The organism is Streptomyces amakusaensis (assembly GCF_039532665.1).
Taxonomy (GTDB): domain Bacteria; phylum Actinomycetota; class Actinomycetes; order Streptomycetales; family Streptomycetaceae; genus Streptomyces; species Streptomyces amakusaensis.
Window position 1 is genome coordinate 1 of sequence record NZ_BAAASB010000012.1, and the last position, 57,671, is coordinate 57,671.

At 71.5% G+C, this 57,671-nt stretch carries 40 protein-coding genes and 1 pseudogene; 33 read left to right on the forward strand and 8 right to left on the reverse strand.

The features are described from left to right. From ABD371_RS21450 to ABD371_RS21475, 6 genes are all read left to right on the forward strand, one after another. A partial coding sequence (locus ABD371_RS21450) for a type I polyketide synthase (protein WP_344479247.1) occupies positions 1–2,456 on the forward strand: 2,456 nt, incomplete at its 5' end. A gap of 60 nt (positions 2,457–2,516) precedes the next feature. After that, positions 2,517–8,012 carry a type I polyketide synthase gene (locus ABD371_RS21455; protein WP_344479249.1) on the forward strand — a complete coding sequence of 1,832 codons (5,496 nt, stop codon included), beginning with the start codon at positions 2,517–2,519 and terminating at the stop codon, positions 8,010–8,012. Beyond that, on the forward strand, positions 8,009–11,935 hold the full coding sequence (locus ABD371_RS21460; RefSeq protein WP_344479250.1) for a type I polyketide synthase: 3,927 nt from the start codon (positions 8,009–8,011) through the stop codon (positions 11,933–11,935). The genes ABD371_RS21455 and ABD371_RS21460 overlap by 4 nt, the downstream gene beginning before the upstream one ends. Positions 11,936–11,976: 41 nt before the next feature. Beyond that, complete coding sequence (locus ABD371_RS21465) at positions 11,977–13,224, forward strand: cytochrome P450 family protein (protein WP_344479252.1); 1,248 nt, start codon at positions 11,977–11,979, stop codon at positions 13,222–13,224. A gap of 66 nt (positions 13,225–13,290) precedes the next feature. Continuing rightward, a complete protein-coding gene (locus ABD371_RS21470) occupies positions 13,291–13,653 on the forward strand; it encodes a nuclear transport factor 2 family protein (RefSeq protein ID WP_344479254.1) in 363 nt (120 codons plus the stop codon). 93 nt (positions 13,654–13,746) lie between these two features. Further along, complete coding sequence (locus tag ABD371_RS21475; RefSeq protein ID WP_344479256.1) at positions 13,747–13,911, forward strand: hypothetical protein; 165 nt, start codon at positions 13,747–13,749, stop codon at positions 13,909–13,911. Here ABD371_RS21475 and ABD371_RS21480 read toward each other — a convergent pair. Continuing rightward, the gene (locus ABD371_RS21480) at positions 13,875–15,329 is read right to left on the reverse strand and encodes a serine hydrolase domain-containing protein (RefSeq protein ID WP_344479257.1); all 1,455 of its coding nucleotides are present in this window, start codon (positions 15,327–15,329) and stop codon (positions 13,875–13,877) included. The genes ABD371_RS21475 and ABD371_RS21480 overlap by 37 nt on opposite strands. Positions 15,330–15,463: 134 nt before the next feature. Here ABD371_RS21480 and ABD371_RS21485 point away from each other — a divergent pair, with 134 nt between their 5' ends. The 8 genes from ABD371_RS21485 (at position 15,464) to ABD371_RS21520 (ending at position 21,872) form a co-directional block, all read left to right on the forward strand. Next, positions 15,464–16,192: a TetR/AcrR family transcriptional regulator gene (locus ABD371_RS21485; protein ID WP_344479259.1), complete on the forward strand. Its 729-nt coding sequence runs from the start codon at positions 15,464–15,466 to the stop codon at positions 16,190–16,192. Between the two features lie 50 nt (positions 16,193–16,242). Beyond that, entirely contained in the window at positions 16,243–16,464 is a 222-nt protein-coding gene (locus tag ABD371_RS21490) for a hypothetical protein (RefSeq protein ID WP_344479261.1), read from the forward strand. A gap of 150 nt (positions 16,465–16,614) precedes the next feature. Beyond that, positions 16,615–17,574 carry a cyanobactin maturation protease PatG family protein gene (locus tag ABD371_RS21495; RefSeq protein ID WP_344479262.1) on the forward strand — a complete coding sequence of 320 codons (960 nt, stop codon included), beginning with the start codon at positions 16,615–16,617 and terminating at the stop codon, positions 17,572–17,574. A 28-nt stretch (positions 17,575–17,602) separates the two neighbouring features. Next, positions 17,603–17,791: a hypothetical protein gene (locus ABD371_RS21500; RefSeq protein ID WP_344479264.1), complete on the forward strand. Its 189-nt coding sequence runs from the start codon at positions 17,603–17,605 to the stop codon at positions 17,789–17,791. A gap of 7 nt (positions 17,792–17,798) precedes the next feature. Further along, positions 17,799–18,014, forward strand: coding sequence for a hypothetical protein (locus ABD371_RS21505; RefSeq protein ID WP_344479266.1), 216 nt, complete (start codon positions 17,799–17,801; stop codon positions 18,012–18,014). Between the two features lie 227 nt (positions 18,015–18,241). Continuing rightward, complete coding sequence (locus tag ABD371_RS21510; RefSeq protein WP_344479267.1) at positions 18,242–19,108, forward strand: S8 family serine peptidase; 867 nt, start codon at positions 18,242–18,244, stop codon at positions 19,106–19,108. A gap of 116 nt (positions 19,109–19,224) precedes the next feature. Next, the gene (locus ABD371_RS21515; RefSeq protein ID WP_344479269.1) at positions 19,225–19,695 is read left to right on the forward strand and encodes a carboxymuconolactone decarboxylase family protein; all 471 of its coding nucleotides are present in this window, start codon (positions 19,225–19,227) and stop codon (positions 19,693–19,695) included. A 161-nt stretch (positions 19,696–19,856) separates the two neighbouring features. Continuing rightward, positions 19,857–21,872: an N-6 DNA methylase gene (locus tag ABD371_RS21520; RefSeq protein ID WP_344479270.1), complete on the forward strand. Its 2,016-nt coding sequence runs from the start codon at positions 19,857–19,859 to the stop codon at positions 21,870–21,872. Positions 21,873–22,445: 573 nt separating this feature from the next. Here the strand turns inward: ABD371_RS21520 and ABD371_RS21525 are convergent. Further along, a pseudogene (locus ABD371_RS21525) lies at positions 22,446–23,309 on the reverse strand (serine/threonine-protein kinase); the annotation flags it as partial. A gap of 161 nt (positions 23,310–23,470) precedes the next feature. Here ABD371_RS21525 and ABD371_RS21530 point away from each other — a divergent pair. The 4 genes from ABD371_RS21530 to ABD371_RS21545 are packed head-to-tail and all read left to right on the forward strand — an operon-like array spanning position 23,471 to position 33,159. After that, complete coding sequence (locus tag ABD371_RS21530) at positions 23,471–25,201, forward strand: PD-(D/E)XK nuclease family protein (RefSeq protein WP_344479271.1); 1,731 nt, start codon at positions 23,471–23,473, stop codon at positions 25,199–25,201. A 10-nt stretch (positions 25,202–25,211) separates the two neighbouring features. After that, entirely contained in the window at positions 25,212–26,363 is a 1,152-nt protein-coding gene (locus ABD371_RS21535) for a pPIWI_RE_Y domain-containing protein (protein ID WP_344479273.1), read from the forward strand. Beyond that, a complete protein-coding gene (locus ABD371_RS21540; RefSeq protein ID WP_344479274.1) occupies positions 26,356–30,078 on the forward strand; it encodes a pPIWI_RE_Z domain-containing protein in 3,723 nt (1,240 codons plus the stop codon). Before ABD371_RS21535 ends, ABD371_RS21540 begins: the two co-directional genes overlap by 8 nt. A 21-nt stretch (positions 30,079–30,099) precedes the next feature. Then, positions 30,100–33,159, forward strand: a complete 3,060-nt coding sequence (locus tag ABD371_RS21545; protein WP_344479276.1) for a pPIWI_RE module domain-containing protein — start codon at positions 30,100–30,102, stop codon at positions 33,157–33,159. Between the two features lie 21 nt (positions 33,160–33,180). Here the strand turns inward: ABD371_RS21545 and ABD371_RS21550 are convergent, their stop codons facing one another. Then, on the reverse strand, positions 33,181–35,904 hold the full coding sequence (locus tag ABD371_RS21550; RefSeq protein WP_344479277.1) for an AfsR/SARP family transcriptional regulator: 2,724 nt from the start codon (positions 35,902–35,904) through the stop codon (positions 33,181–33,183). Positions 35,905–36,202: 298 nt separating this feature from the next. On the opposite strand from ABD371_RS21550, the gene ABD371_RS21555 reads away from it, so the two are divergent. The 13 genes from ABD371_RS21555 (at position 36,203) to ABD371_RS21615 (ending at position 47,449) form a co-directional block, all read left to right on the forward strand. Then, the gene (locus ABD371_RS21555) at positions 36,203–36,409 is read left to right on the forward strand and encodes a hypothetical protein (protein WP_344479279.1); all 207 of its coding nucleotides are present in this window, start codon (positions 36,203–36,205) and stop codon (positions 36,407–36,409) included. Positions 36,410–36,653: 244 nt separating this feature from the next. After that, entirely contained in the window at positions 36,654–37,376 is a 723-nt protein-coding gene (locus ABD371_RS21560; protein WP_344479281.1) for a polysaccharide deacetylase family protein, read from the forward strand. A gap of 135 nt (positions 37,377–37,511) precedes the next feature. After that, positions 37,512–39,416: a molecular chaperone HtpG gene (gene htpG, locus ABD371_RS21565; RefSeq protein WP_344479283.1), complete on the forward strand. Its 1,905-nt coding sequence runs from the start codon at positions 37,512–37,514 to the stop codon at positions 39,414–39,416. Positions 39,417–39,613: 197 nt separating this feature from the next. Continuing rightward, a complete protein-coding gene (locus ABD371_RS21570; RefSeq protein ID WP_344479285.1) occupies positions 39,614–40,144 on the forward strand; it encodes an RNA polymerase sigma factor in 531 nt (176 codons plus the stop codon). After that, positions 40,141–40,980, forward strand: a complete 840-nt coding sequence (locus tag ABD371_RS21575; protein ID WP_344479286.1) for a zf-HC2 domain-containing protein — start codon at positions 40,141–40,143, stop codon at positions 40,978–40,980. Before ABD371_RS21570 ends, ABD371_RS21575 begins: the two co-directional genes overlap by 4 nt. Positions 40,981–41,066: 86 nt before the next feature. Next, positions 41,067–41,873, forward strand: coding sequence for an ATP-binding cassette domain-containing protein (locus ABD371_RS21580; protein ID WP_344479289.1), 807 nt, complete (start codon positions 41,067–41,069; stop codon positions 41,871–41,873). After that, a complete protein-coding gene (locus ABD371_RS21585) occupies positions 41,870–43,264 on the forward strand; it encodes a hypothetical protein (protein ID WP_344479290.1) in 1,395 nt (464 codons plus the stop codon). The genes ABD371_RS21580 and ABD371_RS21585 overlap by 4 nt, the downstream gene beginning before the upstream one ends. Further along, on the forward strand, positions 43,261–43,836 hold the full coding sequence (locus tag ABD371_RS21590) for a hypothetical protein (protein ID WP_344479292.1): 576 nt from the start codon (positions 43,261–43,263) through the stop codon (positions 43,834–43,836). Before ABD371_RS21585 ends, ABD371_RS21590 begins: the two co-directional genes overlap by 4 nt. A 138-nt stretch (positions 43,837–43,974) precedes the next feature. Then, a complete protein-coding gene (locus ABD371_RS21595; RefSeq protein ID WP_344479294.1) occupies positions 43,975–44,124 on the forward strand; it encodes a hypothetical protein in 150 nt (49 codons plus the stop codon). 338 nt (positions 44,125–44,462) lie between these two features. Next, positions 44,463–44,636, forward strand: coding sequence for a hypothetical protein (locus ABD371_RS21600; protein ID WP_190122903.1), 174 nt, complete (start codon positions 44,463–44,465; stop codon positions 44,634–44,636). Positions 44,637–44,692: 56 nt separating this feature from the next. Then, positions 44,693–45,475 carry a hypothetical protein gene (locus tag ABD371_RS21605; protein ID WP_344479297.1) on the forward strand — a complete coding sequence of 261 codons (783 nt, stop codon included), beginning with the start codon at positions 44,693–44,695 and terminating at the stop codon, positions 45,473–45,475. Next, complete coding sequence (locus ABD371_RS21610) at positions 45,472–46,410, forward strand: DUF6895 family protein (RefSeq protein WP_344479299.1); 939 nt, start codon at positions 45,472–45,474, stop codon at positions 46,408–46,410. Before ABD371_RS21605 ends, ABD371_RS21610 begins: the two co-directional genes overlap by 4 nt. Then, the gene (locus ABD371_RS21615) at positions 46,400–47,449 is read left to right on the forward strand and encodes a serine hydrolase domain-containing protein (RefSeq protein WP_344479300.1); all 1,050 of its coding nucleotides are present in this window, start codon (positions 46,400–46,402) and stop codon (positions 47,447–47,449) included. The genes ABD371_RS21610 and ABD371_RS21615 overlap by 11 nt, the downstream gene beginning before the upstream one ends. Positions 47,450–47,483: 34 nt before the next feature. Here ABD371_RS21615 and ABD371_RS21620 read toward each other — a convergent pair whose 3' ends face one another. Together ABD371_RS21620 and ABD371_RS21625 are read right to left on the reverse strand one after the other, a co-directional pair. Beyond that, complete coding sequence (locus ABD371_RS21620) at positions 47,484–48,170, reverse strand: cinnamyl alcohol dehydrogenase (protein WP_344479302.1); 687 nt, start codon at positions 48,168–48,170, stop codon at positions 47,484–47,486. A gap of 141 nt (positions 48,171–48,311) precedes the next feature. Next, on the reverse strand, positions 48,312–49,670 hold the full coding sequence (locus ABD371_RS21625; protein ID WP_344479303.1) for a M64 family metallopeptidase: 1,359 nt from the start codon (positions 49,668–49,670) through the stop codon (positions 48,312–48,314). A gap of 136 nt (positions 49,671–49,806) precedes the next feature. Here ABD371_RS21625 and ABD371_RS21630 point away from each other — a divergent pair, with 136 nt between their 5' ends. Together ABD371_RS21630 and ABD371_RS21635 are read left to right on the forward strand one after the other, a co-directional pair. Then, positions 49,807–51,147, forward strand: coding sequence for a tetratricopeptide repeat protein (locus ABD371_RS21630; RefSeq protein WP_344479305.1), 1,341 nt, complete (start codon positions 49,807–49,809; stop codon positions 51,145–51,147). Positions 51,148–51,236: 89 nt separating this feature from the next. After that, complete coding sequence (locus ABD371_RS21635) at positions 51,237–52,736, forward strand: alpha/beta fold hydrolase (protein ID WP_344479306.1); 1,500 nt, start codon at positions 51,237–51,239, stop codon at positions 52,734–52,736. 72 nt (positions 52,737–52,808) lie between these two features. Here ABD371_RS21635 and ABD371_RS21640 read toward each other — a convergent pair whose 3' ends face one another. The 3 genes from ABD371_RS21640 to ABD371_RS21650 form a co-directional block, all read right to left on the reverse strand. Next, positions 52,809–54,719: an HtaA domain-containing protein gene (locus ABD371_RS21640; RefSeq protein ID WP_344479309.1), complete on the reverse strand. Its 1,911-nt coding sequence runs from the start codon at positions 54,717–54,719 to the stop codon at positions 52,809–52,811. Between the two features lie 230 nt (positions 54,720–54,949). Beyond that, positions 54,950–56,110 (reverse strand): homoserine O-acetyltransferase MetX, encoded by a 1,161-nt coding sequence (gene metX / locus ABD371_RS21645; RefSeq protein WP_344479636.1) that lies wholly within the window; start codon positions 56,108–56,110, stop codon positions 54,950–54,952. Next, complete coding sequence (locus tag ABD371_RS21650; RefSeq protein ID WP_344479310.1) at positions 56,107–57,465, reverse strand: bifunctional o-acetylhomoserine/o-acetylserine sulfhydrylase; 1,359 nt, start codon at positions 57,463–57,465, stop codon at positions 56,107–56,109. Before ABD371_RS21650 ends, metX begins: the two co-directional genes overlap by 4 nt. Between the last annotated feature and the right edge of the window lie 206 nt (positions 57,466–57,671).

Genomic DNA, 57,671 nt, shown 5'->3' on the forward strand with positions numbered 1-57,671 from the left:
CCAACACACCCAACCCCACCAAACCCACCACCTGGCCCCCCACCAACACCCACCCCATCAACCTCACCCACACCTACGAAACCCTCCACCAACACGGCTACACCTACGGCCCCGCCTTCCAAGGGCTGGTCAGCGCCTGGAACGGGTCGGACGGCGAGCTTTTCGCCGAGATCGCTCTGCCGGAGGAGCAGCACGATGAGGCGGCTCGTTTCACTCTGCATCCGGCGCTGCTCGACGCGGCGCTGCACATCCTGCTGCCGGGGGTGGCGGAGGCCGGCGGACGGCCGGGACTGCCGTTCTCGTGGTCTCGGGTGACCGTTCATACGGCCGGGGCGACTGCGGTCCGTGTACGGCTGGTGCGCACCACGGCGGAGACCGGACTCGACGAGGTATCGCTCGCGCTGTTCGACCAGGCGGGCACACCTGTCGCGACGGTGGGTGCGCTGCTGTCCCGCGAGGTGTCCGCCGAGATGCTGCGCGGCGCGGCTGCCACACAGCACGAGTCGCTGTTCCAGGTCGAATGGACCGCTGTCCCCGTGACGGACGGCGCGGCGGGGAACACGGCGGACTGGGCGATTCTCGGCGAGGACGGTTTGGGAGTCGCCGCCGAGCTCACGTCCTATCCGGACGCCTCCGCTCTGCGCGCTGCGGTGAACGCCGGCACCTCAATGCCGCCCGTGGTGCTCGTGCAGTTGCCCGGGATGGCAGAGGCGGCTCGGGCCTCCGCAGCCGGTTCCGGGGGCGTCGACCTCGGCGAGGCAGCGCGCACGATCACGCACCGCGCTCTGGAGCTGGCCCGGGAGTGGGTCTCCGAGGCCGTGTTCGGCGCTTCGCAGCTGGTTCTGGTGGCCCGTGACGCCGTGCCCTCCGACGAAGACGCCGGGTTGGAGAACCTCGCACTGTCCGGAGCCTGGGGAATCTTCCGCTCGGCGGCCACGGAGAACCCTGGCCGGTTCGCCATCGTCGATCTGGACGCTTCGGAGGCCTCGGCCCGTCTGCTGCCTGCCGCGCTCGCGGCGGGTGACCACGAGCTGGTGATCCGCGACGGCGTGGCCCGCGCTCCGCGCCTGGCGAAGGTGCGGGCGGAGGCCGACGCCATGGCGACCCCTTGGGACGGCGATGGCACGGTGCTGGTCACCGGTGGCACCGGCGGTCTCGGCGCACTCCTCGCCCGCCACCTCGTCACCGAACACGGCGTACGACACCTCCTCCTCGTCAGCCGACGAGGCCCCCAAGCACCCGGCGCGACCGACCTCACCACCGAACTCACCCAACTCGGCGCGGACATCACCATCGCCGCCTGCGACGTCACCGACCGCACCGCACTCGCCGAACTACTCACGGACATCCCCGACACACACCCACTCACCGCCGTCGTACACACCGCAGGCATACTCGACGACAGCATCATCGCCTCGATGACCGGCGAACAGCTGGACCGGGTTCTGCGGCCCAAGGTCAACGCGGCCTGGAACCTTCACCAGCTGACCGCCGACCGTGATCTGTCCGCCTTCATCATCTACTCCTCCGTCTCCGGCATTCTCGGCCCGCCCGGACAGGCCAACTACGCCGCCGGAAACGCCTTCCTCAACGCCCTCGCCCAGTACCGGCGTTCGCGTGGCCTGCGGGCGACCTCGCTCGCCTGGGGGCTGTGGGACCAGGCGAACGGAATGATCGGCCATCTCGACGAGGCGGACCGCAAGCGTGTCGCCAAGGGCGGAGTGACGCCCATGTCCGAGGACGAGGGGATGGCGCTCTTCGACACCGCCGTCGCCGAGGATCGCAATCTGCTGGCCCCCGTCCGCTTCGACATGGCCGCCCTGCGCGCACTGGGCGAGAACCTCCCGCCCCTGCTGCGGGGCCTCGTCAGGGCGACGCCCCGCCGAGGCTCCGCGGTGGCGGGAGCCGCCACGGGCGCAGTCGGCGGATCGCTGGCGGAGCGGCTCTCCGGGCTCGACTCCGCCGAGCGCGAGACGGCGTTGGTCGACCTCGTACGCGGCGAAGTCGCCGCCGTACTGGGTCACTCGGGATTCGAGAGTGTGGAACAGAGCCGCGCTTTCAACGAGCTGGGCTTCGACTCGCTGTCCGCCGTCGAATTCCGCAACAGGCTCAACGCGCTGAGCGGTCTGCGTCTCCCGGCGACCCTCGTGTTCGACTACCCGACGCCGGCGGCTGTCGCGGGTCATCTCGCGGAGGAAATTCCCGTCCTGGGCGGCCCCTCCCGGATCGGATCCCTCAGTGAGGAGATCGACCGGCTGGAGGCCAGCCTCGCAGAGTCTGATCCCGAGAGCCCTGAGGCGTACGACAGCGCCGTCGGCCGCCTCGAAAAGGTCCTGCTGCGGCTGCGTGAATCCGCAGGACCCACAGAGCAGAACGGAGCGTCGGAGGATGACATTCATTCGGCTTCCGTGGACGAGCTGCTCCATCTCATCGACGAAGAGTTCGACCTCGCGTGAGGTCAAGGAATATTCGGAAATATTCGATGTATTCGCCCTCGCGGCAGAGGAAGTGACACAGTGCGCGAAAACCAGCAGGAAAAGCAGCAGGAATCGCAGGACAAGGTGGTCGACTATCTGAAGCGGGTGACCGCCGATCTCCGGCGCGCCCGTCAGCGGGTCCAGGAACTGGAGTCCCAGGGCGAGGAGCCGATAGCGATCGTGGGAATGGCCTGCCGCTACCCCGGCGGCGTCGGCTCCCCCGAGGATCTGTGGCAGCTCGTCGCCGACGGCGTCGACGCCATCGGCCCCCTCCCCACCCGGCGCGGCTGGGCCGAGGACCTCTACGACCCGGACCCGGAGGCCAAGGGCAAGAGCTACACCCGCGAAGGCGGCTTCCTCTACAACGCCGACGCCTTCGACGCGGGCTTCTTCGGAATCTCACCACGCGAAGCCCTCGGCATGGACCCCCAGCAGCGACTCCTGCTGGAGACCACCTGGGAGACTTTCGAGCACGCGGGCATCGACCCCGCCACCATGCGCGGCACTGACATCGGCGTGTTCGCGGGCGTCATGTATTACGACTACGCCCCGCCCGTGCGGCAGATCCCGCAGGAGCTCGAAGGCATCCTGATGACCGGCAACGCCGGAAGCGTCATATCCGGCCGCCTCGCCTACTCCTTCGGTCTGACCGGCCCCACGGTCACCGTCGACACGGCGTGCTCGTCCTCGCTGGTCGCCCTGCACCTCGCCGCGCAGGCCCTGCGCTCGGGCGAATGCTCCATGGCCCTCGCCGGCGGTGTCGCGGTCATGCACACTCCGAGCACCTTCGTGGAGTTCAGCCGCCAGCGCGGGCTGGCCCCCGACGGCCGCTCCAAGTCCTTCTCCGCCGACGCGGACGGCGTCGGCTGGGGCGAGGGCGTCGGCATGCTGCTGGTCGAGCGTCTCTCCGACGCCCGGCGCAACGGCCACCAGATCCTCGCCGTGCTGCGGGGTTCGGCCGTCAACCAGGACGGCGCGTCCAACGGACTCACCGCCCCCAACGGCCCATCCCAGCGCCGCGTCATCCGCCAGGCGCTGGACATCGCCCGGCTGAAGCCGGCGGATGTCGACGTGGTCGAGGCCCATGGCACGGGCACACCCCTGGGCGACCCGATCGAGGCCGAAGCCCTGCTCGCCACCTACGGACGCCATCGCGGCGACCGGGGGCCTCTGTGGCTGGGGTCTCTGAAGTCGAACATCGGCCACGCGCAAGCGGCGGCGGGCGTCGGTGGCGTCATCAAGATGGTCCAGGCGATGCGCCACGGCGTACTGCCCAAGACCCTCCACGCTGAGCAGCGCTCCCCCGAGATCGACTGGTCGGGAGGCGGAGTCGAGCTGCTGACCGAGGCCCGGGACTGGCCGGAGACCGGACGCCCGAGGCGGGCCGCGGTGTCGTCGTTCGGCGTGAGCGGGACGAACGCGCATGTGGTGCTGGAGCAGGCACCGGAGACGGAAGAGCCGTCGGCCGAGGGTACGGTTCCGGCGGTAGTGCCGTGGATCGTGTCCGGCCGAACGCCCGAAGCCCTCCGGGACCAGATCGAGCGCCTGCGCGCCTTCGCCGACGACTCCGACGCACGCCCGGTCGACATCGGCGCGTCCCTCGTCTCTTCACGCTCGCTGTTCGAACACCGGGCCGTGATCATCGGCGACCAGACCGTCGAAGGTACCGCCGGAAACGGCCGGGTCGCCGTCATGTTCACCGGCCAGGGCTCACAACGAGCCGGCATGGGCCAGGAACTGTACGAGACCTACCCCGCCTTCGCAGCGGCCTACGACGCGGTGCTGTCCCACCTGGACGAGGGCCTTCGGGAGATCATCCGCTCGGGTGAGGGCCTGGACGAGACGGGGAACACCCAGCCCGCGCTGTTCGCCCTCGAAGTCGCCCTCTACCGACTCATCGAAACCTGGGGAGTGAAGCCCGAGGCCCTCACCGGACACTCCATCGGCGAAATCACCGCCGCACATGTAGCCGGAGTGCTGTCCCTGGCGGATGCCTGCACCCTCGTATCGGCACGCGGACGACTCATGCAAAACCTGCCGACCGGCGGAGCCATGATCGCCGTCCAGACAACCGAAGAAGCCGTACTCCCCCTCCTCGCAGGGCGTGAGTCGAGCGTCGGGATCGCCGCCATCAACGGACCCGACTCCCTCGTCATCGCCGGAACCGAAACCGACACCCTCGACATCGCACAACAACTGGGTGTGAAGTTCAAGCGGCTCCCCGTCAGCCACGCCTTCCACTCCCCCCTCATGGAACCCATCCTCAACGACTTCCGGGACGTCGTCACCAAGCTCACCTTCCACACACCCCGGATCCCCATCGTCTCCACCGTCACCGGCAAACTCACAGCACCGGATGAACTGCGCTCCGTGGACTACTGGGTCGAACACGTCCGCCGACCCGTCCGCTTCACCCACGCCATCCACACCCTGACAGAACAAGGCATCGACAACCTCCTCGAACTCGGACCCGACGCCACCCTCTCCGCCCTCACCAACGGCACACCCACCCTCCGCAAAAACCGACCCGAACCCCAGCAGCTCATCACCGCCCTCGCCCACCTCCACGTCAACGGCACCACCATCGACTGGACCACCTACTACCAAAACACCGGAACCCACCCCATCCAGCTCCCCACCTACGCCTTCCAACACGAGAACTACTGGCTGATCACCACCCCCGATGCCGGTGATGTGACCTCCGCCGGGCTTGTCGCGACCGGGCATCCGCTGCTCAGCGCCGTTGTCGAACTGGCCGATGGTGACGGGGCGGTCCTGACCGGTCGACTGTCGCTCCAGACACACCCCTGGCTCGCCGACCACACTGTGCTGGGCTCCGCGGTCGTGCCCGGTGCGGCGTTCGTCGAACTGGCGGTACTGGCCGGTGACCGCGTCGGCTGCGACACCATCGGGGAACTCGTCCTCGCCGCCCCGCTCGTACTCCCCGAACACGGCAACGTACAACTTCAGATCACGGTCACCGGGAGGGAGTTCGCGATCTACTCGCGGCCCGACGGTGACGACCACCCCTGGACCCAGCACGCCACCGGCACCCTCGTGGCCGGCGCGGGCCGGACAGCCGAAGCCCTGGTGGTCTGGCCGCCGGCCGGGGCCGTCGAGGTGGACATCGAGGGCACGTACGAACGGCTTGTGGAGCAGGGGCACGGCTACGGCCCCGCCTTCCAGGGGCTGCGCAAGGTGTGGCAGCTCGACGGCGAGGTGTACGCCGAGGCCTCTCTCCCGGACGACCAGGGCGAGGAGGCCGGCCGGTTCACCCTGCACCCGGCGCTGCTCGACGTCGTCGCGCAGGCCTCCCTGCTCACCGGCCGGACCGAGGCGGGTGGCGCCGAAGGCGATGTGCGCGTCCCGCACACGTGGTCGGGCGTGTCGCTGCACGCCACGGGCGCGTCCGTGCTGCGGATACGGCTGACGCGGGGGGCCGACGGTGGCTCGTCGGCCGTCCACATCGCCGACGGCACGGGGGCCGCCGTCGCCTACGTCGAGAACCTGTCCTGGCGGACCGTCCAGGCCGATGAACTGGCCGACGTCCGAACCCGGTCCGCACAAGGGCTCTTCCGCCTGGACTGGCTGCCCGTACCCGCGGGCCGACAGTCCCAAGCACCCGAACCGAACGACTGGTTCACCCTGGACACGGACGGCGGCGATGCCGCCGAGGGCCTGGCCGGGCTCGTCCGGGCGATGGACGCCGGCGATCTCGCGTCCCCGCCGCCGGTGGTCGTCGCGCCCATCACCTACACCCCGCCCCGGCAGCCGCATGCTTCCGGCACCCCCGGCACCGTACGGGCGGCGGCGCACCAAGCGCTGCGGCTCGTCCAGGGCTGGCTGGCCGACGACCGGTTCGCCGATTCGAAGCTCGTTGTCCTCACCCGGGGCGACGCGCTGACGGCATCGCCTGTGCACGGCCTGCTGCGGACCGCGCAGACAGAGAACCCGGGCCGATTCGTCCTGATCGACGCGGACGGCGGCGAGCAGCGGCAGACGGACGACATCGCGGCGGCTGCCGTTGCCGCCGAAGAGCCCCAACTCGTGCTGCGCGAGGGTGAACTCCTTGTTCCACGCCTCGTGCGGACGACATCCTCCGACGCCGTTCCGGCATCGGAGCGGGTGCCGGCCTTCCACCCCGACGGCACGGTACTCATCACGGGCGCGACCGGTTCCCTGGGTTCACTGCTCGCCCGTCATCTGGTCGCTGAGCACGGCGTACGGCATCTGCTGCTGACCAGCCGCCGCGGCCCGGCCGCCCCCGGGGCCGAGGAACTCACCGCGGAGCTGACCGCGCTCGGTGCCGACGTCACGGTGGCCGCCTGCGACGCGGCCGACCGCACCGCGCTGGCCGCGCTGCTCGCCGGCGTACCGGCCAAGCATCCGGTCACGGCGGTCGTGCACACCGCGGGCGTCACCGACGACGGCGTACTGGCCTCGCTCACACCCGACCGGCTGGACGCGGTGCTGCGGCCGAAGGTCGACGCGGCCTGGAATCTGCACGAGCTGACCGCCGATCTGGATCTGAGCGCCTTCGTTCTCTACTCGTCGGTGTCCGGGCTGCTGGGCGGCGCGGGGCAGGGCAACTACGCTGCCGCCAACGCGTTCTTGGACGAGCTGGCCGCGCACCGTACGGCGCGGGGCCTGCCCGCGCTGTCCCTGGCCTGGGGGGCCTGGGGCGGGGCTGCCGCAGGTCTCGCGGGTGAGCTGGACGAGGCGGATCTGACCCGGCTGCGCCGCTCCGGCATCGTTCCGCTCATGCCGGAGCAGGGCCTGTCCCTCTTCGACGCCGCCCTCACGATCGCCGACGGCGGCGGGGGCAGGGACGAAGGCCGGTCTCTGCTCGTGCCCGCTCCGTTCGACACGTCGGTGCTCTCCCGGCGGCGGGCCGACGAGTTGCCCGCGGTCCTGCGCGCGCTCGTCCCCGCGATCGGTCGGCGCAGCGCGGCGAACGGCGGCGAGCCGGACGGTGGTGGCTCGTTGCCTCGGCGACTCGCCGGGCTCTCCGCCGAGGAGCAGGAGCGCGAGCTGACCGAGCTGGTGCGTACGCAGGTCGCCCGCGTCCTCGGTCACGCGGGCCGGGAGAGCGTCGCGCCCGACCGGGCGTTCAAGGAGTTCGGCTTCGACTCGCTGACCTCCATCGAACTGCGCAATCGGCTCAACTCGGCCACCGGGCTGCGGTTGCCGACCGCGCTGGTCTTCGACCACCCCACGCCGGCCGCCGTCGCCGCCCATCTGCGTACGGAGCTGTTGCCCCAGCTCGGCGGAGCGGCGGGCGAGGACACCGACGATCCGCAGGACCGGCGGCTGCGGCAGGTGCTGACATCGGTCCCGCTGGACCGGATTCGCCGGGCCGGGCTGCTGGACGTGCTGCTTCAGCTGGCCGCCCCCGAGGCGGGGACGGCGGCGAGGGCCATGAATCAGGACGCGGCCCCGGCGGAAGCGGCCGGAGTGGCCGAGACGGTCGACTCGATCGACGAGATGGACGCCGAGAGCCTGCTGCTGCTGGCGACCGGCGTGGAAAGGTCATGATGAGCACGTCCTCCAACGAACAGTTCGTCGCCGCGCTCCGAACCTCCCTCAAAGAGGTCGAGCGACTGCGGCAGCAGAATCAGCAGCTCATCGCCGCCTCGCACGAGCCGGTCGCGATCGTCGGCATGGCCTGCCGTTTCCCCGGTGGTGTCGCCTCGCCCGAGGATCTGTGGCGGCTGGTCGCGGACGGCACGGACGCCGTCGGCCCCTTCCCCGACGGTCGCGGCTGGGCCGAGGATCTGTACGACCCGGACCCGGCAGCATCGGGCACGACGTACGCCCGCGAAGGCGGCTTCCTCTACGACGCCGACGCCTTCGACGCGCCCTTCTTCCGCATCTCGCCGCGCGAGGCGCTGGCGATGGACCCCCAGCAGCGGCTGCTCCTCGAAGTCGCCTGGGAGACCATCGAGCGCGCGGGCATCGACCCGCTGTCGCTGCGCGGCAGCCGTACCGGCGTCTTCGTCGGCGGCAACGGCCAGGACTATCCGCTGCTTCTCACTGATCCGCCCCGGGAGGTCGAAGGGCTGCTGATCACCGGCAACGCCGGCAGTGTGGCCTCCGGCCGGATCTCGTACACCCTGGGACTCACCGGTCCCGCCGTCACTCTGGACACGGCGTGCTCGTCGTCGCTGGTCGCCCTGCATCTGGCCGCGCAGGCGCTACGGTCGGGCGACTGCTCGATGGCGCTGGTGGCCGGTGTGACCATCATGTCCACGCCCTCGGGCTACATCGAGTTCAGCCGCCAGCGCGGCCTCGCCCCGGACAGCCGCTCCAAGGCGTTCTCGGCCGACGCCGACGGCGTCGGCTGGGGCGAGGGTGTCGGTGTCCTGCTGGTCGAGCGTCTCTCCGACGCGCGGCGCAACGGCCACCAGGTGCTGGCCCTCGTACGCGGCAGCGCCGTCAACCAGGACGGCGCGTCCAACGGCCTCACCGCCCCCAACGGCCCCTCCCAGCGCCGCGTCATCCGCCACGCCCTGGAGAATGCCCGGCTGGCTCCCGCCGACATCGACGCGGTCGAGGCCCACGGCACAGGCACACCCCTGGGCGACCCGATCGAGGCCGAAGCCCTGCTCGCCACCTATGGCAAGGAGCGTCCGGACGGCCGACCGCTGTGGCTGGGCTCGGTCAAGTCCAACCTTGGGCATACACAGGCCGCCGCCGGTGTGGCGGGCGTCATCAAGATGGTCCAGGCGATGCGCCACGGCGTACTGCCCAGGACCCTGCACGTGAGTACGCCGTCCCCCGAGGTCGACTGGTCTGCGGGCGGGATCGAGCTGCTGACCGAGGCCCGGGACTGGCCCGACACCACGCAGCCACGCCGGGCGGGCGTGTCCGCCTTCGGGATCAGCGGGACGAATGCGCATGTGGTGCTGGAGCAGGCACCGGAGACGGAGGAAGCCGCCGTCGAGGGTGTGGTTCCGGCGGTGGTGCCGTGGATCGTGTCCGGCCGAACGCCCGAGGCTCTGCGGGACCAGTTGACGCGGCTTCGGGAGTACGCCGCCGGCACGGACGCGCGCCCGGTCGACATCGGCGCGTCGCTGGTCTCTTCGCGGTCGCTGTTCGAGCACCGGGCCGTGATCATCGGCGACCAGACCGTCGAAGGTACCGCAGGGGCCGGCCGGGTCGCCGTCATGTTCACCGGCCAGGGCTCACAGCGGGCCGGCATGGGCCAGGAACTGTACGAGACCTACCCCGCCTTCGCAGCGGCCTACGACGCGGTGCTGTCCCACCTGGACGAGGGCCTTCGGGAGATCATCCGCTCGGGTGAGGGTCTGGACGAGACCGGGAACACCCAGCCCGCACTGTTCGCCCTCGAAGTCGCCCTCTACCGACTCATCGAAACCTGGGGAGTGAAGCCCGAGGCCCTCACCGGACACTCCATCGGCGAAATCACCGCCGCACACATCGCCGGAGTGCTGTCCCTCGAAGACGCCTGCACCCTCGTATCAGCACGCGGACGACTCATGCAGGCACTCCCCACCGGCGGAGCCATGATCGCCGTCCAGACAACCGAAGAAGCCGTACTCCCCCTCCTCGCGGGACGGGAAGCAACCGTCGGGATCGCCGCCATCAACGGACCCGACTCCCTCGTCATCGCCGGAACCGAAACCGACACCCTCGACATCGCGCAACAGCTGGGGGTGAAGTTCAAGCGGCTCCCCGTCAGCCACGCCTTCCACTCACCCCTCATGGAACCCATCCTCAACGACTTCCGGGAGATCGTCACCAAGCTCACCTTCCACACCCCCCGGATCCCCATCGTCTCCACCGTCACCGGCAAACCCGTAACAGCCGATGAAATCTGCTCCGTGGACTACTGGGTCGAACACGTCCGCCGCCCCGTCCGCTTCACCGACGCCATCCACACCCTGACGGAACAGGGCATCGACAACCTCCTCGAACTCGGACCCGACGCCACCCTCTCCACAATGGTCGAGGACATCCCGGCCGCCTCCGCCCTGCGCAGAGACCGGCCCGAACCCCAGCAGCTCATCACCGCCCTCGCCCACCTCCACGTCAACGGCACCACCATCGACTGGACCACCTACTACCAAAACACCAGAACCCACCCCATCAACCTCCCCACCTACGCCTTCCAGCGCCGCCGCTACTGGCCCGAGGTGACAGGTGGTACCCGTCGGCAGAACGGATCGGGGGCGGAGCCCGCCGATGTGTCGTCACCATCGGCCATCTTCGACGGGCTCACCGGTGCCGAGCGGCTGACAGCGCTTCAGGATCTGGTGCGCTCGCAGACGGCGGCGGTGCTCGGGCACGCCGAGCACGACACGATCGGCGACCGGCAGACCTTCACGGAGCTGGGCTTCAACTCGATCACGGCCGTCGAGTTGCGCGATCGTCTCCGGGGCTCGGCCGGATCACGGCTGACCGCCGCCGAGGTGTTCGAGCACCCCACCGTGGAGGCGCTGGCGGCGCATCTGGCCGCCGGGACGCCCGTACAGGAAACGACCGATCCGCGGGGGCTGTCGACACTGGTCGGCGACGGCGTGTCGCTCGTGGAGACGTTCCGTCGAGCCTGCCTCGACGGCCGGGCCGAGCAGGGGCTGAGATTTCTCGCCGCCGCGTCCTATCTGCACGGCAGTACTGCGGGCACCGCAGGCGCAGGAGCCCGGGTCGGCGCGACCGCGCCGAAGGGCTCGCGCCGCGAACCGGTCCGGTTCGCGAAGGGTGGTAAGGGTGGTGAGGGTGGTGAGGCCCTGCCGGAGCTGCTGTGTCTGCCTTCGTTCGTCGCGCCGTCCAGTCCGCTCCAGTACGCGCGGCTCGGCGCGGAGTTCCAGGGCGAGCGCGGTGTAAGGGCCCTGGCCCTCTCGGGATACGGGTACGGCGGCTCGGCCGCTGGGGCCGACGGGACCGGCGGGGACGGCTTGGCCCAGCTGCCTGAGACGCTCGGGGACGCCGTACGGGCGCACTCCGAGCTGGTGCGGCGCGCGGCCGGCGATCGGCCGTATGTGCTGGTCGGGTACTCCTCCGGCGGCTGGCTCGCGCATGCCGTGGCGGAGGCGCTGGAGGCGGACGGCGGGCCGAAGCCCGCTGGGCTCGTACTGCTCGACACATATCTGCCCGGGGACCGGGAGACCGCCGAGTTGCAGCAGTCCCTCTTCCGCGAGCTGGCCGGCCGGCCGGAGATCGTCGAGACGGTGGACGGCACGAAGCTGATGGCGATGGGCCGGTATCTGAGTCTGTTCGAGGGCTGGGTTCCGGGCCGGACGTCGACGCCGACTCTGGTGGTGCGGGCCGCCGACTTCCTGTTGGAGCCGGGTACGACGCCGCTCGCGAGCACGCGTGCGGGGTGGCCGCTGCCGCACACCGAGGTCGTGACGTCCGGCAGTCATCTCTCCGTCGTCGAGGAATTCGCTCCGACGACCGCCAAGGCCGTCGCCGACTGGCTGGCCGACCTCTCGTGACCACGGGGACGAACGCGTCGCCCCGCAGAAAGGACACTCTCTTGTCGACCGGAATCAAGACGACGCTCCCGCTCCCCTCCCCCGGCGGAGTCGATCTGCTGAGCTGGAGTTTCGTCCAGGACCCCTACTCCACGTACGAGAAGCTGCGTGAGTCCGGTGTCGTACGACGTCATGTGGTCAAGACCCTGGCCACCGAACTCAACGCCTGGGTGGTGACCGATTACGAGCAAGGGCGTGCGCTGCTCGCCGATTCTCGGCTGTCGAAGGACGCGGTCAATCTGCCGGCGGTCGTGAACGCCCAGTCGCTCGACGCCGAAAGCTCCGCGCCGGAGCATCCGCGCAGCATGCTGTTCAGTGACCCGCCCGAGCACACCCGGCTGCGGAAACTCATCGGCAGGGCGTTCACCATGCGCCGTGTGGAGAAGATGCGCCCTTGGATCGAGGCCACGACGGACAGGCTGTTGGACGGGATCGTCCCGGGCCGGGATTTCGATCTGGTCGAGGACATCGCGCTGGCGTTGCCGATCTATGTGATCGGGAATCTCCTCGGCGTTCCGGAGGAGCGGTTCGACGATTTCAAGAGGTGGAGTGGGGCGCTCGCGAGCGTCGACATCTCGGCGGAGGAGAAGCAGCGGGCGATCGGGCAGGCATTCGCTTATCTGGCTGAGCTTGTCAAGGAGAAGCGGGCGAATCCCGGTGACGACATGGTGTCCGCGCTCATCGAGGCGGACACCGGTGGAGTGGGTCTGGACGACACCGAGTTGATGTCGACGATCTTCCTGGTGATGAACGCGGGTTACGAGACCACGGCGAACATGATCAGCAGTGGTGTGCTGGCTCTGCTGACCCATCCTGACCAGCGGGATGTCCTGCGGGCCGATACCACTCTGGTGCCGGGTGCGGTCGAGGAGTTCCTGCGGTACGAGAGCCCGCTCAATATGTCGACGATCCGTTTCACCACCAGTCCGGTGGAGGTCGGTGAGGTCACCATCCCGGAGAACGAGATCGTCTTCATCGCCCTCATGTCGGCGAACAGGGACCCCGGGAAGTTCGCCGATCCGAATCGGCTGGATGTGACGCGGGCCGGTGCCCAGGCCCATGTGTCGTTCGGGCACGGTGTGCATCACTGCCTGGGCGCGCCGCTCGCCCGGCTGGAGGGCGAGATCGTCTTCCGAAAGCTGCTGGAGCGTTTCCCCCATTGGGAGCCGGCCGTCGATCCGGCCGCTCTGGAGTGGCGTTACACGGCACAGTTCCGAGGTCTGGAGAGGCTTCCGGTCCGTATGAGCTGACCTCGGGTCGCTCGTGCGCACCATCAGTTCGCAGTTGTTTATCAGAAATGGAGAGGTGTATTCGCAATGGGTGCTGGCAAGGACGTGGTGAACCGGTTCTTCGCGGCCGGTCTGCGGGATGATGTCGAGGCGGCTTCGGCGTGCTTCACCGACGACGCCCGCTGGATCATGGCGGAGGGGGTGGAGCCAGGCACGACGTACACCAAGGAGGAGATTCCCGGGTTCCTGGACAAGATCATCGGCCTTCGCAAGGAGTACGAGGCGAAGGGCATCACCCTCGTGTACGGCGAGCTGCTGGAGGTGGGTGATCGGGTCATCCTGGAATTCACCGTCAACTCCCCCGACGGCGCGGTGCTCGACCGCGCTGTCGATGTCTTCACCATTCGCGAGGGGAAGATCGCGGTGAAGGACGTCTTCCGCAAGGCCTGACGGGCCTCCGGGGACGCACCCTCGGTCTCGACGTCACACTCCGCCCCGCTCCGTCCCCCGGCAGGGACGAGAGCGGGGCACGGTCCCGAGCTGATGCGGCAGTTGCCGCCGTTCGTGGCGACCGGTCTGGGGCTCGCCCGGCTGCTGGATCTCCTGGACGGTACGGACGCCCGGCGGGGAGGCCCGCCGGGCGTGTCGCCGCCGGGCGTGTCGCCGCCGCGCTACGCGACCTTCGGGCCGCAGCGCATCCCGATGTAGACGCACCCCGTACCGTCGGGGAGCTTGGCGAAGACGACGGGCGTGTACCCCTCGCTGAAGGCCGCGCCCACCCCCGTACCGGCGAAGACGGTGTCGGTCACCGGCACCAGGTCGATGTGCAGGGGCTCGGAGAAGTGCTTCATGCCGTCGACGAACTCGTACAGCACATGGCCCGCGCCGTCCCGTTCGGTCACGGTGATGATCACGCCCTCGCGGCGGTAGACGCCGACGAGCGGGGCGAAGTCGACCGCGGGCGGCTGGGCGGGCGGGGCGAAGGGCTCCGGCATCGTCACTCCGGCCAGCTCGGCGAGGAGTTCCCGGTAGAGCGCGGCGTAGAGTTCGCGCGCACCGCCGCCGTTGGTGAGCAGGGCGACCGCCACCCCGGCGGAGGGCACCACGCGGAGATAGCCGTACTGCCCGATCGACGCGCCGTCGTGTCCGTAGCCCTGGACGCCGTCCCAGTCGTAGAGGGTCCAGCCGAGGCCCCAGCCGTCGGCGCTGACGGTCCACTTGTCGGGGGACTCCGCCTCGCGCCGCCGCATCAGCGCGGTGGTCTCCTCGGACAGCACGCGTGTGCCGTCCTCCGCCAGACCGCCGTTGAGGTGCATGCGCGCGAGCCGCGCGAGGTCGCCGGCCGTGGAGAGGACCCTGCCGTACGGGCCCGCCGAGCGCGGCATCAGGTCCCAGCTGGGCGCGGGCTCCGGCTCCTGGCCCGGCTCGCCGAGGTGTCCCATCGCGGCGCGGAAGCGGAGCGCCTCCTCGGGGAGCGTCATCGTGTGGGTGACGCCGAGCGGGGCGAGGAGGAGGTCCTTGAGCGCCTCGTCCCAGACCTTGCCGGTCACCACCTCGGTGATCCGGCCGAGCACGTTGTAGCCGATGCCGCTGTACGAGATCGCGGTGCCGGGCGGGCAGTCGAGCGTCACATTCCCGGCGGCCTCGACATACTTGGCGAGGCAGTCGTCACCGCGCCCGCTGTCGTAGGTGAAGTCGCAGGTGAGGCCGCTGGTGTGGCTGAGCAGCCGACGGACGGTGATCTCCCTGGCCACGGCGGGATCGGGTATCGAGAACTCGGGCAGGATGTCCGCGACCGATGCGTCCAGGTCCAGCTGGCCCGATTCGACGAGCCGCATGATCAGGGTGGCGGTGTAGATCTTCGCGATCGAGCCCAGCTGGAAGACCGAGTCGGTCGTCGCCTCCACGCCGGTGCCCCGGTGCAGTACGCCGCCGGCCAGCTCATGGACGGTCCCGTCGACGAGGATCGCCAGCGAGGCGGCCGGTACGCGGTACTTGACGCGCAGCTCGTCGAGGCGGGCCTGCCAGTGGGCGAGGTCCAGCTTCCGGCCGGCCGAGTCCCGGGTCCCCCACTCGCCCTTGACCTGCCAGTTGCCCTGCTCGTCCCAGTTCAGCTGCTGCGGCATGCGTCTGCTCCCACCTGATGTGTACGAAGCTGCTCGATGCGAACACTGTACGCACGGCGGAACGCTGTACGCAAGAGGCGTACAGCGTGCGCTACCGTGGGGGGCGACACCGCGACGAGTGGAGATGAGGCCCTGTGCCAGCCGAGATGAAGCCGACCGAGTCGGTGTGGACCCGGCCGCGCCCCCGGCAGCGGGAGCAGCTGACCCGCGAGCAGATCGTGGCCGCGGCGATCGAGTTGCTGGACGCGGAGGGCGTGGAAGCGCTCAGCATGCGCAAACTCGGCACCCGCCTCAACGCGGCGGCCACCTCCCTCTACCGGCATGTGGCCAACAAGGACGAGCTGATCGAGCTGGTCGTCGACGAGATCTACGGCGAGCTGGAACCGCCGCCTGCCACCGCCGATCGCGCCCGGTGGCGCCCGGCCGTCGCCCGCGTCGCGGCGGAGCTGCGGGCGATGACCCTGCGCCATCCCTGGATCGCCCCCGAGATCGGCCAGACCGGCCTGGTGCACGTCGGCCCGAACGCCGTGCGGATGACATCGGGACTGCTCGCGCAGTTCGAGGCCGCGGGCTTCCCGGCGGACGAGAAGGACCAGGCCGCGGGGACGCTCATGGCGTATGTCATCGGCATCGCGACCACCGAGGCCGCGTACCTCTCGGCGATCGCCCGCAGCGGCAGGACCGAGCGGGAGTGGGTGGCGGAGCTGCGCCCGGCCTTCGACGAGGCCTCCCGGGAGCACCCGGGACTGCGGGAGGGAAGCTCCGCCCAACAGGACACCCACCCCCGGCGGATCCGTGACGACGCCTTCGACTACGGCCTCGCCCGGGTCCTCGACGGCCTGGCGGCCCGGCTCGACGCCTGAGCGGGACCGGAGGAAGATGGAAGGGGCGGGGCACACCGGATGTGAGACGGGTGGTTGAGGACTCAATGAGCGAGCGGGGCAAGCGAACTGACGAGCCCCGGCACCGGGTACGGATTCCCGGTTTCGCCAGGGAGGACGCCGAGATCGGACTCGGCGACGCCGTCGCCCGGGTGACCACGGCGGCAGGCATCCGCCCCTGCGGCGGCTGTGGCCGCCGGGCCGAGTCCCTGAACCGCTGGCTGGTGATCGGCGGCGTCCGCACGCCCCGCTGAGCACCCGTCACTCCGACGGGTAACGACGCAACGGCGTAGCCCTGTAACGCTGTAACGCTGTAACGGCACGGAAAGCACGCTCGCGACGCGAACCGGGAACGGCCGGGGCACGAACCGTTCCGGCGTGAGCGCGTGTGCGAGGAGTGACCGATGCAGTCCGAACCGATGAGCACACCGATGGACCTCCCGGAGGACGAGACCGGCCCGCCGCCCGAAGCCGCCCCGGACGGGCCCGGCACGGCGCCCGAACCCCCTCCCGTCACCCAGGCCTGCTGCGACTGCGGCGGCAACACCGCCTCCGGCGCGGGCGGTCACGACGGATCGGCCGCGCGGAGCGCGGGACCCACCCCTGTGTACGTCCTGGGGCGGGTCCGCGCCGTGTTCCCCGACATCTCCGTACAGCGGGAGTTCAGCCAGGTCGCGGGCGAGGCGGAGCAGCCGGACGCGACCGACGACGACGCCCTCTACCGCGTCCTGTCCGACCCGGACAACCGCTACATCGCCCGGCAGATGTGTTACGTCCTCTCCGTCCAGGGCGTCGACACCTACCTCCTGGAGCCCACCGACCCCACGGACCTGCCCGAACTGGTGGAGGCGCTGCGACCGGTCGCCGACCGGCGCGATCTCGCCGTGATCGTGGGCCGTCTGGGGCCGGTCGCGCCCCCCGGCGCGTGCCAGGGGCTCTCCGTCCCCGTGGTGGGCGTGGAGAAGATCTGGGCCTTCGACAGCAAGGAGCTGATCCAGGCGATCGAGCGGCCCACCGGCACCTCCCGCAAGGACTTCGAGAAGGGCACCGGGGCCCTGCTCGACCGGCTGCTCCAGCTCAGCGACAACGCGGGCACCGCGCCCGCCGACCGGGCCCTCAACTACCTCACCGTACGGAACCAGGAGATCTACCAGAGGACCAACGAGGCGTACACCGACGGCTACACCCTCTCCTCGGTGGATGCGGTGCCGTCCCGGCTCAGCGGGGCCCAGACCGTCATCACGGCGATCTTCTCGTACACCCACCGCCGGACCAATGTCACGGAGAAGTGGTCCGTCCGCGTCGGCGTCGACGGGCTGTTCCCCTATCCCGTGACCCCGTTCCAGACCTACTACAACCGGTAACCGGTAAACCGAAGAGAGGCGAAGGGACATGCGTATTCCTGGATTCGCCGTCGACACGGCGGCCCCCGGGGCGAAGGCGGGCGACTTGATCCTCCCCCAGCAGTTCACCTGCGAGGAGGAGCTGGGCCCGGTCTGCCGCAACCGGTGCAGGGGCGCCTACAACTTCAGCGGCTGTGTGCAGCGGTGTCTGCGCCAGCTCTGTGACAAGAAGCGGTGACCTCCGCATGAGTGTCCCCGGATTCACCCGTACGCGACCGGCGCACGTCCCGGCCGGCGATCGGCTGCTCCCCCAGGAGATCTCCTGCGAGAGCGTCGTGGGGCCGGGCTGCCACACGAACTGCGAGTACCCCGAAGGTTTCGACGACAACTGCTATTCGCGGTGCCTGGAGAACAGCTGCCAGTACTGGGACGAGCTGGGAGTGGCGGTGGTGATGGCATGACACTGCCCGGATTCACTCTCGCCCGGCCCGGCCGGTCGGCCGACCGCCTCTTCCCTCAGCTGGGCACCCGCTGCGAGAACCAGTGCCTCGATTCCTGCTACGACCAGTGCGCGGAGCTGCCCCTGTACGAGGCGCCCGAGTGCTACAGAAACTGCGCGTCCTCGTGCCGGAAGGCATGCGGGCCGTGGCAGACCGACCCACCGCCTCTCTGAGGAGAGAAGGTGCCCATGGAACCGCTGGACCTGGCCGGTCTGACGCCCCTGAGGGCGCTCACGACCGGCCGGTCCTCCGTCGTCGTGGGGCTGATCGACGGTCCGGTCGCCCTGGACCATCCCGCTCTCGCGGGCCGTGCGGTACGGGAGTCGCGCCCGGCCGGTCCGAAAGGCTGCCGCCGGGGCGATGTGTGCTGCGCGCACGGCACATTCGTCGCGGGGATCCTCGTCTCGGCCACGGGCGTCTGCCCCGGGTGCGCCCTGCTGGTGCGGCCCCTCTTCGCGGACCGCCCGGCGGGAGGCGGCCCGGCGACCTGTCTGACCGGGGTGCGCACCGGGGAGCTGGCCGAGGCGATCACCGAGACCGTCGACGCGGGCGTCCGGGTGCTGAACCTCAGCATGGCGCAGCCCGCGCCCTCCGGCGTCCCGGACCGCGCGCTGGAGGCGGCACTCGACCATGCCGCGGACCGGGGCGTGATCACCGTGGTCGCGGCCGGCAATCAGGGCCGGACGGGATCCTCGGTGCTCACCCGCCATCCCTGGGTCGTCCCGGTCGTCGCGTACGACCGCGCCGGGCGGCCCATGCCCCAGTCCAATCTGGGCATCTCGATCGGACGGAACGGGCTCGGGGCCCCCGGCGACCGGATCACCGGCCCGGGGCTCGGCGGATCCTTCCGGACCGTGAGCGGCACGAGCGCCGCCACCCCCTTCGTCACGGGCGCGGCGGCACTGCTGTGTTCGCTGTTCCCGGCCGCCTCCGCCGCCGCCGTGCGGTACGCGCTGACCCGCGCCACGGCCCACCGCCGCTCGGTGATCCCGCCGCCGCTCGACGCCTGGGCGGCGTACACCGCGCTCCGGGACGGGCAGGTGCTCACCCGGTGACAGATGACGGGAGCGGGGAGACCGGGAGACGCACGTCACATCCGCCGATGTCACATCCTGCCGCGCTGTTCCGTCGAGAAGGCACAGACCCGAACAACGGCAAGGAGCGCACCACCATGGACGCACGCTTGAACCTTCTCGACAACGCGGTCACGGCGAAGGCCCTGCGGCACATCATCTCGGCGGGCAAGGCCATCGAGGGCTCGCCGCTGCCGGCCTCGACACAGGAGCTGGTGAAGATCCGCGCGAGCCAGATCAACGGCTGCGGTTTCTGCGTCGACATGCACACCAAGGAAGCGGCACACGCCGGGGAGACCTCGACGCGCCTTCATCTGATCGCGGTCTGGCGGGAGGCCACGGTCTTCACCGACGCCGAGCGCGCCGCCCTGGAGCTGACGGAGCAGGGCACCCGCATCGCCGACGCGGCCGGCGGCGTCACCGACGCCGCCTGGGCGAACGCCGCCAAGCACTACGACGAGGACCAGCTCGGCGCCCTGGTGTCGCTCATCGCCCTCATCAACACCTTCAACCGCTTCAACGTCATCATCCAGCAGCCCGCCGGGGACTACCGGCCCGGCCAGTTCTGACGGCCGGCCGGCGGCACACCGCCCCGGGCAGGTCCACCCGTGCCCGGGGCGGTGTCTTTTTTGATGTGTACGCCGTCAAACAACGCCCCCCGAAAACATGGTGTCCAAGATCGACAGGTTGTACGTTGTCCCGGTCCAGCCTGCCGATATCGGAGCACCCCATGCCCTCCCCGTCGCCCGTCACCGTGACCCTGGCTGAGATCGCCCGTCTGGCAGGGGTGGGCCGGGCGGCCGTGAGCAATTGGCGGCGGCGCTTCGACACCTTCCCCGATCCGTCCGGCGGCACGGACGCCAGTCCCCGATTCGCCCTGGCCGAGGTGGAGTCGTGGCTGCGCGCCGAGGGGAAACTGCGGCGCGAGGAAGATCTCCTGCGCTGGCTCTGGCCGCAGTTCGACGCTCTCCCCGGCCGGGCGTCGGCCGGGGAGGCCATCGCCGCGCTCGCCGAGACCGTGTCGCCGGAGGGCACACCCGGAGAGATGACGGAGGCTCAGCGAACCGCCGTGGCGGAGGCGCTGGAGGTCGCCCGCGCCCATGGCGCGGGACCCACCTTCGCCTTTCTGCTGGAGCGCTGGTCGCACACGCACATCCGGCAGATCGTCTCGACCCCCGCGCAGCTCGCCGAGCTGATGATCGCCCTGGCCGCACCTCCCGGCGAGAAGCCGCGTACCGTGCTGGATCCCGCCTGCGGGACGGGAGGGCTGCTGATAAAAGCCGGCCATCACTGGTCCTCCGGCCGGAAGCTGGAGCTGATGGGCGCGGAGGTGAACCCGGTGCTGACGCGGCTCGCCCGGGGGCGCGTCGCGATGGAGAGTCTGCCGGGGACCGCCGATGTCCGCGTCCGTACGGCCGACACGCTGCGCGCGGACGCGTGGGCCGACGCGCGCGTGGACGTGGTGCTGTGCAACCCGCCGTACAACGGACGCGACTGGGGGCACGGGGAACTCGCCACCGACGCCCGCTGGGTCCACGGCCATCCGCCGCGCACGGAACCGGAGCTGGCCTGGGTGCAGCACGCGCTGTCCCGGCTCACGGACGGCGGGACGGCGGTGCTGCTGCTGCCCCCGGGGGTGGCCAAGAGGCGCGCCGGCCGGCGGATCAGGGCCGGGCTGCTGCGCACCGGCGCTCTGCGCGCCGTGATCGCGCTCCCCTCGGGATCCGCCCCTCCCTACGGCGTCGGACTGCATCTGTGGCTTCTGCGGAAGCCCTCGGAGGGTGTCCGCCCGCCGTCGACCCTGTTGCTCGTGGACGCGGCGGAGGAGGGCGACCGGATCGGCAACGGCCCCCGGCCGCCGGTGGACTGGGACGCGCTGCTGCGGTCCCTGCCCCCGCTGACACGGGCGCACGAGGCGGGTGAAGTGGGTGAGGGTCTCGACCCGGAGTCCGTCCGGAGCGCCGCCGTGCCGGTCACGGGCCTTCTCGACGAGCAGGTGGATCTCACTCCGGCCCGGTATGTGCCGGCCGTCGGGCGATCGGCGGCCCGGAGCCGCCGGCGCTCGTGGGAGGAGTTCTCCTCGGCCGTCGGGCGGCTGGAAGAGCTCTCGGCGACCCTGTCCGCGCTGCGGCAGACGGCGGAGGGCGGCCCTCACTCCTCCATGACGACGGTCGACGAGCTGCTCCGGGCGGACGCGCTGCGGCTGCACCCGGGCCAGGCGCTCCCCCGGGGAGGCGCGGTGCAGCACGGACCCCGGCCCCCGGACGCCGTTCCCGTGCTCACGGTCGGCGAGCTGCCGCGCCGTACGGAGCCCACGGGCTGGCTCGTCCCGCACCAGGTGCGCGCGTTCGGGGGGTACATCACGCTGACCGCCCCCGACGATGTCGTGGTGGCGGTCGCCTCGCAGACGTACGGCGTCTGGGTGGAGGAAGCCGCGCCCACGGTGATCGTTCCGCAGATAGTGGCGCTGCGGCCGGATCCCGCCCTGCTCGACCCCTGGTTCCTCGCCGGGTGCCTGCGCTCCCCCGAGAACGCCCGCCGGGCGGGCTCCCACTCCACGCACGCCTCACGGGTCGATGTCCGCCGGCTCCGGGTGCCCCGGCTGCCCCTGGCCGAGCAGCGGCGGTACGGGGACGCCTTCCGCCGGATCGTCGAGCTGGAGCGGGCGCTCGCGCGCGCCGACGGGCTGGGCAGGGAGCTGACCGCCGCGCTGAGCGACGTCCTGGCGGGCGGTCGGCTGCTCTGACGGGTGCCGGGGGCCCGGGGAGCCGTCGAACGGCGGGGTGGGGTCGTCGCCCAGGGCCCATACGCAGTGCGCCACTCTCAGCCCGGCGTCGAGGAACACCTCGTGCACGCCGGGCGCGGTCTGTCCGTCGAGGGCCACGACCAGCTCCCGGCAGAGCGCGAGCGCCGCCCGTACGTCGGAGGGCCGGGCCCTCTCCCCGTGGTGGAGTCTCGCGTCCGCGCACAGCAGCTGGATCCTCGCCGTGAGTTCCGCGCGGAGCCCCCACGCGCGTACCGCGCTCCGGAGCAGCGACTCCAGCGCCGCGCAGTGCGGCCCCGGCCCCCGCCCGTCCGACAGTTCCCGCCGGGCCGCTTCCAGGGCGGCCTCCGCCTCGGCCGTCCGGAGCCGGGGGGTGTCGCGGCGCGCGGCACGGAAGCGCCCGCGCGCACGCGCCCGGACGGGCGGCGCGGGGCTCGTCCCGCCCGGCTCGCGGAAGGGGAGGGTCGGGTCGTGGGTCATGCGGGGGATCGGCTCGGGGTCGCCCTCGGCGGGCAGGAAGGGGTGGTACGCCGCACGGACCTCCTCGGCGCTGCCGAGTCGGCCCTCGACCCGCTTGACCAGCATCCGGTCCACGGTCAGGGCCAGCTCCGGGGGGAGCCCGGGGGCGCTCCCGGCGACCGGAGGGGCCGGTGTCTCGGACATGTGGTGGTACTCCAGTCCGCCTTCGGTGGTCGCGTGGAACGGCCAGCTACCCGTGTGCAGTTCGTAGGCGATGCAGCCCAGGGAGTAGATGTCGGACGCGAGGCCGACGGCTCCGTCGCGGAACTGCTCGGGGGAGGTGTAGCCGGGGGTGTTGGGACTCATGTAGCCGGGCGCGGTGTGGCGGGTCGCGCTGGGGTCCACCGGCCGGGCGATACCGAAGTCGATCACGTGCACGGTGCCCCGGTCGGTGATCATCACATTGTTCGGGTTGAGATCGCGGTGGATGAAGCCATGGCGGTGCGCGTAGGCGAGCGCCGCGGAAATCTGCACCATGACGGAGGCGACGGAGGACGGCTTCAGCGCGCCGTAGGTCTCGATGAACTCCCGGAGGGAGACTCCGTCGACCCACTCCATGACCAGATAGGGCGAACCGTCGTGGTGGCCCTGGCCCAGCCAGGCGGGAATGGAGGGGTGCCTCATCTCCCGGAGGATGGCGCACTCCCGGAGGAACCGGGCCTTCAGGCCGGGCTCCATGGACTCCACACTGGTGCCGGCCTGCTCGGCCACCTCGGCGGGGTCACGGAGGACTTTGACGGCGACCCAGATGTCCGCTTCGAGGTCGCGCGCCTTCCACAGCACGCCGAATCCGCCCTTGGAGGAATGCTCCAGACGGTAACGCCCGTCGAGCACCAGCTGTTCTGTCATGACTTCGCGTTCCGCGCCTTCCCGCTCACACCCGGCCACGCCTCTCCGCATCCGAAACCGTCGCCGCCGGAGACGGCCGGCCCGTTCATGCGGCCCTCCACTCTACAGACAACAGCCTCTGTAAAATCGTGCGTTGACGCCGTTCACGGGTCATGATTCTCTGGGCTCCGCCCGGGACACCGCCGTTCCGGTTCGAGGAGGCCCGCTCACCCATGTCCAACTGGCCTTGCGCTCTCGCCACTTCGGACGAGCTGTCCCTCGTCCGTACCGGTCTGCCCCTCACTCGCGAGGACCCCGCCGACTGTCCGGCCCAGCTGGCGGTCAGGGCCAGACCCTGGCTGAGCGCGGCCGGCCGGCTGCCCTCCCACGAGCCCTTCCTGACGTTCACACTCAAACCGCTGATGTCCGCTCTCGACCGCGTCGAATTCGGCGGGCTGACCCCCGAGGAGGCCATCGCGGAACTGCGGCGCACCCGGGGGACCTTCGGACGCGGTCGCCCCGCGCACGACGGACTGGTCGAGTGGACGGCCGAGGCGCTCCTCCGCTGGCTGGACCGCCGCGGGACATGGTGCCGCGACCGTGGCGCGGACGGGCCGCCCACCCGTGCGGTGCGGGACGAGTGGGTGGTGCGGAACCGGTCGCGCAATGCCGCCGGGCATGACGCGCACGACGCGCGCGGCGCGCGGATCTACGAGCGCACGGCCTGGGGGCGGCGGTACGCCTCCGCCGACGGCTCGGTGCGCGAGCTGTGGCTGCTCTCCTTCGGGACGGCGAAGAAGGACCGGCCCGCCGCCCAGGCCGCGGCAGCCGCCTTCGTCACCGCGTTCGGAGAGCCCTGCCGCTCCGGGTACGACGGGGAGCGCGGCCGTACGGAGCCGTACACGGCGGTCGCGCCGTACGGGCCGACGGCCGGACCCGACCGGGTGCGCGTGATCGACTTCGGCTGCGGCGACGGCACGGCCGAGGTGACGGCGGACTGTACGCCCGCCGAGGCCGCGCGCGCGTTCGAGCGGAACACCCGCCCTGTTCTGGCGCGGGTGGTGGATGGGTCCGAGCGGCGGCCCGGTCGCGGCTGTGTCGAATGCCCCGGTGCCGGGCGCTGCCCCGCGCTGCCCGGACCGCCGCCGGGGCTGATCGGGCTGCGGCGCACCGACCGGCGCCGCAAGCGGCGCAGTCTGTCCGCCAGCGATCTGCGGGCGTACGCGGAGTGCGCGGCCAAATACCATCTGACCCGGGAGCTGAAACTGCGCTCGCCCCGGCCGGAGAACCCGGCGCTGCGCCGGGGCCGCGCGGTGGACGCCCTGCTCAACGAGCGGCACGCGCTGCGAAGGCCGCGCGGCTGCCGGGGTCTTCCCGCGCCGGCCTCCGAGGTCTGGGCCGGGCTGCCCGAGGACGCCGCCCTCGCCGCCGCGGCGATGGTGGAGCGGCACGCGGCCCTGTGCCCGCTGGACCGGCTCGGCCCGGACGAGGAGGTCCGGGTGCAGCCGCGGGTCACGGCGTACGACCCCGTACTCGATGTGGTGCTGATCGCTCAGCCGGATCTGCTGCACACCCGGCGCGGCGGGTGGGTCTGGCGGGAGACGAAGACCCGGGGCGGCCGGCTGTACGACGGCGGCTCGGTGCTGGCGGGAAATCCCCAGCTCGCGCTGGCCGTCCTGCTCATGCGCACCGGCGAACCGGCCGGAGGAGACCATCGCCGCTCCCGGATCGAGGTGGAGATCCTCGGCGCGGAGGGCGGGAACCGGCTGGAGATCGACCCCTGGCGGCCCCGGGTCCACGCGGAGGCGCGGGAGATCGTCCGCGCGACGGCCGAACCCTGGTCGGCGGACGTCTCGTACCGGGCGGCCCCGGACGAGCACTGCCGGGACTGCGAGGCCCTGGACTGGTGCCGGGAGGGCCGCCGATATCTGGCCGGCGGTGCCGTCGCCCCCGGCCGGGCCTGAGGGAACGGCCGTGGAGTCCACAGCGGGCTGGGAGAACGACCGGGGCGTCGCCCTGCTCCGTCTGCTCGCCGACGCCGTCGTCGCCCTGGAGGACGAGACCGATCTCGACTCCTTCCGTCTCCCCTACCCCGCCGACGCCCAGCGGGCCCTGAACCACACGGTCCTCGCCTGTCTGCGGCGGGGTGCCGAGCCGCCGCGCTCCGTCCCGGAGCTGCTCGAATGGTGCGGCGAGCGACCGCTCGCGAGCTGGCCCCTGGACCTGCCCCGCGATGCCGCAGGCCCCGACGACCGGCTGCTGGACGAGGAGAGCGGGCTGCCGACGGAGCTGGTCCGCGAGTGGTGGGCGTACCGCGCCGACAGTCCGGCGCGCAGACACGACCGCGAAGCCATGAGCTGGGCGCTGCACAGGTGCCGTCAGCTGAGCCCGGAGGCCTACACCGCCTTCCGGCGGCTGCTGGTCGAGCGGCCGGTGCTCACGCACACCGAGTGGTTCTCCGTGATCAGCGATCCGCTTCTGATGGAGCTGCGCGACTTCCTCGGCGATCTCTACCAGGAGCCGCCACCCGGCTCCCTGCGGCCGGGGCTGGGCTGTGCCCAGTGTCTGCGCTGCGGCACCCTGCTGACCCCGGTGGCCGATACGGGGTGGTGGTGCGAGCGCGACTCCTGCCGCACCCGGGGCACGGAGCCGCCGATCGGCCGGATCATCGAGCCGGAGCGGTGCGCGGGCCTCGTCCAGCTGGACCGCCCGCTGCGGCAGTTCGTCGCCCGGCCCGGGCGTGCGGCGCTGGAGCTGGAGGCGGGGCTGCGCCGGCCCGGCGTCACCGTGGAGATGTGGCCCCCCACCCTCGCGTACACGATGCGGGTGACCTTTCCCGACGGCCGTGTCTGGGCGCTCGACGTCAAGGACTGGTCGCACCCGGCGCTGCTGGCCAGGACCGCCGCGCCCGTGCGCCCGGAACCGGCGTACGACGAGGCGTTCTGGGTGGTCCCCGACCATCGCGTCACGGCCCGGGCGGACTATCTCGCCGTCTTCCACCGCAACCGTCCCCCGGCGGCCGGGGAGCTGACTCTGCTGTCGGAGAGCGAGGTGCTGCGCCGGGCGGAGCCGCGCCCGCGACCGGCGGCGTCCGGGGACCGTGAAGAAAGCGGCGTCGATGCGTGAGCGTGACACCTGGCATCTGGAGATCACCAGGGGCCTCACCGGCTGGGACGAGGTGCTGATCGACCAGCCCGACGTCAAGCCCGTCCAACTCGCCCAGATCGAACTAGCCCTGCGTCTGCTGCAACGTCTCGATCCGCTGCGCCCGGCCCGGGACGCCTGGGTGCTCCTCGGCGGCTACCCCTTCGCCCGGGCCGCCGGAATCACGATCGGGAAGCAGGAGGAGACCATGCTCGCGGCGGCCCGGCACCGGCTGTGGACGCTCCGCCGCCACCGGCTGTGGCAGCAGTATCTGGAGATCTACCGGCAGCTGCCCCAGCGGTTGCGCGGCTACCGGATCACGGACGGGGACGGCCCCTTCCGCCAGGTCGAACCGGCCGTCGCGGCCTGGCGTTTCGAGAAGTACGACGCCGCGCTGGACGAGATCCCCGCCTTCGCGCCACGCCGGCTGAAGCTCGCCGGAGCGGGCCGGCACGCCTTCGCCGACCGGAACGGGCCGACCAAGGTGACCCTTCCCGCCGAGCTGATCGGGGAGCCGGCCCCCGGACATCCGCTGAACACGAACGGCGACGGCCGGGGCGGCTCCGGCCCCCTGGCCATTCCGCTGGATCAACTCGCCGCCACCGCACGCTGGATGGACGAACGGATCGAAGGCGACTGGCTGGACCGCTGGAGCGGTCTGGAGCTGGCCGTCCGGGACGGGGACGGCTTCCGCGACGGCGGTGATCTGCTCCTGGACGAGCTGCTGCATCTGGTCGGCATGGTGGGCGCGGGCAAGTCGACCCTGATGATCCTCATCGCCGTCTGGGCCGCCACCCGGGGTGAACCGGAAGGCTCCCGGGCCCTCCGGACCACCCTGGTCGTCGGCGACGTCGCCGAGCAGCTGCGGCTGGTGGACACCTTCCGGTCGCTGGAGCTGCGGGCCGTGCCGGTGCTCGGACCGACCACCCGGGAGACGCATGTGCAGCGGCTGCACCGCAGGCTCGCCTCCCAGGGGGAGCGCAATCTGCTGCTCCACGACGGGCCGGGCTTCGACGATCTGAGCACCGTGTGCGTCGTGGACGCCCTCCTCGACGGGACGGCCGAACCCCTGCGTTACGCGGACGGACCGTGCTCCGGGCTCCATCCGCTGGGCCCGGAACCGGAGGGCGACGGAGAGAACACCGGGAAGGCCGAGGGGCCGCCGGGCGAGCCTCCCTCGTACCGCGGGAAAGCCCGGAAGGAGCGCCGCGCCGCCCCCGCGAAGGAGCGGCCCGAAGCCGTGCTCGACGGCGAGGGCCGAGGCTGCCCGCTGTGGAGCGGCTGCCCCCGGCACGGCGCGGCCCGGGAGCAGGTGACGGCCGAGATCTGGGTGGCCAACCCCTGGAGTCTGGTCTCGACCTCGGTCTCCGCCCATCTCAACGAGGAGCGGCTGCGGCAGCTGGAACTCGTCTGTCTGCGCTCCGACATCGTCGTCGTGGACGAGGCGGACCGCGTCCAGATGACCTTCGACCAGATCTTCGCCCCGTCGGCGACCCTGGTCACCCAGGGGCTCTCGGACTCCTGGCTGGACCGGGTGCAGACCAAGAAGATCGACGAACTGGCCCAGCAGGGACGGCTTCAGCTCACCGACCGCGACATCGCCGGCTGGGACGCCGCCCTGGGCATCGTCGTCGCCGCCACCAACCGGATCTACGCCCCCCTCATCACGGACCCCGGGCTGCGCGCCTGGGTGGACATCGACTACTTCAACACCTGGACGCTCCAGGAGAAGCTGCTCGCCGAGTGGTTCCCGACACCGCGTGCCGCCGAGGACCCGGACGGCACACCCGACGAGCGGCTGCTGTACGAGGACGACGAACCGGCCGGCGACGAGGAGGCGTTCCCGCGCTTCCTGCCCGGCGAGGAGCCCTGGGCCGAGCGGCGCGACGAGGTGCAGGCCCTGCTCGACCTGGCGCGGGACGATCCGCTGGGAAACAAGGACAGTTACCGGGGTGACGCCCGGCTGCTGCTGGAGTGCGTGAACGACCTGCTGCACGGTCTGGACGAGAAGAAGTCCCGCGACCGGGTGGCGCGACTGCTGGACCGGCTGCTTGAGGGCTCGCCCTGCCTCGACGGGCGGGTGACGCCCCGGCAGCCCCCCGCCGGCGGCCGGATCGACCCGGCCGACGTCCCGGGCTCGGCGCGCTGGCGCAGGCGCGCGGTGAGCAGGCTGTCCTTCACACTTCTCCTCTACGCGCTGGAGCGGCGGCTCGACCGGCTGACCCGGCTGTGGCCCCAGGTGGAGGCCGCGCTGCGTCTGGACACCACCGGGAACGAGCTGTCCAGGAAGCCCCCGCTGGACTACGCGCCCCTGATCCCCGAGTCCCCGATGGGAAATGTGCTGGGCTTCCAGTACCTCGTGGACAAGCTCGGCCGGGACGCCGACGAGAAGCACGGACCGCTCAGCGGGACCCTGCGGTTCTTCCGCTGTGCCGGAATCGGCCGTGAACTCCTGCTGGGGCTGCCCAGGCTGGGCAACGGCGGCGGCCCGCCGGGCGCGGGCGGACCACGCGTACTGCTGATGTCGGGCACCAGCTGGGCCGGAACATCCACCAGGGCACATGTACTCGCCCCCGTCGGCGCGATCCTCAAACCGACCGAGGAGGCCCGGGAGGCCATCAGGCAGACGGTCTTCCGGACCGGCTTCCTCTACAAACCGGAGAACCCGGGGGAGGCGCTCAGCCTCTCCGGCAAAGAGCTGAAGGAGCGGCCGGCGGCGCTGACCGAGATGGTCAGCAGCCTTGCGAACGGCGGCCGGTTGGGGGTGGCCAGCCCGCTGGAGGAAGAGCTGAAGCAGATCACCGACCCGTCGCGGAACCGGGCGCTGCTGCTGGTCGGCAGCTACCGGGACGCGGCGGCCGTCGCCGAGCAGCTGCACTCCATGCAGCGGTGGCACAACCGGGTGCGGGTGCTGACCGCCGACGACACGGAGCTGACGGAGACGAACCAGGCGGTGGCCGAGGACGGCGCCGCCTTCACCTCGGTCACCTCGGTACGCCGCGGCGACCTCGCCTCCTTCGCCATGGATCCCGAGGCACAGCTGCTGGTGGCCCCGCTGCTGGCCGTGGAGCGCGGACACAACATCCTCAACAAGGACGGCAAGGCGGCCTTCGGCACCGTGTTCTTCCTGACCCGGCCGCACCCCCGCGCGGACGACATCTATCTGTCGGTGTTCGCGATCAACGACTGGGCCTGCCGTTTCATCCGGAACCACCCCGATGTCCACGGCGGCACCTTCGGCGGACTCGTGGCCGAGGCCGCCGGACTGGACGAGGCCGGACAGGAGTTCAGACGGCGGGCGCGCGCCGAATGGCGCCGTCTGGTCTCCCGCCACTATGTCTTCTCACTGCTGGAGGAGCACGAGAAGGTCTCCTTCGCCTGGGACCAGCTCGTGACCATCTGGCAGGTGATCGGCCGGCTGGTACGCGGCGGGGTCCCCGCGCGCGTGGTCTTCGTCGACGCCGCCTTCGCCCCCCTTCTCGCCGCCGCGCACGGGGACTCCGCCGGCCGCACTCCTCGGCGCGCACCGGGCGAACCGGGGCTGCTGCCACGGCTGCGCGAGGTGCTGGAGCCGTACTTCACCGAGCGCACCGGCCCGGAAGCGGAGCTGGTGCGCACCCTGTACGAGCCCCTCTACGAGGCGCTCGCCGCGCTCCTGGCCGAGCCGCCGCCCCGGCGACCGTCCCCGGCCCCGTAACCACACCCTCAGGAGGCAGCCATGGGCTTTCAGTACGCCCTCGTCGACCGCGCCGCCGTCCGGCCCGCGCCGGAGGCGGGACCGCTCACGGCCCGCTACCGCGCCATGAGAAGACCCGAGGAGTGGAACGCCGCGCTGCTCCGGCTGGTCAACCACGGGCTCCCCGCCGGGGCCACGCCCTGGCGCACCGTTCCCACCCGACGGCTGGAAGGCTCCCTGGGCACCCTCTGCCCGGAACTCTGCGTACTCCCCCGGCCCTTCGGGAGCGATCCGGCCGCGCCGGCGCACGACCCATGGCTCCTCGTCCCGGAGGACGTCCCCGACCCGCTGCCGCCCGGGGCGCTGGAAGGCATGATCAATCTGTGGGCGGCGACCCTGCCGAGGGAGCCCGCCCCGCGGGAGCTCGCCGACACCCTGCGGGAGCTGCGGAGCGACCCTCCGGTCTGGCACGAGACGGAGATCGATCTGCTCGGCTGCCCCACCAGCGAGGGAGGCACCGCACTGCCCCGGCCGTACCAGTACCGGCTGACCACGGACTGGCTCGCGCGGCGCATCGAGCGGCTGCCGCCGTACGAGTCGGGCAAGGGCCCGCTGCGCTTCCACGCCGTCCCCCGGGGCCGCCACGACCGGGGCGCGGAGCTGATGTCCCAGGCCCTGCCGCATCCCGGCGGGGGAAAGACCTGGTGGTGGTCGGTGGTGATCCGGCTGGCGCTGCACACCGCGCCCTTCGACCCGCTGCCGAGGATCCATCTCTCCTTCGGCGTACGGCGCTGGGCCACACACCCCTCGGCCAAGACCGGCAGGCTGTACCTTCCGCCCGGACGGCGCACCTCCGTCTACCTCCGCTGCCCGGTGCCCTGGCTGCCGGGCGCACCGCTCACCGGCCGCTACACGACCGCCCGCCTCGCATGGTCCCGGAGCGCGCGGACCCATGTCTGGCACGAGAACGACCCGGCCGGACTGCTGCGACCGCTCACCCTCAACCAGCCGTCGCCGCTGCCCTCCCCGGAGGAGCTGCTCACCCGACCGACCGCGTATCTGGGCGACGGGCCGGGGGTCCGCGCGGCCGTCGTCCACAGCACCGCCATGGGCACCCACGAAGTGGAACGCGGCTTCATGTCCCACCAGCGCTCCCAGCTCTTCGCCTGGGCCTGCCAGGCCCTCCCGCCCCAGCTGCGCCCCCTGCCCCCGCTGCCCCGCAACACCGTCGGCGCCCCTCTCCCCCTCAACCCCCGCCCGAAGCCCAGGAGCACCGAGGAGGGGCGCACACCGGAGGGCCGGCGGCTCGCGCTCGCCTCCGCCGTGCGCTTCCTGACCGAGGAGGGGTACGGGGACGGGGACGGGGACGGGGACGGCCCGGCGGGCGACGGCGGGCCGCCGGTGCTCACGGCGCGGCTGGTGTGGACGACTCACCGGATGCGGAAGGAGGCCGTCGCCGCGCTGACCGGTCTGCTCGGGCTGAAGGGGGACGGCGGAGACCCCGAGGCCCCCGACGACTCGGAAGATTCGAGGGATTCGAGGGATTCGAGGGATTCAGGGGACTTGTACGACGCCGAGTCCGAGGCCGTGTACGACGACGCCGGTCCGGGCCGTCCCGTCGTCCTGGAGTGGCGTACGCCCGAACTGACCGTACGGCTGCGCTGCCTCCCGCTGGGCGGCCTGGGCGACGGCCTCGCCCTGGACAGGGGCCGTACCGCCGCGGAGATCTTCGTCAACGGCGTCGTGGACCGCAGGCGCGCCGTCGCCGAGTGGCTCGCGAAGGACGGCGCGCTGCCGGACCGCCCCGGTCTCGCCCTCGTCGAGATCGACCGGGGCGTCTTCACCCCCGAGCACTCCGACCCCAAGTACGCCCTGCGGCTCGGCTGCGCGGACGCCGGGGTGGTGAGCCAGTTCGTACGGGTCCCCCGCAGGGGCAGGGAGAACAGCGGCGCGGCGTACAACACCGAGAAGGACGCCCCGCACCGCGCCCGCATGGGCTGGCTCGACGGTTTCAGACAGCTGGGGGTCCGGGTGCTGCCGGAGCACTCGCTCGGCGAGCTGCTGCCGCGCGGGCTGCGGTACGCCGCCGTGTGGGCGGTGAAGCGGCGCGGCGACGGGCCGACGCGTACGGCCCTGGCGCATCCGCTGCCGGTGGCGCTGCTCATGACGCCCGAGGGCGACGGCAGCGGGCGGGCCCGGGTCCACGGCTGGGACCTGGAGAAGGCCGACTGGGTGCCCTACCCGGTCATGCTGGCCGGGCTCACCCGTGGCGCGGGGCAGGAGTGTCTGCGGGAACTCGCCGCGTGTCTCCCCGAGGCCGAGGCCGAGGCCAGGGCCGAGGGCGACACGGACAAGGCGGATGAGGCGGACGAGGCGGATGAGACGACGGACGCCGGCCGGCACCGGGGCACACGGCTCCACGAGGAGCGGCGCAGGGCGATGGAGGGCTTTCTCCAGCATGTGCTGCCGACGCTGCGCTCCGCCCCCACGGTGCTCTTCGCCCACGCCCAGAACCTCCGCTCGCTGTGGACCTGGCTCCAGGACGGCCGGGTGGACCGGGACCTCCTCGGTTCCGGCCACGCCCCGCCCGCGGGTCTCGACCCCGATCTGCGGCTGGTACGCGTGCGCGACGACGGCGGCGAGGCGGCGGAGACTCCCCCGTGGTGGGGGACCGGGAGCCCCAGCGGCGCCAACGGTCTGGGGGCCGGTCTGTGGGGCCCGGAGCCGGGGGCCGGGGACGATCCGAGGGTCTTCCACAGCACCACGGAGAAGGCCTCGCAGTTCAAGAAGAGCGCCGTCCAGGCGGACAAGCTCACACCCCGTCCGCTCTCCCAGGGCCTGCGGAAGGGCGAGCCGACCATCGACACCGATGTGCCCGCCTGGAACCCCCACCTCTCCGAGATCGCCGTGCTCGGCTGCCACCGCGAGGACGGCGACGAGCCCGCCGCCTACGCGCTGCTCACCCACCAGCTCCGGCAGTCGGCCGACTACCAGGACGCGCTCGCCAAGCCGCTCCCCCTCCACCTCGCGGAGAAGGCCGAGGAGTACGTCCTGCCGCTGCCTTCCTGGGCTGCCGGGCCCGGCAGCCCCGACGACTCCTGATCCCCCCGGCCCCGGCGACCCTCACGGGCGGTTCCTCTCCCGCTCGACGGCCGCGTCGATGTCGCCCTCGCCCAGCCGCTCCAGCAGGAATTGGGCCCGTTCAAGCGGTTTCGACGCGTCGTGGTGCCGGCTCGCCCCGTCCAGCGCCTCGGCGAGCCAAATCAGCGTCCTGGCCTCCCTGCTGTCGTACGTCAGTGTCCGGTAGAGCTCGCAGGCCCGCTCGAAGTCCGCGACTGCGGCCCCGTGCTCCCCCATCGCGACCCGGATCCGGCCCAGGCTGAACAGCGCGTACGCCCGGCCGTTGAAGTCGTCCGTGGGGTCCAGCAGGGCCAGCGAGCGCAGACAGTGCTCCAGGGCCTCGTCGTAACGCCCGGCGTCGTAGTGGACGTTCCCGATCCCGCTCAGGGCGGCTCCCTGCCCCAGAGTGTCACCGAGCCGCTCGAAGGCCCAGAGCGCGTCGGTGAAGTGCGTCAGCGCCTCGACCGGTGCGCCAGTCTCCCGCAGCATGACACCGAGGCAGTGCCGTCCCAGCGCCGCGCTGAAGGTGTCCCTGTCCTCCTCGCTGACGCGTACCGCGCTCCGCAGCTCCCGCAGGGCCTGTCCCGGGTTGCGGAGACCGCGATGGGTCCCGGCCAGCATCCGATGGACCATGGCCACGTCCGCCAGATCTGCCTCCCGCTCCGCGGCTGCGAGCGCGCTGGTCAACAAGGTGAGTGCGTCCAGATAACGATGGGTGCGCCACTGAAAGGTCACCAAAGTCATGGAGAGCAGCCAGGTGTAACGGTCGAGTCCGCGCCTCTGTGCCGTTTCGACCGCCGCCGTGAGTGTCGGGTACTCGGCCTCGAACCAGGACATCGCGGCCGCCACGCTGCTCGGAGCTTCGATCTCGATGCTCGCGTCCTGGCCGATCGGCAGCCGTCGGCCCGGGGCGAGCTTGCGGTCACAGGCCCAGGCGTGGTGCAGCAGGAAGTTCAGCACCCGCTCCATCACGGTGGCGCGTTCGACCTCGTCCTGCCGGTTGGCCAGCTCACGGGCGTAGAGGCGGATCAGGTCGTGCAGGAAGTAACGCCCGGAGGCCTGTTCGCCCACCAGATGCATATCGGTCAAGCTGTCGAACGCGTCGGAGGTGGCGTCCCGCCTTTCCGGTTCGAGCGACCGCAGCGCTTCCCAGCTGACCGTCGGCCCCGGGTGGACCGCGAGCTGCCAGAGGAGTCGCACGGCGAGCGGCGACAGCTGTTCGACGGAGGTCTCCAGGGAGAGCCGGACGCTCAGACTCTCCGAGCCCAGATCCAGGGCACGCAGTCGGGTGCTCTCCCGTCGTAGTCCCCGGACGATGCCCCCGATCGCCTGGGGAGGACGGCGCGCGATCCGCGCGGCTGTGATCCCCAGGGCGAGGGGCAGACCATCGCAGCGTTCGACCAGCTCGGGAATGAACGGCATGGCCGTCCGCGTGCGGTCCTCACCGAGTCCGATCCGCAGCAGCTCGGCGGAGTCATGAGGGTCCAGTGGGGCGAGGTCCACCAGTTGGGCCGCCTCCCGGATCGCGAGCCCGTGCAGCTGGCGACGGCTGGTGATGATCGCCGCACTGGCCCCGGAGCCGGGAAGGAGGGGGCGGACATGGTCCTCGTTCAGCGCGTTGTCCAGCACCAGCAGAACAGCGCGGTGCGCGAACGCGGTGCGGTACGCGGAGACCATTCCGTCCAGCGTCGGAGTCTCCGGGCAAACACCGAGGTCGTTCAGGATTCTCACCAGGATCCGCTCGTGCTTCTCCGGCCCCCCGGGCGAGCTTCCGCGGAGGTCGGCGTAGAGGATGCCGTCCGGGAAGTGCCGTTCGACCAGCTCGGCCGACCGCACCGCGAGAAAGGTTTTTCCCACTCCCGGCATGCCGCCGATCGCGGTGACCCTGCTGCATCCCGGTGTCCGGCCGAGGACGGCCTGCTCGATCTTCTCGAACTCGGCCTGTCTGCCGACCAGTTTCACGGGCTGCGCGGGAAGCTGCCGGGGTTTCGACGGGACCGGTGCGGAAGCCGGGCCCATCACGTCCCCGCCCGGGCCCCCGCCCTGTGCCGTACCGGCGAGCAGCAGATGGGTGGCGGAACGGCCGGTCCGATACTCGAAGCGGACGAGGAGCGGTCCGATCAGATCCTCTCTGCCCAGGGCCCGCAGAGCTCTCACCTGGAGTTCGAGCAGAGGCTCGCACTCCGGCCAGTCGATGAGCGCCCTGGCGGCCCGGTCGCACGCGGCCCGTGCCTTTCCGCACTCCAGCTCGGCGAGCACACAGGAGACCGTGGTCTCCCGGACCTCTTCGAGGAGTTCGGCCCGCTTCTGCTTGAATCCCTCGCCGGGCAGGTCCTCCAACGGCACTCCCCGCACTTCGTCCAGTGCGGCCCGGAGCGCCACAAGACGTTCCGGCACGGTCTTCGCTGCCGCCGCCTCACTCAGATGTCCCCGGTAGCGAGCGAGGTCCGAGCTCTCCGGGTCGACCTGGATCTGGCAGATCCCGCGTTCGTTCCGCTGGGAGATTTCTGGAACAGACTGCCTTAATTGATGGAAACATTGGCGAATTCGATTGGCATTCGATTCCTCTCCCGGCCACAGGAAGCGGGTGACCGTGGCATGCGAAACGCGATGGCCGGGTGCCAGCAGCAGGGCGGCGAGGAGTTGGAGCGGTCTCGGATTCAGTGCGACCTGACGCCCCTCCCGCAGCACGACGACCGGACCCAGTACACGAAATTCCACATCCATCAGCTCCACGTCATTTTCGCGGCAGCGAGCCGCGACCGCCTGTGTCGTTGATTCCAACGAAAGAGCATGACACGGGGTACGGGGTATCGAGTAACGGACAACTAACGTTCGCCGTTTGGTGATTCACCGGCAATCTGCCAGTCTTCCAATACCCACCCCACACCGATCCGTTCGGTCGCCGAAGTACCGGTTCCTCACGTCGAGTTCATGACGTGCACCCAGGGCGATCGCAGCGTGCAGCAGGCGCCGGGGATCGAGGAACAGCGAATCGAAACAGAAAGCCAAAGGAGTTTCACCCATGAATCCGATGGAGAACGAACACATCCAGCACGACATCCGCCGGCCGAGGAAGGACAGGCGGCCCGACTCGACCATGCCGGGCCGTCGCCGCCCCCGGCCGATGCCCCAGCCGGCCACGGCCGGACACCACTGCCAGCCGTGGAAGCCGGTCAGGCCGACCGCCCAGCGAGTCCACGAGATCGAACTGCTGGCCGAATTTGAGTAGATACCCCAAGGCTCGGACACAGCCTTAGAAGCGAGCCCTGCGACAGGCGGGCCGGGACAGCCCCCGGTCCGCCTGCTGCTTTTCCGGGCGGGCGCGCGATCGCCTGCCCATTCGGGCGACGAGCCGGGCCACTGCCCTGTGAGATCCGGGGTTTGCTCTCCACCGCACCGCCCACTCACGTTCAATGGTGCGCGGTCAGGGTTCGCACGGACGCACGAGACGGTCGATCGAGAGGATGCCCTGAATGAAGAAGCACAGCGGATCGCGGATATGGCTCGGTGCCGCACTGGCGGCCCTGATGTCGTCGTTCGCGCTGGCGCCGGGGACCGCGCAGGCCGACTCCGAGCGCCGTTGCTCCGGGGGGTATGTGGCCATCACCTTCGACGACGGTCCGACGGAGACGACGGCCGAGTATCTGGAGGCGCTGCGCGCTGCCGGACGGGTCCGGGCCACCTGGTTCGTGGTCGGCCGGGCGGCCGAGGCGCGGCCGGAGGGGACGCGGCGGATCGCCGCCGGCGGGCACGAGATCGGGAATCACTCGTACACCCACCCGGACCTTGTCGGGCTCGACGCGGCCACCGCGTTCGCGGAACTGCGGGACACCAGCCGCCTGGTCCGGGCGCAGACGGGACGTGCGCCGAAGCTCTTCCGGCCGCCGTTCGGGAGCACCGACGCGCGGACTCGGCAGGACGCGGCCAGGCTCGGGATGACCGAGGTGATCTGGACGGCCGACACGGTCGACTGGAGCGGCATCCCCACCGAAACCGTCGTGGCGAACGCGCTCACGGTGCGGCCGGGCGGCATCATCCTGCTCCACGACGGTCTGCGGACGACGCTGGCGGCCATCCCGAAGATCGTCGAAGGGCTCGCCGAACGCGGCCTGTGCCCGGGCCGGATCGTACGCTCGGACACGCCGGTCGAAGCGTGGCCGGGGCTGACCTTCCATGCCAAGGCCGCGCGCTGGTGACCTGACGGGACCGGGGGAAGAGAAGCGGAAGCCGGGCCGACCCGGGGTCACGGCCCGGCGACACTCTGTTGACCATGCGGCAGGGCGCTTCCTACTCTTGATCGGATTCTTTGACCATGGCGCGAGGGGGAAACGATGACATTGACGTCGGGTGCGGAGACGTACAGTTTTCAGGCCGAGGCGGCCCAGATTCTCCATCTGATGGCCCACTCGCTCTACAGCAACAAGGAGATCTTCCTTCGCGAGCTGATCTCGAACGCGTCCGACGCCATCGACCGGCTGCGGTTCGAGCGGTACTCGGCCCCCGAGCCGGCCGGCGACGAACAGGACGAAGCGCCGCGGATCCATGTCACCTTCGACAAGGACGCGGGCACGATCACGATCGCCGACAACGGCATCGGCATGAGCCGCCAGGAGGTGATGGAGAACATCGGCACCATCGCCCGGTCGGGCACCGCCGAGTTCCTCCGGGCGCTCACCGGCGACAAGCGCCGGGACGTCGAGCTGATCGGCCAGTTCGGCGTCGGTTTCTACTCCGCGTTCGTCGTCGCCGAACGCGTGGTGCTGACCACGCGCCGGTCCGGACTGCCCTCGTCCGAGGGCGTGCGCTGGTCGTCGGACGGCAAGGGCGAATACGCGCTGGAGGCCGTCGAGCGCGCCGAGCACGGCACCACGATCGTGCTCGAACTGCGCGAGGGCGAGGACGAACTGCTCAATGAGCACAGGCTGCGCTCGATCGTCCAGCGGTACTCGGACCACATCAGCCAGCCCATCGTCCTCGGGCAGGACGAGGCCGCGGTCAACCAGGCGTCGGCCCTGTGGGCGCGCCCCAAGAGCGAGCTGACCGAGCAGGACTACCACTCGTACTACCGGCACCTCACCAACGACTACTCCGATCCGCTCGCCTACGTGCACACGAAGGTCGAGGGGCGGTACGAGTACACGCTGCTGCTGTACGTGCCCTCCCACGCGCCGCACAATCTGTGGGTCCCCGAGGCGCGCCAGGGCGTACGGCTGCATGTCCGGCGGGTCTTCATCCTTGAGGACACCGGGCAGCTGCTGCCCAACTATCTGCGGTTCATGCGCGGAGTCGTCGACTCCGCCGATCTGCCGCTCAATGTCTCCCGGGAGATCCTCCAGGGCAGCCAGGCCGTCGACCACATCCGGTCCAGCGCGGTCAAGAGGGTGCTGAGGCTGTTCAAGGAGCTGGCGGAGAGCAAGCCCGAGCAGTACGCCGACTTCTGGAAGGAGTTCGGCGGAGTGCTCAAGCAGGGCGTCTCCGACGACCCCGCCCACCGGGCGGAGATCACCGAACTCCTCCGTTTCACCTCCACCCGCTCGGCCTCGCAGGACGCCGACGTCTCGCTCAGCGACTACGTGGGCAGGATGAAGGAGGGCCAGGACAAGATCTACTACGCGCTCGCGCCCAGCCATGACGCCGCCGCGGCGAGCCCGCACCTGGAGGCGTTCCGCGCCAAGGACATCGAAGTGCTCCTGCTCGGCGAGGCGGTGGACAACTTCGTCGTCTCCGGCCCGCTGCGCGAGTACCGGGGCAAGCGGCTCCAGTCCGTCGCCCAGGGCCCTGCCGACTTCGGCGAGCTGGCCGACGAGGGCGAGAAGGAGGCCGCCGACCAGGCCGGCTCCGACTACGCCACGCTCCTCGGCCGGCTGAAGGCGCACCTGGCGGGCAAGGCCTGGGACGTACGGGTGAGCAGCCGGCTGACCACCTCCCCGGCCTGCATCGTCGCCGACGGGGTGGAGACCGACTTCACCGTCATGCAGCGCATGCGCGGTTCGGGCCTTCCCCACCAGCCGATCCTGGAGATCAACCCCCACCACCCGCTGGTCGAGCGGCTCAACCGCGAGGAGGAGGACCCCCGTCTGCGCGACTGGGCGCACATTCTGTTCGACCAGTCCGTCCTCGCCGCCGCCGCGCAGATCGAAGAGCCGACCGCGTTCGTCGCGCGGCTCAACGAGCTGCTGACATCCCTGACGGCCGACGCCTCCGACGCCTCCGAGACCGCCGAGACCGCCGGCTGAGCTTCAAAGCAGAACAGTGGAACGACCGAGCGGGCGTCTCGTACACCCGCTCGGTCGTTCCGATCGCGGCCTCGATCATCCGGGCACGCACACGCGCCGACCCTGAGGTGACCCGTATCACTCTCTGAGGAAAACCCGCGGCTCCCGCCGCGCGTCTAGCAGGTGTGAAACGGGTTGGGGCGGCGGCGCCGCAGGAAATGGACGAGGAGCACCTCCTACGGAGGGTGGCCCGGGGCGACCGGGCCGCCTTCGAGGAGCTGTACCGGCGTACGTCGCCGTGGCTGGCGGTACGGCTGGGGCGGCGCTGCGCCGATCAGCAGATCGTCGCCGAGGTCATGCAGGAGACGTATCTGGCCGTGTGGCGGGCGGCGGGTTCCTTCACCGGGGCCGGGGCCGGAGGTACGGCCGTCGGCTGGCTGTGGACGATCGCGGCCCGCCGGCTCGTCGACGCGTTCCGGCGCAGGGCCCATCACGCGGAGCCGCCGCCCGCCGCCGCTCCCCACCCCGTGGCACCCGCCGCCGAGGAGGTCGCGCTGGTCGCCACCGTCGGCGGGGACGTCGGGGACGCGCTGCGGTGTCTCGCGCCGGAGCTCCGGGACGTACTTCAGGCCATGGTGCTCGACGGGATGTCCGTCCGGGAGACCGCCGTTCTGCTCGGGCTGCCCGAGGGAACGGTCAAGACCCGCGCCCGCCGGGCCCGGACCGTGATGCGGGAGGCGCTGGCATGAACCCTGAACACACATCACACACGTCACACGCGTCGGTGCGGCTCATCGAGGGGTACGCGCGCGGCGGCACGGGGCTCGCCGTGGACGAGGTGTGGGCCCTGGAGGCCCATCTGGAGGGGTGCCGGGCCTGCCGGGACCGGCTGTCGGCGGCCGTCACCGCCGAGGCCCCCGCCGTGGCGGCGCTGACCGAGGCCGTCTGGTCCGATCTCGAACACCAGCTGGCCTCGGCGGTCCCGGCACCGGCCCCGGCCCGCCGGCTCAGGGCGCGGCTCTCGGCGTGGACGACGCCCGCGATGACGCCGTGGCTGGCCATGGTGCTCGCCGTGACGCTGCTCGCGCTCCTGCTGGATCTGGCGGGACCCGTCTCCGGCCAGGTGTCCCTGGTGCTGCTGCTCGCTCCCGTCCTGCCCGTGTGCGGGGTGGCGGCCTCGTGGTCGCGCGGCCTGGATCCGGCGTACGAACTGACGGCCGCCACCCCGAGGGCGGGGCTGCAACTGGTGCTGCGGCGCACCGCCTCCGCGCTCGCCGTGGTGATCCCGGCGCTGCTGGCGGGGGGCTGGGCGACGGGGGTGACGGCCGTGCAGTGGCTGCTGCCCTGCCTGGCCTTCACCTCGCTGACGCTGGCGCTCGGCGGGGTGATCGGCGTGAGCCGCGCGGCCGTCGCCCTGGTGGCCGCGTGGGCCGCGGTGGTGGTGGCTCCGACCCTGGCCACCAGCCGTACGGCCGTCACGCTCCAGACGGACGGACTGCCGGTGTGGGGGCTGCTGCTCGCGCTCGGCGTCGGCGTCGTGATCGCGCGCAGAGGCGCGTACACCGTGCTGGGAGCCCACCGCTGACCCCCTTCCCCCGACGCTTGAACCGCTTGAACCGCTTGAACCGCTTGAACCGCTTGAGAGAACCCCGTGAGAAGAGGAACCGCGCAATGCCCGCAGTGAGCAGGGCCGACATCGCCCCCACGGCCTACGCCTGGGAGATCCGGGCGACCGGTCTGAAGGTCAGGGTCGGCAGAGACAGGATGGCGGTCGACGGGCTCGACCTGTCGCTGGGCACCGGCGTACACGGTCTCCTCGGCCCCAACGGGGCGGGGAAGACCACCCTCATCCGGGCGCTGGCCACCGTGCTGCGCCCCGCCGGAGGTGAGCTGGAGCTGCTCGGGGAGGCCGCCGGAGGGCTGGGCGAGCACCGTGCGCTGCGCCGCCGGATCGGCTATCTGCCGCAGGAGTTCGGCTACTACAAGCGTTTCACCGTGCGCGAGTTCGTCGAGTACATGGCGTGGCTGAAGGAGGTGCCCAAGGCGGACATACCCGGGGCGGTGCAGCGTGCCGTGGAGCGGGTCGGGCTGGCCGACCGCGCCGACGCGCGGATGAGGACCCTGTCGGGCGGAATGGTCCGGCGGGTCGGCATCGCGCAGGCCATCGTCAACGATCCGCCGATCCTGCTGCTGGACGAACCGACGGTCGGGCTCGATCCGGCGCAGCGGCTGCGCCTGCGTGAACTGCTCCAGGAGCTGGGGACGGACGCCTGTGTCGTCGTCTCGACCCATCTGGTGGAGGACGTGGCCGCCGCGTGCACCGATGTGGTGCTCTTCGCCGAGGGGCGGCTGGTCTTCCAGGGCACCCCGGGCGAGCTGGCCGCCGCGGGCGGCCCGGAGCACATGGGCGACAGCCCGCTGGAGCGCGGCTACTCGGCGCTGCTCCAGGACCCCGTACGGGCGGGGGGTGCCTGGTGAATCTCCGTATTCTGCGCATCGAGCTGAGGCGGTCCGTCGCCCCGTGGGCCGGGGCCGTCGTCCTGGTGGCCGCGCTCGCGTTTCTGCATCTCGTTCCCGGTCCGTGGGGGAAGGGCGGCGCGCTGTGGACGGGACAGTGGACCTCCATGGCCCTGTGGACCCGTCATCTGCTGGTCTTCCTGTGGCCGCTCGCCGTGGGGCTGGGAGCGCTCCAGGGGCTGCGTGACCGGCGCTCGAGGATGGCCGAGCTGCTGACCAGCACTCCGAGGCCCGAGCGGCACCGCGCGGCCGCCCTCGCGGGCACGACGGCGTTGACGCTGTTCTCGGCCTTCGCGCTGCTCGTCCTGCTGGGCGCGGTGCGGGTGCTCGCGGGCGACGCCTCCTACACGCATCCGGGGTGGCTGCCGATCTCGCTGGTGGGGGCGCTCGCGCTGGGCGCGGGGGCGGTTCTGGGCATGGGGGTCGCGCGGGCCCTGCCCTCCGTCCTCACTCCGCCCGCGCTGGCCGTGGCCGCTCTGCTGCTGACGAGTTCTCTGCGGCAGACCCAGACCTCGCAGGACGCGGTGCCGGTCTCCGTGGCCGTGTCGAACCGGTTCTCCCTGCTGTCGCCGACGGTGTCGGAGGTACGCGAAACGCTTCTGACGCTCTCCGTCCCGGTGCACCTCGGGCAGACGGTCTGGCTGCTCGGCATGGCCGCGACGGGCCTCGCGCTGCTCGCCGCCGCCGGCCCGCGCGCGCGGCTGCTCGCCCTCACTCCGCTGCTGGCGGGCGGGGCGCTCGCCATGCTGCTGCTTCCGGCCGATCCTCGTGACACCTATGTCCTGGACCGGGCGGCGGCCGAGCGGGTGTGCGAGGGCCCGGTGTGTGTGACGGCCCTCCGGCGGGAGCGGCTCGACGAGTTGACGGGTCCCGGCGAGGAGGCGCTGCGCGTACTGCGCGACGCCCTGGGCGACCGGGCTCCGGTCTCCGTCCGTGAGACCACCGCGCTGCGGGCGCTCAGCGCGACGCCGGAGCGGTCGCGCGACTCCGTGCTCGTCGACTTCGACGACAGGGTGATCGGCGACGCCGGGGGCGAGCGGCTGACCCGGGCCCTGGTCGCCCAGGGCATGGTTCCCGTGTGCCACCCCCGCAGCGACACCGAGAGCGGCACGCAGGAGGATGCCGCGGCGCAGAGCATCGCGGCGGCCTGGGCCCTCGGGGAGGAGCCTGTGCCGCTCGAAGGGACCATGCACTCCGCGCGGCACCAGGCCGACCTGGCCGGGCCGGTGTGGAAGAGGTTCAACGCGCTGCCGGCGTCCGAGCAGCGGAAGCGGATCGGTGCCGCGCACGCCGCCGCGGTCTCCTGCTCGGCCGACGCGCTCACGGTGCTGAACGGCGGTGCGCCGCGGTGAGATGGCTGACGCTGTACGCGCGTTCGCGGCACGCGCCCGCCTCGCTCGCCGTGGTGACGGCCGGCGCGGCGGCGGTGTGGGCGCTCGCCCGGACCGCCGATGGGGGGCCGGCGGATCCCCGGCTGTCCACGCTCGTCCTCGCCATGGGGGCGGCGGCGCTCTCGGCCGGTCTCGGCGGGCAGGATCTCGCGCTGGACCGGACGGCCGGGATCCGCTGGATGCCCCGCAGGGCGGCGCATGTGCTGCTCTGCGGCGTGCTCATCGGCTCGGTGCTGCTGGCGGCGCAGACGCTGGGCGGGCAGTCGGCCTCCGCCTCCTTCGCCGTGCGCAACAGCGCGGGGCTGATGGGGCTGGCCGCGCTCGGGGCGGCCTGGTGCGGGGCGCGGTACGCGTGGCTCCCGCCGTTCGTGTGGCTGTCGACCGCCCTCGTCGTCCCGCCCTCGTCGGACGGGACGACACAGGTGCTGACCTGGATGCTGCTGCCGTCCGGCACCGCGGCCGGGACCTGGACGGCTCTCGTCCTGGCCGTCCTCGGCACGGCGGTCTACGCCCTCGGGGGCCCGAGGCGCTGACCTCGGTGCCGGACGCCGGACGAAGGGGCGGTGGCCATGGGGCGCACCGTCCGGACATCGTCGTCACGCACGACGCGTACGGCCGGTTGACGGGCCACCCCGACCGCATGACCGCTGCTGTCCCGGGTCGGCAAGAGCGTGTTCGGCGCCCCGGACGAGGACGTCGCGGCGACGGTCGGCGTACGGCCGTGGCCGGCGCGGAGGTGGCGGGCGATCATCGCGACCGAGTACGGCATCCGCCTCGGCACCGGGCCCGTACGGGGTGACCTCCGGGAACTGAGCGTCTGACCGCCGTGCCGGTGAACGGCGCTTCCTGGCGCGGGGACACGTCCAATACCGCGATTTCCAGGCCGACATGCGCGGGCGACAGTACGCATTTCCGGTCGATGACGGCTCAACTCCCCCTATAAGACCAGGTAGAACGGCTTTGGCGTGCTTGGGGCACATCATCCGTCTTCACTACATCAGGTGAAAATGGGGGACTTCCTCTCGCGGAGCGTGACCTCGCGGGGTGACCATGTAACGACGGCGCGTCATACGTGTCGGTCTGTCCCCTGTTGTCGGCATCCGCCGCACAACCTGGTGAACCGCCCGCGGAGCCGGGCGGCAGTCCCCTGGAGGAAACCATGTCCATCACCACCACCCGCACCGTGCTCGCGGACGTCGACGAGCGCACCGCCGTGCACGCGCTGATGACCGAGCCGGAGGCCACCGTCAGCGGCGCCCCCGTCTACGCGCCGGAGGCGGCGCTCATCCTGCTCGCCGCTCTGCTCCTCTCCCCGAAGCAGCCGCGGAAGTAAGGCTTTCCGCCTGATCTCCGTCAGCACTGATCACTTCTGAAGAAGGCGAGAAACCGATGTCGCACACGGACTCCGCACCGTCGGCTGAATACGGGGCGGCGGTGGAGAGTCTGGCCGGGCGCGTTCTGCTGGCGGTGAGCGGCGGGGAAGAGTCCCCGGACCTCGCGGCTCATCTGCGGAACGCGCTGGACGCCAAGGCGGCATTGGCCGCGGTGCGGGTGCTGGGACCTGATGTCTTCGCACCCGCGCTGTTGGCCTCCGTACCCTCCTCGCCGACCGACCGGGAGGTGGTGGCCGAGGCGCTGCGCGTCTTTCCGTCCGCCCCCGGCGACCCTCCCGAGATCGCGCGGCTGGACCGCGCGACGCTCGCGCTGCTCGCCCAGCCCGAGAACGGCGCGATCGGCACGGTCGTCGCGGTGGACTCGGCGGTGGACTCGGCGGCGGAGCGCGCTTCCGACGGCGCTTCCGACGCCTCGGAGCCCGCGCCCGAGGAGCGGCACTGGCGCGCCTGGGCCCAGGGAATGGCCCGGCTGTCGCCGCTGGCACTGCCCGGAGTGCGGGGCGAGGCCGCCGAGCAGGCCTCCCGCCGGGTGCTCGATCTGTACCGGGGGCTCACCCGCTCGATGCTGCGCCGCGACTATCCGACCACCGCACGGCTGGCCCGCTGGGGCGCGCTGGCCGAGGGCACGGGCACGGCAGCCCTGCCGGGGATGGACATCGGGACCGTGGTGCGCCATCTGGAGCTGTGCGGAGCCGTCGGCGCGAGGACCGTTCTGGACACCACCGTCGCCGGCCGGATCCTCGCCGCCCGGCAGAACCCGAAGGAGCGCTCCGCGTGAGCACATCGACGTCAGGGGCACCGGCGAGCAGCAGACGGATCGCCCACCAGGTGGTGACGCGAGCGCTCGACTGGCTGCACACCCACTCGGACCGGGGGGCGATGCCGCCGGAGTCGGAGGCCGCTCTCGCCGACCCCGACGGCTTCTACAAACCGCTGGGCGAACTGGCGCTCGCCGCCTCCCTGGTGCTGCGCGAGGGCATGGCCTCGGCGAGCGAGCAGCGGGCGGCCCGGGATCTGCTGGACTTCGGCTGGACCCAGCTCGGCTCCGGCGATCTGCTGTACGAGCGGCAGATGCGGTTCCCGATGATGACGGATCCGCTGGAGATGTACACCCACTTCGCGCGCGCCGGCTATCGCCATGAGCGTCTGCACACGCTGGTGGCGCATCTGGGCGGACTCGCCACGCACCGGGGCTCGGAGATGATGCCCAACCGCCGTATGGCGGTGGCGAACGCCGCCCGGGTCGCGGAGGTGGAGCGGGAGACGGACTGGCCCAAGCTGATCGACGCCACCTGGCTGGGGCACACCCCGGAGCCGTGGATGATCGACTGGATGACGGCCTACTGCATGACCCACACGGTCTTCCACGCCACCGACTGGGGTGCGAATCCCGAGGGGCTGCCCGTACGGGTGCGGGAGTATCTCGCCCACTGGCTCCCGGCGTGGATGGACATCTGGGCGGAGATCCACGAGTGGGACCTGCTCGCCGAGCTGATCATCGTCGACGCCTCGCTGCCCCGGCCGCAGTGCGATCCGGAGATCTGGGAGCGGCTCGCGGCGGCGCAGCATCCCGACGGGCTGGTGCCGCGTGACGGGAACCCGATCGACGAGGATCCCGACCAGGCGTATCTGGACAACCGTCATACGACCATCGTGGCGGCCATCGCGGGCACCCTGGCGCTCTCCCGGCACGGAGACACCGTTGTCCTCTGACCTCGCGGGCCCGCTGGGCACTCTTCTGGAACCGATGGCGGAAGCGGCCGACCGGCGGGCGTCCACCGTGATCTCGGTGTACGCGGACGGCGAGACGGCGACCCTGTGCCGGGGGTCGACCGATCGGACGGGCGGGGTGCCGGTCACCGACCGGACCCGTTTCGAGCTGGGGTCGGTGACCAAGACGTTCACCGCGCTGCTCTTCGCCGACATGGCGGCGCGCGGCGAAGTGAGTCTCGAGGAGCCTCTGAGCGCGCGGGTTCCGCGCTGGGCGCTGCCCCGGGGCCCGGCGGGCGCGGGCATCACGCTGGAGCATCTGGCGACGCACACCTCCGGTCTGCCGAGGCTGCCGCCGGGGCTGCTGCGCACCGCCGTGCCGTACTGGACGACCAATCCCTATCAGGCCTATCCGGCGCACCGGTTGCTGGATTCCCTGGCGCGCACCCGGGTGCGGGGCCGGCCGGGCGCGCGGGTGCGTTACTCGAATTTCGGGATGGGTCTGCTGGGGCATCTGCTCACCTCCCGGGGGACCACCGGGTACGGTCCGCTGCTGGAGGCGCGGGTGCTGAGGCCGCTGGGGCTCGGTGACACCTCGGCGGATCCGGGCGAGCCGCAGGCCACCGGTCACTGGCACGGCAGGCCCCGGCCGCCCTTTGTGATCCCGGCGCTGCCGGGGGCGGGCGCGGTGCGCTCCAGCGCCCGTGATCTGCTGCGTTATCTGCGCTGTCACATCGCGCCGGATTCCCCCTCGGGTCCCGGGATCTCGCTGCGCGGTGCTCTGTACGAGGTGGTTCGGCCGCGCCCCCGTGCACCGGGGGGTCCTGAGCTGTGTCTGGCCTGGACCAGGCGGGCGCTGCCCGGCGGTGATCTGTACTTTCACCTCGGTGCCACACGCGGCTTCACCACGTTCATCGGCTTCCGTCAGGATCCGGCCGTGGCGGTCGTGGCCCTGACGAATATCTCACCGACCTTGAGCTGTCGTTTCACTCAGGCGGGGTACGACCTGCTGCGGGCGGTATCCGGCCGGGCGGGCGGCTGAGCGGACGGGGTCAGCGGGTCAGCGGGTCAGCGGGTCAGCGGGTCCAGTAGGTGAGGTTGCGGAAGCGGGACTCGGCGCGTCCCGTGCCGTGGTGGTAGACGCCGTTCTTGAAGTGGCGGGTGGCCGGTCCCCGGTCGGTGTCGTTGTGGACAGCGACAGGGGCGTTGTCGAACCAGACCTGGACGGTGCCGGTGGTCGCGTTGTGCGCGATCTTCACATTGAACCACCTGTCGTACATACCGGTCTTGATGACCTTGCCGCTGTAGGCCCTGACCGTGCCGCCCGCCTCGTTGTAGACGTTCAGCATGAAGTCCGTCGCCGGGGTGCCCTCCGGCCGCTGGGACCGCAGGATCTGGACAAAGGTCGCGCCGTCGGTGCCGGCGGGCAGATAGACATCGCCGTCCCACATGTGCTCGCCCGCGGTGTACTCCTGTTGCCAGCGCATCTCGGTCCGGGGGTCGGTGGAGCTGGTGTTCGGCGTGTGGAGCTTGTCGGTGTCGTAGACCCACAGATGGTGCTCGCCGTTGGCGGTGTGCGTGTAGCGGTCGGCGACCGCGAGGTCGTACGGCTTCTGCACATGGAAGGTGAACGGCGTCTGCGTCCAGCCGGCGGTGAGGGCGGTGGCCGTGGTGGCGCTCGCGGTGGAATGGGTCAGTCCGAGACCCACACCGCCGGCGGTCAGGCCGAGGCCGGTCAGCAGGGTACGTCGCGACAGCGTCATGCGTGCGTCCTTGTCCTGGGTGCCGCCCTCGTCCCGGGCGGGCCTGATCACATACTCCCCCGGAAGGGATCCGCGACCGTCACCGGTGCCACGCCGGGAGCGGCGACCGCGGGACCGCGGTCGCCGCTCGGGCTGGGGGTGTCAGAGCCGGACCTTCCAGCTGACCGTGGACTTCAGCGTCGCGGCGATCTCGGGGTCGCGCACCGAGGCCGTGGGGTCCTCGGCGGTGACCGACAGGGTGTGCGTGCGCAGATCGAGCAGACGCAGGGTCAGATCCGAGATCCGCAGCCGGTTCCGCCCCTCGAAGGCCTTCAGCTCCTTGCCGTCCAGGTGCCAGCGGACCTTCAGCCGGCGTCCGTCGGCGCTCGTCAGCCGGGTCACATCGGCCTTGGCCGTGTGGCGCAGCCGCAGGGTGCGATCGGTGGGGGTGACCGGGGTGACGATCTTCGCGTGGCGGTAGAAGCCGGCGATCATCGCCTCGACGCCGGGCAGGTTGAACGGCTTGTCGACGGCGCGCATCATGGAGCTGTCGGTGGGCCGGTTCAGGCCCTTCACGAAGTAGCCGCCGCCTTCGTACGCGCCGACGAGGCCGCCGTCGGGCGAGGTCTCGCCCAGCCAGCGGTGCCACTTGACGCGCTGTCCGCCGATTTCCCCGGCGGTCAGCGTGGAGATGTTGCGGTCGGCGGGCTCGGGGCCGGTGTACTGCTCGTACCCGGGGTAGCCGGGGTAGAAGTACTCGTCGGCGAGCTTGCCCAGCGAGTGGCCGGTCTCATGGATGGCGACCTGGCCGGACTTCACATTGCCCGCCGAGGCGGTGGAGATGCCTTCGTATCCAAGGGTGGGGCTGGGCTGGTTGTAGCCCGCGCCGCCGTACTTGGAGCTGTTGGCGAGGACGATCACCAGGTCGGCCTCCGGTGCCTTCGCCACATAGCGGTCGACCTTCTCCTGGTCGATGCAGAGCAGCCGCTCGATGCCGTCGCACCAGAAGTAGGAGCCGAGGGCGGTGTCCTTCACGGTGTCCGCGCCCGGGTCGCCGGTGACCCCGGACTGCCGCGAGACGGCGTCGACGGCCCAGACGTTGAAAAGGTTCCGGTAGGTGGTGTACGGCTCGACCGCCGTCAGCTCGGCCCACTTCTCCTTGGCCTCGGCGTGGAACTGGGGCAGTTCCGCCGCCGTGTAGCCGTCGCCGACGATGACGATGTCCAGCCGGTCCTTGGTCGCGCCGTTGTTCAGCACCTCGACGACCTGTCCGTCGTCGGCCCGCTGGGCCGCCGAGAGCCGGGGCGAGGGACGGTCCTGTCCGCTCGCGGGCACGGACGTATGACCGGAGCCGACCACGGTGCCGTGCTCGGGGCCCGGTATCTCGACCTCGACCTCGGACGACGGCCCGGCGGACGGCCCCGTACTGGCGACCGCGCCACCGGGCGCGAGGGCCAGTACGGCGGTGACGGCAGTGGCCATACCGGCCGCGGCCACGGCTCGGCGCAGCGCTGAGCGCATGGATCCCCTCCAGGACAAGAATTAAGTGATGGAGTAACTCTGATGAACAGATGACTTAAATTAGGGGGCGGGCAGAACATGCGCAATGGCCCGCTCTCCCTGAATACTGAGGAGTTCGAGCGACCAAGGGGTTTCCATGGACGAACCGGCCGACATAGGCCGCCGGGTGCAACGGCTCCGCAAGGAGCGGGGACTGACCCAGCGGCAGCTGGCCAGCCCCGCGTACACCCCCGCGTATGTCTCGACGCTGGAGTCGGGCAAGGTCAGAGCCTCCGAGACGGCGCTGCGCTTCTTCGCGGAGCGCCTCGGCACCTCGTTCGAGGAGCTGGTCACCGGACGCCCGGCCAGGCTCGCGACCGAGCTGAGGCTCGGCCTCACCGACGCACAGCGGGCGCTCGCCGAGGGCGCGGCCGACGACGCGGCGGTGCGCTACCGCCGGCTGCTCACCGACGCGGAGAATCTCGACCTCGCCCCCGAGCGGGCCGAAGCGCTGCTGGGTCTCGGGGACTGCGCGCTGGAGACCGGCGAACTGGACGACGCCCGGCGGCACTTCGAGGCGGCGGAAGAGCTGATGGCCGAGCAGCCGCTGCCCCGGCGGGCCCGCGCGATCCGGGGCCGCGCCATAGCCCATCTCCTCACCGGGGAGCTGCGCTACGCCTGCTATCTCCTCGAATCGACCATCGACGAACTCGGCACCAGCGGCCTGGCCGACCCCGAGGCGCTGGTGCTGCTGTACGCGGCGGTGATCGGACCGTACATCGACATGGGGGCGCACGCCCGCGCCGCCCATGCCGCCGAACTCGCCCTGGCGCTGACCCCGCAGGTCAGCGATCCGGCGCTGGTGGCGGGGATGCACCGACAGGTGGCCCGTACCTTTCTCGCCGAAGGCCGTATCGACGACGCCGACGCCTCCCTGGCCAAGGCCCAGTCGATCTACCGGCAGCTGCGGCTGCGCACCGATCTCGCGCACTGCCACTGGATGCGCGGCTATGTCCACGCGCAGAACGGCGAACTCGACGGCGCGGAGCGGGAGCTGCGCACCGCCCGGGACATGCTGGCCGCCAAGCGCGCCGCGCTGTACACGGCCCAGGTGGAGGTGGAGCTGGCCGATGTGCTGCGCCGGCTCGGCCGGTTCGACGAGGCGGCCGTCCTGGTGTCGGCGCTGCTGGAGCTGGACGACCGGCACGGCGCGGTGCACGCGGGGGGCGCGCACCGGCTGCTCGGGCTGATCGCCGAGGAGCGCGGCGAGCCCGAGGCGGCGGAGGAGCACTACGTCCAGGCGCTGGCGCTGCTGGAACGCAGCGGAGCCAGCGGCGATCTGGCCGATCTCTGCCGGCTGCTGGGGGATCTGCTGCGCCGGGGCGGCCGTACGGAGGCCGCCCTCGACGCGTACCGCACCGGGCTCGGCCACCGGGCCGCCCCCGGCACGACCACTCTGGGCCCGCCCCCGTCGGCTCCGCCGTACCGACAGCGCTGACCCTGTCCCGGCCCCTGTCCCGGGGGCTGTTACGTCGCCATCATGTGCTCGTAGAGACTCCGCCACATGGGGCCGGAACAGTGGCGCGCATGAAAACGATCATGCGCGCGAGCGTGACCGCGACGACGAGACGGCGGACCCTCTCCGTACTCCTGGCGCTGTCCGCCTCCGCCTCCCTCGCCGTCCCCGGCACGGCCGCCGCACAGCAGCCGTCCGGTGCCGCCGCCGTCCCGGTCCGGCCGATCAGCTGGGGCACCTGCCCCAAGTCCGAGCCGCCGTACCCCGATCCCAGCCCCAACGCGCGGTGCGCGACGGTCGAGGTGCCGCTGGACTGGTCGAAGCCGAACGGCCCGAAGATCGGTATCTTCGTCGCCCGGCACCGGGCCACCGACCCCGCGCGGCGGATCGGCGTACTGATGTCGAATCCGGGCGGCCCCGGCGCGCCGGGGTCCGACGACGCGCTGTACGCGGACGACCCCTACAGCGGCTACGACCCGGCCATGCTCCGGCGTTTCGACATGATCGGCTTTGACCCGCGAGGCATCGGCCGCAGCCGGAACGCCGAGTGCGACGAGACGATCCTCGGCTCGATCCCGGCCCGGCCGCGCGACGCGGCCGAGTTTGAACGGATGCGGGCCCAGAACGCCCGGCTGGCGGAGAGCTGTCTGCAGCGGATGGGGCCGCTCGCCGCCCATCTCGACGGCGAGAGCGTGGCCCGTGACATGGACGCGATCCGCGCCGCCCTCGGTGAACGGCAGATCAGCTTTGTCGGCCACTCGTACGGCACTTTCCTGGGCGAGCGTTACGCGCGGCTCTTCCCGGACCGGCTTCGCGCGCTGGCCCTGGACAGCGCGATGGACCCGGACCGGCCGGACGCCGAGCGTTATCTGAAGGAGGGCAGCCTCACCATCGACAGCGCGCTGAAGCGGCTGGCGGCCTGGTGCGAGAAGGACGCGGCCTGCGCACTGAAGGGCGAGGACGTGAGCGCCGTCACCGCATCGCTGTTCGCCCGCGCCGACGCCGGCCGGCTCCATGAGCCGGGCCCGAGCGGACCGACGCGGGTGAAGGTCGACGCCGACAGGCTCTCCGACTTCCTCACCTTCGCGCTCGGCCGGTGGAACCCGGAGTCGGCGGCGGAGCAGCTGGCCGCCCTGCGCACCGGGAAGGGCGAGGTCCGCTGGACCTCGCCCGAGGCCAACCTCGTGCCGAGGCTGGTGCTCTGCCGGGACTACGACTTCCGGATCCGTGACTACGCCCACTACCGGGCCATCCGCGAGCGGGTCGCCAAGGCGGCCCCGGGTGTCCGCCACAACGCCCAGTCCCTGGACACCGTCCTGGGCTGCCAGGGCTGGACCATGCCGCCGAAGCCCGCGCCCGCGCGGGCGAAGGGCGGGCTTCCGCCCGTGCTCGTGGCCAACGCCACCCATGACCTGGCGACTCCCCTGCCGGGCGCGAAGCGCATGGCGCGCTCCTTCCCGAAGGCGACCCTGTTCACGATGGACGTGGTGGGCCACTGGCTCTACCGCCGGGGCGGTACGGAGGAGGCGATGCGTGTGATCGACGCGTATCTCACCGACCCGAAGGGCTAGCACCCGTACGCGAAGAGAGAGCCGGCCCCGCCCGAAATCGATCGGGCGGGGCCGGCTCCTCTCATCGGCGGGTCAGCGAACGTCGACCCGGTCGCTGCCGCTGCTCGTGCCCAGACGGGTGGAGGTGGCGTCGAACACGGCCTTCCAGCTGCCGTCCTTCTTCGCGGTGAAGGCCTTGGAGAAGGCCCCCTTGCTGTTGGTGCGCGCGGTGCCCTGCTTGCTCCAGCTCTTCGCGCCGTCGGCCTTGAACATGATCGTCACGTTCTGGCCGGAGGTGTTGGACCACTTGCCGTCCAGGGTGCGCAGGGTGCCCACCACGGTGATCGGACGGCCCTTGCGGACCGGCTCGGGCTTGGCGTTGAAGTCCTTGACCTCGGTGCGCAGCTTGACGTCGACATAGTCGGAGCCGCTGTTGGCGAAGCCGCGCTCGGCGGTGCCGGCGTACCGGGCGCGCCAGTCCCCGTCCTTGGACGCGGTGACCTTGGCGGAGAAAACGCCCTTCGAGTCGGAGGTGGCGCTTCCGGCCTTGCCCCAGGTCTTCGCGCCCTTGGCGCGGAACTCGACCACGAGGGGGCTCTTGGGCAGCGGACGCCAGGTGTTGTCGCTCGCGCCGACGGCCTGGAGGGTGCCGGTGACCGTGAGCGCGCCGCCCTTGGCGACGGGCTCCGGCGCGGCGTTGAGGCCGGTGATCCGGCTCGGCACGGTGGTGACGGAGAGCTTGGCGGCCGAGGTGGTGGCCGAGCCGAGCGTGTTGGTGAACACGGCGCGGTAGCGGGTGTCGTTCAGGGCGCGGGTCGCCTTGACGGACAGCTTCGCCGACTCGGCGCCGGGGACGGTGGTCCAGGTGGTGCCCTTGTCCGTGCTGCGCTCCCAGCGGACGGAGTCGTCGCCGTCGGCGGCGGCGGTGAAGGAGGCGGTCGCGCCGGAGCGCACCGAGCTGGAGGCCGGCTGGCCGGTGACCTTGACCTCGCCGAAGTGGACCGGCACGGCGACGTCCTGGGCGCGCGAGGGCATCCAGTCCCCGCCGTGCGAGTTGAAGGTGGCGAGGAAGCAGGCGGTGGTGCGGCAGTCCACCGTCTTGCCGGCCGAGGCGAAGGTCTCGGTGACCTTGAGGGTGGTGGTGAAGGTGCCGTCGGCGGCGACCTGGCGGACCCAGGCGGCGTTGCCGAAGGTGCTGGGCACGGCGTCGCCGGGGAGCTTGACGGTCTGGGCGACGTACACGCCGCGGCCGGGGTGGTAGCCACTGCCCGTGACCGTGACCTGGGTCTCCGCGCCGAGGCCGGAGACCTGGCTGACGGTGAGGGTGGGGACGGTGGTGTTGCCGGAGACGGTGAGGCCGTCCAGCGCCGTGCCGGCCGGGTACATCTCGCGGCCCTCGAAGGCGAAGACCTTCGCGCCCTCGGGGGTGATCGCCGTGGTGATCTTCTTCCAGTCGAGCTTGGAGCCGCTCAGCGCGCCGGCCGGGGCCGTCACGGTGGCGAGGGGCACCTCCTTGGGCTCGGTGACGGTGCCTTCGAGGTCGCTGTCGACGGTCACGTAGAGCGTGCCCTTGCCGTCGACCAGCTTCAGCCACGGCTTGGAGAGGGTGAGCTTGTTGATGTTGTGCTCGGGCAGTGCGTAGGTGACGGAGCCCTCGAAGCGCAGATTGGCGTCGCGGCCGGCCGGGTCCACCGCGCCGTGGGCGACGGGGTAGGAGATGACGCCGTCGGCGGACTTGGTGGCTCCGCCTTCCACGGTGACCGTGCCCCCGGCCCCGCTGATGTACCGGTACCAGCTGGACTTGAAGCCCCAGCCGGCCTCGCCGGTGACCAGGATCGGGGAGGCGGCGCGGGTGCTGCCGGGCTTGGGGGTCGCGGCCGGCGCGTCGGCGGCCACGGCCGCGACGGGGGCGGCGGTCGCGGGGACGACCAGGACGCCGGAGCCGATGGAGACGGCGGCCAGCGCCGCGACGGTGGCCAGACGGGTACTGCGGGACATGGACATGCGCGGCATGTCTCCTTCGGGGAGAGGGGCACTCGGGGGTGCGGGGGGCGAGCGTCCAGGGCATGGGCGCACACGGAAGACCGGACTTGTCGGAGTGGGGGACCCGAAGTCAGCACTGATCATATTAGGTGAGCCTTGCCTAAATTGTCACTGTCGCGGTTTCGCGGGGGAAGACCCGGGTGCGGCCGGTTCCGGCGATCATGGTCCGCCCGGCGGTCACGTCCCGGTGGTCACGGTCCGGCGAGTTCTTGCACGAGGGCGGCGACCTGCTCGGTCTCGATGAGGAAGCCGTCGTGGCCGTTGGGGGACTCGATCGTCCGCAGCCGGTCGGCCCCGGGTATGCGCGCCGCGAGAAGGCGCTGCTCGGCCAGCGGGTAGAGCCGGTCCGACTCGACGCCCGCGACCAGGGTGCGGGCGCGGACCCGGCGCAGCGCCGCCGCGGTGCCGCCGCGCCCGCGCCCGATGTCATGGCTGTTCATCGCCTCGGTCAGCACCACATAGCTGCCGGCGTCGAACCGCCGTACCAGCTTGGCGGCGTGGTGGTCGAGATAGGACTCGACCTGGTAGCGGCCACCGTGCCAGGGGTCCTCGGCGTCCTGCGCGGCACGCTCGAAGCGCGCGTCCAGCTCCGCCGGGCCCCGGTAGGTGACATGGGCGAGCCGCCGGGCCAGGCCGAGGCCCAGATGCGGCCCCCGGCCGGGACCCGCGTCGTGGTAGTCGCCGCCGTGCCAGTTGCGGTCCGAGCGGATGGCGTGGAGCTGGATGCTGGACCAGGCGATCTGCTCCGCGCCGGTGGCCGCCGGGCAGGCGAGCAGCAGCAGTGCCTCGGTGCGCTCCGGATGGGTCACCGCCCACTCCAGGGCGCGCATCCCGCCCATGGAGCCGCCGACCACCATGGCCCAGCGGTCGATGCCCAGCCGGTCCGCCAGCAGGACTTCGGCGGCGGTCTGGTCACGGGTGGTGAGAAAGGGGAAGGCGCTGCCCCAGCGGCGGCCGTCGGGGCGGCGGGCGGCGGGGCCGGTGCTGCCCTGGCAGCCGCCCAGCACATTGGGGGCGACGACGAACCAGCGGTCGGTGTCCAGGGCCCGGCCCGGCCCGATCAGCCCGTCCCACCAGCCGGGGGTGGGGTGTCCCGGCTGCGCGGGGCCGCTGACATGGCTGTCGCCGGTGAGCGCGTGCAGGACGAGCACGGCGTTGGAGCCGTCGGGGGCGAGGCGTCCCCAGGTCTCGTACGCCAGCCGTACGCCGGGGAGTTCGCCACCGCTCTCCAGCGGCAGCGGCTCGGCGAGCCGGACCCACTGCCGCCGGCCGGGCGGGTCTCCCTCCTGCCAGGCCCCGGTGGCGGGGGGCAGGGGGGCGAACCGCCCGGCGGCTTCGGCAGGGGTGTTCAGGAGGCGGCCTTGGCAGCGCGGAAGCCGGTCTCCAGATCGGCCTTGAGGTCGGCGATGTTCTCGATGCCGACCGACAGCCGCACCAGGCCGGGCGAGGTGCCGGTGGCGGCGAGCTGCTCGGGGTCGAGCTGGCTGTGGGTGGTGGAGGCCGGGTGGATGATCAGGCTGCGGACGTCGCCGATGTTGGCGAGATGGCTGAAGAGTTCCACGGCGTCCACGAACTTCTTGCCCGCCTCCACCCCGTCGCGCAGCTCGAAGGCGAGGACCGCGCCCGCGCCCTCCGGCAGATAGCGCCGGGCCGCCTCGTGCCAGCGGTTGGAGGGGAGCCCGGGGTAGTGGACGGCCGCCACCTCGTCGCGCTGCTCCAGCCATTCGGCGAGGGCCTGGGCGTTGGCGGAGTGCCGCTGGATGCGCAGGCTGAGCGTTTCGACGCCCTGGAGGAGAAGGAAGGCGGAGTGCGGGGCGATGGCGGGGCCGAGGTCGCGGAGCAGCTGTACGCGGAGTTTGACGGCGAAGGCCCCGGGGCCGAGGGCGGGCCAGTAGCGCAGTCCGTGGTAGCTGGGGTCGGGGGCCTGGAAGTCGGGGAACCGTTCGGCGTTCGCGCCGAAGTCGAAGGTGCCGCCGTCGACCACGACGCCGCCGAGGGTGGTGCCGTGTCCGCCGAGGAACTTGGTGGCCGAGTGGACGACGATGTCCGCGCCGTGCTCGATCGGCCGGAGCAGATACGGGGTGGGCACGGTGTTGTCGACGATCAGCGGCAGGCCGGCCTCGTGCGCGACGTCGGCGACCCCCCGGACGTCCAGGACGTTTCCGCGCGGGTTGCCGAGGGTCTCGGCGAAGAGCGCCTTGGTGTTGGGGCGGACGGCCTCGCGCCAGGCGTCCAGGTCGTCCGGGTCGTCGACGAAGGAGACCTCGATGCCGAACTTCGGCAGGGTGTGCCGGAAGAGGTTGTAGGTGCCGCCGTACAGGGAGGTGCTGGAGACGATGTGGTCACCGGCCCGGGCCAGGGTGAGGATCGCCAGGGTCTCCGCCGCCTGTCCGGAGGCGAGCGCGACCGCCGCGACCCCGCCCTCCAGCGCCGCGATCCGCTGTTCGAAGGCGTCCTGGGTGGGGTTGTGGATACGGGTGTAGATGTTGCCGGGCTCCGCGAGGGAGAAGAGGTCGGCGGCGTGCTGGGTGTCGCGGAAGACGAATGACGTGGTCTGGTAGATCGGCACCGCCCGGGCTCCGGTGGCCGGATCGGGGGTGGTTCCCGCGTGGACCTGCTTGGTCTCGAAGGACCAGCCCGGGCCGGGGGTGGCGGGGGTGTCGTCGGGGGTGTGACCCGCGGCCACCGAATCGATGGGCTGGCTCATGGCGCTTCCTTCGGACGAGGGGTGGTGGGGCGGGCGTGAACGCTCCGGGATCCCGTTCGCAGGCAAGGTAACGACCAGAAAATCGAACGTGGAAGATCCGCGCGCGGATCGCCACATTTCCGCAACACCAGTGCAATATTCCTCGTCATTCCTCGTCCGTACGAGGTCCTCAGGGCCTCCGGACACGACTGAGCGCCGTGGTCCGC

What these genes read in the sequence shown, in the direction of transcription:
- ABD371_RS21570 (WP_344479285.1), top strand. Translation starts at nt 39,614, where the DNA reads ATGGACGAGGAGCACCTCCTACGGAGGGTGGCCCGGGGCGACCGGGCC.
- ABD371_RS21500 (WP_344479264.1), top strand. Translation starts at nt 17,603, where the DNA reads ATGCGTATTCCTGGATTCGCCGTCGACACGGCGGCCCCCGGGGCGAAG.
- ABD371_RS21530 (WP_344479271.1), top strand. Translation starts at nt 23,471, where the DNA reads ATGTCCAACTGGCCTTGCGCTCTCGCCACTTCGGACGAGCTGTCCCTC.
- ABD371_RS21620 (WP_344479302.1), bottom strand. Translation starts at nt 48,170, where the DNA reads ATGACGCTGTCGCGACGTACCCTGCTGACCGGCCTCGGCCTGACCGCC.
- ABD371_RS21510 (WP_344479267.1), top strand. Translation starts at nt 18,242, where the DNA reads ATGGAACCGCTGGACCTGGCCGGTCTGACGCCCCTGAGGGCGCTCACG.
- ABD371_RS21475 (WP_344479256.1), top strand. Translation starts at nt 13,747, where the DNA reads ATGCGGCAGTTGCCGCCGTTCGTGGCGACCGGTCTGGGGCTCGCCCGG.
- ABD371_RS21575 (WP_344479286.1), top strand. Translation starts at nt 40,141, where the DNA reads ATGAACCCTGAACACACATCACACACGTCACACGCGTCGGTGCGGCTC.
- ABD371_RS21540 (WP_344479274.1), top strand. Translation starts at nt 26,356, where the DNA reads ATGCGTGAGCGTGACACCTGGCATCTGGAGATCACCAGGGGCCTCACC.
- ABD371_RS21625 (WP_344479303.1), bottom strand. Translation starts at nt 49,670, where the DNA reads ATGCGCTCAGCGCTGCGCCGAGCCGTGGCCGCGGCCGGTATGGCCACT.
- ABD371_RS21460 (WP_344479250.1), top strand. Translation starts at nt 8,009, where the DNA reads ATGATGAGCACGTCCTCCAACGAACAGTTCGTCGCCGCGCTCCGAACC.
- ABD371_RS21640 (WP_344479309.1), bottom strand. Translation starts at nt 54,719, where the DNA reads ATGTCCATGTCCCGCAGTACCCGTCTGGCCACCGTCGCGGCGCTGGCC.
- ABD371_RS21545 (WP_344479276.1), top strand. Translation starts at nt 30,100, where the DNA reads ATGGGCTTTCAGTACGCCCTCGTCGACCGCGCCGCCGTCCGGCCCGCG.
- htpG (WP_344479283.1), top strand. Translation starts at nt 37,512, where the DNA reads ATGACATTGACGTCGGGTGCGGAGACGTACAGTTTTCAGGCCGAGGCG.
- ABD371_RS21520 (WP_344479270.1), top strand. Translation starts at nt 19,857, where the DNA reads ATGCCCTCCCCGTCGCCCGTCACCGTGACCCTGGCTGAGATCGCCCGT.
- ABD371_RS21605 (WP_344479297.1), top strand. Translation starts at nt 44,693, where the DNA reads ATGTCGCACACGGACTCCGCACCGTCGGCTGAATACGGGGCGGCGGTG.
- ABD371_RS21560 (WP_344479281.1), top strand. Translation starts at nt 36,654, where the DNA reads ATGAAGAAGCACAGCGGATCGCGGATATGGCTCGGTGCCGCACTGGCG.
- ABD371_RS21495 (WP_344479262.1), top strand. Translation starts at nt 16,615, where the DNA reads ATGCAGTCCGAACCGATGAGCACACCGATGGACCTCCCGGAGGACGAG.
- ABD371_RS21480 (WP_344479257.1), bottom strand. Translation starts at nt 15,329, where the DNA reads ATGCCGCAGCAGCTGAACTGGGACGAGCAGGGCAACTGGCAGGTCAAG.
- ABD371_RS21580 (WP_344479289.1), top strand. Translation starts at nt 41,067, where the DNA reads ATGCCCGCAGTGAGCAGGGCCGACATCGCCCCCACGGCCTACGCCTGG.
- ABD371_RS21515 (WP_344479269.1), top strand. Translation starts at nt 19,225, where the DNA reads ATGGACGCACGCTTGAACCTTCTCGACAACGCGGTCACGGCGAAGGCC.
- ABD371_RS21630 (WP_344479305.1), top strand. Translation starts at nt 49,807, where the DNA reads ATGGACGAACCGGCCGACATAGGCCGCCGGGTGCAACGGCTCCGCAAG.
- ABD371_RS21470 (WP_344479254.1), top strand. Translation starts at nt 13,291, where the DNA reads ATGGGTGCTGGCAAGGACGTGGTGAACCGGTTCTTCGCGGCCGGTCTG.
- ABD371_RS21505 (WP_344479266.1), top strand. Translation starts at nt 17,799, where the DNA reads ATGAGTGTCCCCGGATTCACCCGTACGCGACCGGCGCACGTCCCGGCC.
- ABD371_RS21600 (WP_190122903.1), top strand. Translation starts at nt 44,463, where the DNA reads ATGTCCATCACCACCACCCGCACCGTGCTCGCGGACGTCGACGAGCGC.
- ABD371_RS21550 (WP_344479277.1), bottom strand. Translation starts at nt 35,904, where the DNA reads ATGGATGTGGAATTTCGTGTACTGGGTCCGGTCGTCGTGCTGCGGGAG.
- ABD371_RS21650 (WP_344479310.1), bottom strand. Translation starts at nt 57,465, where the DNA reads ATGAGCCAGCCCATCGATTCGGTGGCCGCGGGTCACACCCCCGACGAC.
- ABD371_RS21635 (WP_344479306.1), top strand. Translation starts at nt 51,237, where the DNA reads ATGAAAACGATCATGCGCGCGAGCGTGACCGCGACGACGAGACGGCGG.
- ABD371_RS21555 (WP_344479279.1), top strand. Translation starts at nt 36,203, where the DNA reads ATGAATCCGATGGAGAACGAACACATCCAGCACGACATCCGCCGGCCG.